44 protein-coding genes, 1 tRNA gene and 1 pseudogene (1 of these 46 cut by a window edge) are annotated in these 41,851 nt (G+C 64.4%); 20 read left to right on the top strand and 26 right to left on the bottom strand.

What is annotated here, in order from left to right; genetic code table 11:
- From DK26_RS28850 to DK26_RS01640, 4 genes are all read right to left on the bottom strand, one after another.
- The coding region (locus DK26_RS28850; protein ID WP_157089463.1) for a hypothetical protein at positions 1-380 on the bottom strand (380 nt) is incomplete at its 3' end.
- Positions 377-2,347 carry an AAA family ATPase gene (locus DK26_RS01650; protein WP_066467678.1) on the bottom strand — a complete coding sequence of 657 codons (1,971 nt, stop codon included), beginning with the start codon at positions 2,345-2,347 and terminating at the stop codon, positions 377-379. The genes DK26_RS28850 and DK26_RS01650, both read right to left, overlap by 4 nt.
- A gap of 285 nt (positions 2,348-2,632) precedes the next feature.
- Positions 2,633-3,352 (bottom strand): hypothetical protein, encoded by a 720-nt coding sequence (locus DK26_RS01645; RefSeq protein ID WP_066467676.1) that lies wholly within the window; start codon positions 3,350-3,352, stop codon positions 2,633-2,635.
- A gap of 216 nt (positions 3,353-3,568) precedes the next feature.
- Positions 3,569-3,658: transfer RNA gene (locus tag DK26_RS01640), tRNA-Ser, on the bottom strand.
- A 205-nt stretch (positions 3,659-3,863) separates the two neighbouring features.
- Here DK26_RS01640 and DK26_RS01635 point away from each other — a divergent pair.
- The 7 genes and pseudogenes from DK26_RS01635 to DK26_RS01605 all read left to right on the top strand — a co-directional run bounded on the left by DK26_RS01635 (position 3,864) and on the right by DK26_RS01605 (position 11,528).
- A complete protein-coding gene (locus DK26_RS01635) occupies positions 3,864-4,184 on the top strand; it encodes a hypothetical protein (protein ID WP_066467674.1) in 321 nt (106 codons plus the stop codon).
- Between the two features lie 223 nt (positions 4,185-4,407).
- Positions 4,408-5,385, top strand: a complete 978-nt coding sequence (locus DK26_RS01630) for a TAXI family TRAP transporter solute-binding subunit (RefSeq protein WP_066467701.1) — start codon at positions 4,408-4,410, stop codon at positions 5,383-5,385.
- A 128-nt stretch (positions 5,386-5,513) separates the two neighbouring features.
- Complete coding sequence (locus tag DK26_RS01625) at positions 5,514-7,679, top strand: TRAP transporter permease (protein ID WP_066467672.1); 2,166 nt, start codon at positions 5,514-5,516, stop codon at positions 7,677-7,679.
- A gap of 70 nt (positions 7,680-7,749) precedes the next feature.
- Positions 7,750-8,403 (top strand): annotated as a pseudogene (locus tag DK26_RS01620) (magnesium chelatase domain-containing protein); the annotation flags it as partial.
- A gap of 397 nt (positions 8,404-8,800) precedes the next feature.
- On the top strand, positions 8,801-9,688 hold the full coding sequence (locus DK26_RS01615; protein ID WP_066467670.1) for a nucleotidyltransferase: 888 nt from the start codon (positions 8,801-8,803) through the stop codon (positions 9,686-9,688).
- Between the two features lie 17 nt (positions 9,689-9,705).
- Positions 9,706-10,236 (top strand): hypothetical protein, encoded by a 531-nt coding sequence (locus DK26_RS01610; protein ID WP_066467668.1) that lies wholly within the window; start codon positions 9,706-9,708, stop codon positions 10,234-10,236.
- Positions 10,233-11,528 (top strand): hypothetical protein, encoded by a 1,296-nt coding sequence (locus tag DK26_RS01605; protein WP_066467662.1) that lies wholly within the window; start codon positions 10,233-10,235, stop codon positions 11,526-11,528. Before DK26_RS01610 ends, DK26_RS01605 begins: the two co-directional genes overlap by 4 nt.
- Before the next feature lie 368 nt (positions 11,529-11,896).
- Here DK26_RS01605 and DK26_RS01600 read toward each other — a convergent pair whose 3' ends face one another.
- The 9 genes from DK26_RS01600 to DK26_RS01560 form a co-directional block, all read right to left on the bottom strand.
- Positions 11,897-13,051 (bottom strand): alpha-hydroxy acid oxidase, encoded by a 1,155-nt coding sequence (locus DK26_RS01600; RefSeq protein WP_083532903.1) that lies wholly within the window; start codon positions 13,049-13,051, stop codon positions 11,897-11,899.
- Between the two features lie 86 nt (positions 13,052-13,137).
- A complete protein-coding gene (locus tag DK26_RS01595; protein ID WP_066467660.1) occupies positions 13,138-13,812 on the bottom strand; it encodes an RraA family protein in 675 nt (224 codons plus the stop codon).
- A 54-nt stretch (positions 13,813-13,866) separates the two neighbouring features.
- Positions 13,867-14,517 (bottom strand): hypothetical protein, encoded by a 651-nt coding sequence (locus DK26_RS01590; RefSeq protein ID WP_066467658.1) that lies wholly within the window; start codon positions 14,515-14,517, stop codon positions 13,867-13,869.
- A gap of 56 nt (positions 14,518-14,573) precedes the next feature.
- Complete coding sequence (locus tag DK26_RS01585; RefSeq protein ID WP_066467657.1) at positions 14,574-15,647, bottom strand: extracellular solute-binding protein; 1,074 nt, start codon at positions 15,645-15,647, stop codon at positions 14,574-14,576.
- 67 nt (positions 15,648-15,714) lie between these two features.
- A complete protein-coding gene (locus DK26_RS01580) occupies positions 15,715-17,514 on the bottom strand; it encodes an ABC transporter permease subunit (protein WP_083532901.1) in 1,800 nt (599 codons plus the stop codon).
- Positions 17,511-18,629 carry an ABC transporter ATP-binding protein gene (locus tag DK26_RS01575; RefSeq protein WP_066467656.1) on the bottom strand — a complete coding sequence of 373 codons (1,119 nt, stop codon included), beginning with the start codon at positions 18,627-18,629 and terminating at the stop codon, positions 17,511-17,513. The genes DK26_RS01580 and DK26_RS01575 overlap by 4 nt, the downstream gene beginning before the upstream one ends.
- 9 nt (positions 18,630-18,638) lie before the next feature.
- Entirely contained in the window at positions 18,639-19,433 is a 795-nt protein-coding gene (locus DK26_RS01570) for an aldolase/citrate lyase family protein (protein WP_184231764.1), read from the bottom strand.
- Positions 19,434-19,473: 40 nt separating this feature from the next.
- Positions 19,474-20,490, bottom strand: coding sequence for a hydroxyacid dehydrogenase (locus tag DK26_RS01565; protein ID WP_066467651.1), 1,017 nt, complete (start codon positions 20,488-20,490; stop codon positions 19,474-19,476).
- A gap of 59 nt (positions 20,491-20,549) precedes the next feature.
- Entirely contained in the window at positions 20,550-21,998 is a 1,449-nt protein-coding gene (locus DK26_RS01560) for an FAD-binding oxidoreductase (RefSeq protein ID WP_083532907.1), read from the bottom strand.
- A gap of 204 nt (positions 21,999-22,202) precedes the next feature.
- Between DK26_RS01560 and DK26_RS01555 the strand changes: the two genes are divergently transcribed.
- Entirely contained in the window at positions 22,203-22,982 is a 780-nt protein-coding gene (locus DK26_RS01555) for an IclR family transcriptional regulator (RefSeq protein WP_184231763.1), read from the top strand.
- Positions 22,983-23,307: 325 nt separating this feature from the next.
- Here the strand turns inward: DK26_RS01555 and DK26_RS01550 are convergent, their stop codons facing one another.
- Positions 23,308-23,574, bottom strand: coding sequence for a hypothetical protein (locus DK26_RS01550; protein ID WP_066467648.1), 267 nt, complete (start codon positions 23,572-23,574; stop codon positions 23,308-23,310).
- An 825-nt stretch (positions 23,575-24,399) separates the two neighbouring features.
- On the bottom strand, positions 24,400-24,609 hold the full coding sequence (locus DK26_RS01545) for a hypothetical protein (protein WP_157089462.1): 210 nt from the start codon (positions 24,607-24,609) through the stop codon (positions 24,400-24,402).
- A gap of 103 nt (positions 24,610-24,712) precedes the next feature.
- On the opposite strand from DK26_RS01545, the gene DK26_RS01540 reads away from it, so the two are divergent.
- Positions 24,713-24,961 carry a hypothetical protein gene (locus DK26_RS01540; RefSeq protein ID WP_066467646.1) on the top strand — a complete coding sequence of 83 codons (249 nt, stop codon included), beginning with the start codon at positions 24,713-24,715 and terminating at the stop codon, positions 24,959-24,961.
- A gap of 256 nt (positions 24,962-25,217) precedes the next feature.
- Here DK26_RS01540 and DK26_RS01535 read toward each other — a convergent pair whose 3' ends face one another.
- Genes DK26_RS01535 through DK26_RS28390 form a run of 3 tightly spaced genes read right to left on the bottom strand, consistent with a single transcriptional unit; the run spans position 25,218 to position 26,802 of the window.
- Positions 25,218-25,664 (bottom strand): HD domain-containing protein, encoded by a 447-nt coding sequence (locus DK26_RS01535; protein WP_248309841.1) that lies wholly within the window; start codon positions 25,662-25,664, stop codon positions 25,218-25,220.
- Between the two features lie 26 nt (positions 25,665-25,690).
- Positions 25,691-25,942, bottom strand: coding sequence for a DUF768 domain-containing protein (locus DK26_RS01530; RefSeq protein WP_066467644.1), 252 nt, complete (start codon positions 25,940-25,942; stop codon positions 25,691-25,693).
- 50 nt (positions 25,943-25,992) lie between these two features.
- The gene (locus DK26_RS28390; RefSeq protein WP_083532899.1) at positions 25,993-26,802 is read right to left on the bottom strand and encodes an exodeoxyribonuclease III; all 810 of its coding nucleotides are present in this window, start codon (positions 26,800-26,802) and stop codon (positions 25,993-25,995) included.
- A 367-nt stretch (positions 26,803-27,169) separates the two neighbouring features.
- Here DK26_RS28390 and DK26_RS01520 point away from each other — a divergent pair, with 367 nt between their 5' ends.
- From DK26_RS01520 to DK26_RS01510, 4 genes are all read left to right on the top strand, one after another.
- Positions 27,170-27,433, top strand: a complete 264-nt coding sequence (locus tag DK26_RS01520; protein WP_066467636.1) for a hypothetical protein — start codon at positions 27,170-27,172, stop codon at positions 27,431-27,433.
- Positions 27,434-27,938: 505 nt separating this feature from the next.
- Positions 27,939-28,196 carry a hypothetical protein gene (locus tag DK26_RS01515; RefSeq protein ID WP_066467635.1) on the top strand — a complete coding sequence of 86 codons (258 nt, stop codon included), beginning with the start codon at positions 27,939-27,941 and terminating at the stop codon, positions 28,194-28,196.
- A gap of 417 nt (positions 28,197-28,613) precedes the next feature.
- Positions 28,614-28,802, top strand: coding sequence for a hypothetical protein (locus DK26_RS28845; RefSeq protein ID WP_157089460.1), 189 nt, complete (start codon positions 28,614-28,616; stop codon positions 28,800-28,802).
- Between the two features lie 142 nt (positions 28,803-28,944).
- The gene (locus DK26_RS01510; protein ID WP_066467633.1) at positions 28,945-29,214 is read left to right on the top strand and encodes a Blp family class II bacteriocin; all 270 of its coding nucleotides are present in this window, start codon (positions 28,945-28,947) and stop codon (positions 29,212-29,214) included.
- Positions 29,215-30,037: 823 nt separating this feature from the next.
- Here DK26_RS01510 and DK26_RS01505 read toward each other — a convergent pair.
- Genes DK26_RS01505 through DK26_RS01495 form a run of 3 tightly spaced genes read right to left on the bottom strand, consistent with a single transcriptional unit; the run spans position 30,038 to position 31,383 of the window.
- Positions 30,038-30,304 (bottom strand): hypothetical protein, encoded by a 267-nt coding sequence (locus DK26_RS01505; RefSeq protein WP_157089459.1) that lies wholly within the window; start codon positions 30,302-30,304, stop codon positions 30,038-30,040.
- Positions 30,304-30,555: a hypothetical protein gene (locus DK26_RS01500; RefSeq protein WP_066467629.1), complete on the bottom strand. Its 252-nt coding sequence runs from the start codon at positions 30,553-30,555 to the stop codon at positions 30,304-30,306. The genes DK26_RS01505 and DK26_RS01500 overlap by 1 nt, the downstream gene beginning before the upstream one ends.
- 27 nt (positions 30,556-30,582) lie before the next feature.
- Entirely contained in the window at positions 30,583-31,383 is an 801-nt protein-coding gene (locus tag DK26_RS01495; protein WP_066467627.1) for a Ku protein, read from the bottom strand.
- A 126-nt stretch (positions 31,384-31,509) separates the two neighbouring features.
- Here DK26_RS01495 and DK26_RS01490 point away from each other — a divergent pair, with 126 nt between their 5' ends.
- Complete coding sequence (locus tag DK26_RS01490; RefSeq protein WP_066467625.1) at positions 31,510-32,349, top strand: Ku protein; 840 nt, start codon at positions 31,510-31,512, stop codon at positions 32,347-32,349.
- Between the two features lie 144 nt (positions 32,350-32,493).
- Positions 32,494-33,810: a sorbosone dehydrogenase family protein gene (locus tag DK26_RS01485; protein WP_066467624.1), complete on the top strand. Its 1,317-nt coding sequence runs from the start codon at positions 32,494-32,496 to the stop codon at positions 33,808-33,810.
- 30 nt (positions 33,811-33,840) lie between these two features.
- Here DK26_RS01485 and DK26_RS01480 read toward each other — a convergent pair whose 3' ends face one another.
- A complete protein-coding gene (locus DK26_RS01480; RefSeq protein WP_066467623.1) occupies positions 33,841-34,284 on the bottom strand; it encodes a PPC domain-containing DNA-binding protein in 444 nt (147 codons plus the stop codon).
- 800 nt (positions 34,285-35,084) lie between these two features.
- On the opposite strand from DK26_RS01480, the gene DK26_RS01470 reads away from it, so the two are divergent.
- Complete coding sequence (locus DK26_RS01470) at positions 35,085-35,822, top strand: Crp/Fnr family transcriptional regulator (RefSeq protein WP_066467621.1); 738 nt, start codon at positions 35,085-35,087, stop codon at positions 35,820-35,822.
- A gap of 42 nt (positions 35,823-35,864) precedes the next feature.
- Positions 35,865-36,092: a hypothetical protein gene (locus DK26_RS01465; protein ID WP_066467619.1), complete on the top strand. Its 228-nt coding sequence runs from the start codon at positions 35,865-35,867 to the stop codon at positions 36,090-36,092.
- Between the two features lie 29 nt (positions 36,093-36,121).
- Here DK26_RS01465 and DK26_RS01460 read toward each other — a convergent pair whose 3' ends face one another.
- Complete coding sequence (locus DK26_RS01460) at positions 36,122-37,165, bottom strand: YihY/virulence factor BrkB family protein (RefSeq protein ID WP_066467617.1); 1,044 nt, start codon at positions 37,163-37,165, stop codon at positions 36,122-36,124.
- Between the two features lie 389 nt (positions 37,166-37,554).
- Between DK26_RS01460 and DK26_RS01455 the strand changes: the two genes are divergently transcribed.
- Positions 37,555-39,477, top strand: a complete 1,923-nt coding sequence (locus DK26_RS01455; RefSeq protein ID WP_066467615.1) for a PAS domain-containing sensor histidine kinase — start codon at positions 37,555-37,557, stop codon at positions 39,475-39,477.
- A 123-nt stretch (positions 39,478-39,600) separates the two neighbouring features.
- Positions 39,601-40,092: a pyridoxamine 5'-phosphate oxidase family protein gene (locus DK26_RS01450; protein WP_066467608.1), complete on the top strand. Its 492-nt coding sequence runs from the start codon at positions 39,601-39,603 to the stop codon at positions 40,090-40,092.
- Between the two features lie 111 nt (positions 40,093-40,203).
- On the opposite strand, the gene DK26_RS01445 is transcribed toward DK26_RS01450, so the two are convergent.
- Entirely contained in the window at positions 40,204-40,461 is a 258-nt protein-coding gene (locus tag DK26_RS01445; RefSeq protein WP_157089458.1) for a hypothetical protein, read from the bottom strand.
- Positions 40,462-40,639: 178 nt separating this feature from the next.
- On the opposite strand from DK26_RS01445, the gene DK26_RS28840 reads away from it, so the two are divergent.
- The gene (locus DK26_RS28840; RefSeq protein ID WP_157089457.1) at positions 40,640-40,849 is read left to right on the top strand and encodes a hypothetical protein; all 210 of its coding nucleotides are present in this window, start codon (positions 40,640-40,642) and stop codon (positions 40,847-40,849) included.
- A 114-nt stretch (positions 40,850-40,963) separates the two neighbouring features.
- Here DK26_RS28840 and DK26_RS01440 read toward each other — a convergent pair whose 3' ends face one another.
- Together DK26_RS01440 and ctaD are read right to left on the bottom strand one after the other, a co-directional pair.
- Positions 40,964-41,296 carry a hypothetical protein gene (locus DK26_RS01440; RefSeq protein ID WP_157089456.1) on the bottom strand — a complete coding sequence of 111 codons (333 nt, stop codon included), beginning with the start codon at positions 41,294-41,296 and terminating at the stop codon, positions 40,964-40,966.
- Positions 41,293-41,851: the final stretch of a cytochrome c oxidase subunit I gene (ctaD, locus tag DK26_RS01435; RefSeq protein WP_083532897.1), read on the bottom strand. Its footprint extends 1,994 nt past the window's final position; 559 of the gene's 2,553 nt are visible here — the last part of the coding sequence; its start codon lies beyond the right edge, outside the window; its stop codon occupies positions 41,293-41,295. The genes DK26_RS01440 and ctaD overlap by 4 nt, the downstream gene beginning before the upstream one ends.

The raw sequence follows: 41,851 nt of genomic DNA, 5'->3' as shown, positions 1-41,851 counted from the left end.
ACTTTTTCAACGGTATCGGCCACCAACTGACGTTGTCCGTCCCTTCCATGCATGTCCGCTGCCGAGCGCTGGCTCAATGCCCGGTTGTCGTTGGCTCGTCTGGAGTCAAGACGGCGATTGGAAGCCTTCGGTGACCACCGCTTCGGCAAACGACTCATGGCGAATACCTCGAGCATTTCGGCCACCCCCTCAATGGAGATCGCGATCATATGTTGCCCGGCATACCCCGGGACCCTCGACTCGATCTCCCGGCGCGCCCGCTCGGGCCAGTTTCCGCATTCGACAAGGGCAAGAAGAGCTTGGCGAGCGCTTCGAGCAACGCAGCCTTTGGCCGTTCGACCGCCCGGCGGCAGCGCGAGTTTGTTGAACGTGCTGTTCATGCTTGATGTCCCGACGTTGCCTGCACCATTTCCCCGCAAGCTGACGCGCCATCCGCAGCGGGCTCGACGGTCTCCGAGCTGGAGAGCAAGGCGGCAATGCGGGCAGAGCCGACGCGCTTCCTTTCGAGAAGTTCCTTCGCCACCCGATCCGCCCCGATCCGGTGGTGCTGAATGAGCAAGCGCGCCCTGACCATCTGTTCGGCAAGGATCTCTTCCACCCGCTCGCGAACGGCTTGCGACGCATGGAGCAATCGAAGCAGCTCCGTTTCTCCTTCCGCCGCCAGGAAAGCCAAACCTTCGCCGAGGCCATAGGACGCTTCAATTCGCAACGCCACGAGGGTTGCGAGATGAAGGTCGCTGCCGCGAGACCCTCCGCCCCCCGCAGACCGACTGCCGAGGAGGATCTCTTCCGCCGCCGTGCCGGCCAGCAGAAGGCAAATCTCATCTTGGAGAGCTTGAGCCGTTACCTCTGAGACGGGAGCTCGGCCGATCCGCACACCACCCAACGCATGATACTCGATGTCCAGTTCGGCGGTCTCGCGAATCTCTGCGAACTCAAGGGGTTTCCCCAACGCGACGGCGGCGATGGCATGGCCAGCCTCGTGAACGGCTGCGCGTCGCAGCATCTGGTCGGGAAACGCGATCGTCGGCGGCAGGTGTGCCTCGAGGTCTGCCGCGGAGATGGTTCTCCGCGCCCGTCGCGCGGAGCGGCGCGCGTCGCGGACGAGTTGCTCCAGCGCGGCACCACTCCAGCCTTCGGTCCGGTTTATGACCGCGGACAGGTCGCCGCCCTGGATGCCGCCGGCGAGATGCCAGCGCAGGATGCCATCCCGCGCGGCCCCGTCAGGAAGCGGAATGCGGATATGGCGATCGAGGCGTCCGGGGCGAACGAGAGCCGCGTCGAGCCGCTGCGGAAAGTTGCACGCGCCCACGACGATCACGCCCTCCCGCCGCTCGGCGCCATCGATGCACTCAAGCAGACCCGCGACCACCTCGGTCTGGTATTGGGCATTAGGGCCGCCGAACCGCTCGCGGTCTCCCACCGCGTCGATCTCGTCGATGAAGATGATCGACGGGGCGTTGCGTTGCGCCTCGTCGAAGGCGCTGCGCATCGCCTTGAGCAGATCGCCGAGATGCCCACGCGCCTGCCAGCGTGCCAGCGATCCCAGAACGAGATGGACTTCGCAGGTCCGGGCCAACGCCTTCACGAACGTCGTCTTCCCCGTTCCGGTCGGCCCGCTGACGAGGATGCCCCTGTCAACATCGGCCCAGCCGATGCTGCCTTGACGCCAGTCCCTGAGGTCAATGGCGAGGTCCCGCGCCCAATCGCCCGCCTCGCCAAGGCCATGGAGGTCGTCGATACGCATCTCACGTGTTGCGACCGGGGCCGCCTGGTTCGCCAGCGCCTTCCGCATGCTCTCGAGGGATCGCGCAACCGACCGGCTGGGCCGGAGCATCGAACCGAGAAGACCCAATGGCATCGACGCGAGTTCCTCCGCCTGCTGCGCAGTCACCCGCTGCTTCAGGCACACCTTGCCCACGGCAACGAGGTGGCGAGGCTCGGGCTTCTCGAGCGCGACGACCTCATCGGCAGCGGCGAGCACGAGATCCGGTACGCCGGACGCCGCCTCGGCCAGCACGATGAAGCGATCCTCCTTCAGAATGCCGTCGCGGCCCGATGCCTTCCTGTCCTTGGACCAAAGTTCCCGGGCGCACTCGATCCTCGTTGCCGCGTCTTCCCAGGCAAAGCGCCGCTGGTCGGATCTCGAGGCGACGAACTTCGCTGCCTGTCGGTAGTCGTCGACATCGGCTCCTTCCGGCAAGAGCAGGACCAATGCCAGGGGGCCGCCGCTTCGCACCTGCGGGAGTCGCCGACACCCCCGAATGATCGCGATGCACGCGAGGAAGCGACCGACATTCCTGATGATCCGGTCGCGATCCCGGATCGCCTTGACGTCCCGATTCATTGGGAGAGCCTCGCGATCCCCGGGATTCGAATTGCGGCGCGACCGAGCACGCCCCGCCCGTTCACGACCAATGGGTGGAACCCGCCCCCCGACGCGAGCCAGGCGCTCGGCGCACCCGCATGAGCCGGATCCAGGGCCAGCATTCGACGGCGGTGCGCCATCGAGAACGACCTTCCTCGAATCCCGGAGGGGGGAGTGCCGGAGAGCTTCGCCATTGCCGAGCGTCGGCCGACAATCAGCGGGTTCGACCGCTCCCTTTGACGCGGCTTCATCTCCGCGATCCTGCTAGGAGGCATGGTCTGGGTCTTCCAGCAGCGAGCTCCCCGTCGCCTTCAGCATCGCGTAGGCGATGCTTTCCGTCGCCGTCGCGTCTTGCGGCGCCAGCGAAATTCGACCGTCCACGATCGGGGGCGCTGAGCTGAAATCGAACCTGGGGATTCGGCCGGCCAGGATCACGCGATCGCTCGGCGGCGCGGGAAACTCGGAACCCGTCACGGCGCGATCGAGGATGGGTCGGTAGTCCGACCCGAGCATTGCCGATGGCCAGCCCACCGGAATGATCCAGGGCATGACGCCACCGGATGGCACGAACGCAGAGGCGATGGCGTGGAAATCGCAGGCGGTTCGCTCAACGTCGGTGGGACGCGTGGACATGGGCAAGAGGACTCGAAACCCGGGATCGGCGATCCATGCGCGCTCGAATGCGGACACCGGGAGATCGACGACCACCGCCTCGGCTTGTCCGAATTGGCCGATGCAATCCCGGATCGCCGCCACGCTCGGGGCGCGTTCGCTGGCCGCAAGCCAGGCCGTGGCGAAGGGGGCGGCCGGCTCGCCGTGAAGGATTGGCTGCTTGCCTCTCGCGGTCACCTGGATGTGAAGCGTCTCCAGGCGGAGGAGCCGCAAGCCGAAGGCCATCAGCAGGCTCGTGGTTGTCCTGCACCACTGCGTATTCGAGCCGCTGACGAGGAAAACCTCGACGTCCCGCCGTGTCGTTTCGTTCATGCCCGGTCTCCCAAGGTTCGAAGGATCGAGCGCTTGATGCAGCAAGGACGAAGCGATTCCCGGAAGACGAATTGTCCCGGGGGGAGGGAGGAGAAGGGATCCGGCGGGGCCCGCGGCTGGCGAGTCCCATGGGCGGGGCGTCTTGGGGGAGCGGGGCGGGGGAGGAAATGGGGGAGCGCCCCGCGGAGGTCGCTGAGGACGCTCGTCTTTTCTGAGTGGCGGACAGGGCGGGATTCGAACCCGCGATACGGTTTCCCGTATACACACTTTCCAGGCGTGCGCCTTCAACCACTCGGCCACCTGTCCGGCGCGCTGCTTATGACCTCCGGGCCCGCTTCTTTCAAGTGCCCTGGCTGATGATTATGCGGGTTGCGACAAAATCTCGTTTATCGTTGCAATGGCGGCAGCGTGGGCGCACATCGGGCAGGTCTGCGGAACGCTGCCGGGGCGAGGTTGCAGCGGTGCCGCAGCAGGCGCGCTTCGCCACGTCGCGCAGGATTTGGGGGACGGCTTGCGTTTTCTGATCAGGATTCTCGGCTATCTTCTGGTCGCGGGTGGCTTCGTCGTACTTCTGACCGACGGGGCGCGCTCGATCGCCAATTCCGCCTTGCGCTTCACATCGCTCGGCGAGACCTCGCTGGCCCTGTTCGGCGAGCGCTACCGGCAATTGCAGCCGGCGGTCGAGCGGAACCTGCACCCTCTGCTCTGGGATCCCATCCTGCTCCATCTCATGCTGGCGCCAACCGCGCTCGCAGGGCTGCTGCTCGGCTTCCTCTTGCTTTGGCTCGGCGCCGAACCGAAGCCGCTGATTGGTATCGTCACGCGGCGGTGAGGCGCCGGGGCGAAGCTTCGCTGCGTCGGCCAGCACTTCCTGCCGCCGTACCCGCCTGAAACCGAAGGCCAAGCAGCGGGCCAGCGGCCCTTCCGGAAGCGATGCCGCATTTTAGACACAATCTTGCGTGGACAAGCCGGCAAACGCAAAGGCCTTGCCTGTCCGGCCCTTGATCCTGCTCGCAAAGCTTCCGACACTCTCCGGCTTCAACCGGAGGTTTTCCATGAATTCGAAGCTCAAGAAGCGCCTTGGCGGGATCGGCCTTGGCCTCGGCGTTCTCGCGCTCGCCGGCGCTGCGCTCGCCCAGGCGCCCGCCTTCTTCCGCATCGGCACGGGCGGCACCGCCGGCACCTATTATCCGATCGGCGGCCTGATCGCGAACGCCATCTCGGCGCCGCCGCAGTTGGTCTCGACCGCGGTTGCCAGCAATGGCTCTGTCGCCAACGTCAACGCCATCGTGGGCGGCGCGGCCGAATCCGGCTTCGTCCAGGCCGACGTGGCCTTCTGGGCCTTTTCCGGCACCGGCGTCTACGAGGGCAAGCCGAAGGTTGCCGAGCTGCGCTCGATCGCCAATCTCTACCCTGAGAGCGTCCACCTCGTCGTCCGTAAGGCCTCGAACGTGAAGAGCGTCGCCGACCTCAAGGGCAAGAAGGTCTCGCTCGACGAGCCGGGCTCCGGCACGCTGCTCAACGCCAAGGCGATCCTCGCCGCCTTCGGCGTCACCGAAAAGGACATCTCGGCCGAATATCTCAAGCCGAACCAGGCGGCCGAGAAGATGAAGGACGGCTCGGTCGATGCCTTCTTCTTCACCGGCGGTTATCCGGCGGCGGCGATCTCGGAGCTGGCTTCGACCGGCTCGGGCATCGACATCCTGCCGATCACCGGCGCCCCGGCCGAGAAACTCGCCAAGGAATCGCCCTTCTTCGCCGCCGACGAGATTCCCGCCGGCACCTACAAGGATGTCGGCGCGGTCAAGACGGTCGCGGTCGGCGCCCATTGGATGACCTCGTCGAAGGTCTCCGCCGACACGGTCTATGCCGTGACCAAGGGGCTGTGGAGCGACAAGGCGCGCGCCGCGCTCGACGCCGGCCACGCCAAGGGCAAGGCGATCCAGAAGGCGACCGCGCTCTCCGGCCTGCAGGGCGTGCCGCTGCATCCGGGCGCCGAGAAGTTCTACAAGGAAGCCGGCCTGCTGAAGTGACGCCCTAGGTGTCGTGCTCGGGCTCGTCCCGAGCATCTCCTGCCTTAGATTCTCGGGACGGCGCTGTGCGCCGCCCGAGAATGACGGTCTCGACCGCGCCTGATGCCGCGATCCGACGAAAGCCCGACATGACCAACCAGCCCTCCGTTGCCGAACTTGCCAAGCTCGAGGAAGAGCTCGATCCCGAGATGCAGTTCCGCAAGATGCCGCAGAGCACCGCGCTGCTGGTCGGCGCCCTGCTGCTCGCGCTTTCGGCCTTCCACTATTATACGGCCGGATTCGGCCTGATGCGCGAGACCACGCATCGCGGTATCCATCTGGCTTTCGTGCTCGGGCTGATCTTTCTCGTCTTCTCCGGCCGCAAGAGCGACGCCGGAACCGTCTATGCCTCGACCGCGCTCCGCCCCGGCGGCGTGCCGCTCCATGACTGGGTCTTCGCCATCGCCGTGGCGGTCTCCAGCCTCTATGTGCCCTATATCTTCGAAGACCTTGTCTTCCGCGTCGGCAATCCCTCGACGCTCGACGTGGTCATGGGCTCGATCACCATCATTCTGATGATCGAGGCGACGCGCCGCGCCATCGGCTGGGGCCTGCCGCTGATCGCGCTCTTCGCGATGTTCTATGCGATCTACGGCAACTGGTTTCCGGGCATCTTCCTGCATCCCGGCTCGACCTGGTCGAACCTCGTCAACCATCTCTATCTGACCAGCCAGGGCGTCTACGGCGTCGCGCTCGGTGTCGTCGCGACCTATGTCTTCCACTTCGTCCTATTCGGGGTGCTGGCGACGCGGGTCGGGCTCGGCCGGCTCTTCCTCGGCGTCGCCGCCGCGGTGGCCGGGCGCTTCGCCGGCGGTCCGGCCAAGATTTCGATCTTCGGCTCGGCCCTTTTCGGCATGATCTCGGGCTCGTCCGTCGCCAACACTGTCACCGTCGGCTCGCTGACCATCCCGATGATGATCCGGCTGGGCTATCAGCGGCATTTCGCGGCAGCCGTCGAATCGACCGCTGCGACCGGCGGCCAGATCACCCCGCCGATCATGGGCGCCGCCGCCTTCCTGATGGTCGAATTCCTCAACCTGCCCTACGCGACGATCGTCGTCGCCGCGATCATCCCGGCCTTCATGCATTTCTTCGGCGTGCTGATGCAGGTGCATTTCGAGGCCAAGCGCGCCGGGATGCGCGGCTTGACCGATGTCGAGATCCCGAAGCTTTCCGAGGTTTTCGCGCGTGATTGGCCGACGATCGCGCCGCTCTTCGTCCTCATCGTCATCCTGTTCACCGGCTACACGCCCTACCTCGCCGCCTTCTGGGGCATCACCGGCTGCATGCTGGTCGGCCTGGCGCATTACCGCGCCGCTTCCGCGCTGGTCCTGGCGGTCGCGCTCGGCATTGCCGCTCCGACCGAGCTCCTGCGCGTCCCCGGGGTCAACGCCGCACTGACCCTCACAGCCTTTGCCGCGATGGCCCACGGCGCCTTCCTGCGCTGGGATGAAGGCCGCAAGCGCGTCAACGACCTGGTCGACGCCTTCATCCTCGGGGCGAAATACGCCATCGGCGTCGGCGCTGCGGCGGCGACGGTCGGCATCATCGTCGGCGTGGTGACGCTCACTGGCGTCGGCTTCAAGATCTCCTGGATCGTCACCTCGCTCGCCGATCAATGGGCCAATGGCGTGCTCGCACTTGCGCCCTTCCTGCCCTTCGATCTCAAGAGCGCGACGCTGTTCTTCACGCTGCTGCTAACGGGCATCGTCTGCATCCTGCTCGGCTGCGGCGTGCCGACCACCGCGAACTACATCATCATGGTGACGGTGGCGGCGCCGGCGCTCGGCATGCTCGGGGTCAACCCGCTCGTCGCCCATTTCTTCGTGTTCTATTACGGGGTTCTGGCCGACGTGACGCCGCCGGTCGCGATCGCCGCCTATGCCGGGGCGAGCATGGCCGGCGCCGATCCGTTCAAGACCGGCAACACCGCCTTCCGGCTGGCGCTCGGCAAGGTGCTGGTGCCCTTCGTCTTCGTCTTCTCGCCTTCGATGCTGATCATGGCTCCGGGCTTCACCTGGACGGAGCTGATCGGCTCGACCGCCTCCTGCATCGCCAGCATCATCTTCCTCTCGGCGGCCTTCGCCGGCTGGTTCCTGGCGCCACTGGCGATGTGGGAGCGTTTCGTGATCGCGCTCGCGGCCCTGCCGATGATCCTGGCGACGCCGTTCAGCGTCGCGGCCGGGCTGGTGATCGCGGCGCCCGTGCTGGCGAGGCAGGTGATGGCGCGCCGAGCTGCTGTCGCTCCTGCCTAGTTCCCTATATGTTCTTGCAACCTTAGCGGGCTTCCGATAGCGTCACTGCGCGGAAACGGGGTGGCGCGGAATGGTGACGCGGGTCGCGACTGTGGCGTTCGAGGGCATCGAGGCGCGCGCCGTCGACGTCCAGGTCCAGGTCACGCCGGGCGGTGTCGCCTTCATCCTGGTCGGCCTGCCGGACAAGGCGGTAGGCGAGAGCAAGGAGCGGGTCCGCGCCGCCCTGATCGCCTCCGGGCTGGCGCTGCCGGCGAAGCGGATCACCGTCAATCTCGCCCCGGCCGACCTGCCCAAGGAAGGCAGCCATTACGACCTGCCGATCGCGCTCGGCGTGATGGCGGCGATCGGCGCGATCCCGGCCGATGCGCTCGCCGGCTACACCGTGCTCGGCGAACTCGCGCTCGACGGCTCGATCAGCCCGGTCGCCGGCGTGCTGCCGGCCGCCATCGCCGCCTATGCGCGCGGACAGGGCTTGATCTGCCCGGCCGCCTCGGGCCCGGAAGCGGCGTGGGCGGCGCAGGATCTCGACATCTTGGCGCCGCGCTCGCTGATCCAGCTCGCCAATCATTTCAAGGGGACGCAGGTGATGGCGCGGCCGCAGCCTTCGGTCGCCCGACAGGCCGGCGCACTGCCCGACCTTTCCGACATCAAGGGCCAGGAGAGCGCCAAGCGCGTGCTCGAGATAGCGGCCGCTGGCGGGCACAATCTCCTAATGAACGGACCTATTAATCCTTAGCGCGAGCAAAGGAGCAAGCCCTTGTTTTCGCTGGGGCGGTAGCGCGAACAAGGAATGAGGGGTCACTCGATCCTGGAGCCGGAGCTTGCGTGTCGAAATCATACTCGCGAAGGAGCTGGAAGCCCGGAAACCGGGAAGCGCCAAGCGGAGCTATGGCCCCTTGCTGACGTCTGGAACGTCTGCTTTCCGGCCCTCTAGCCTCTGCCGTCAAGCCCAGGCCTACGCTGGCCGCCTTAGACGGGCGCCACGGCGGCATGCTCGTGGAATTTCTTCCCAGCGCGCTCGGGGCAGCGGCTTCGGAACATCTCGGCCTGGTTGTGGATGGCGCGCCGCTGCAAGTTCCTATTCCCCTTCCGTGACGCCATCATGCCGATGGAGGAAGTGCATGTGGCTCGCGGTTCGCCAGAGATTCCGTCAATTCCACTCTGACCTGAATCCGACGCCGGGCGAGGTCGGGGACGCGCTCGGCAAGGCGTTCCGCGTCGGTCAGGCGCTTGAGCGTGCCTACGGCGGGCAGGCGACCGACAACCCGCCGATCTTCCAAGTTGGATCCTGGGGCAAGGGAACCCAGGTCCGTCCCTCCGCGGACATCGACATCATGGCGAGGTTCGACCGGAGCGTCTTTGAGCGCTTCCACGCCTACGCCAACAACGGCCAGTCGTCGCTGCTGCAAGAGATCAAGGGGAAGCTGGAGCCGACCTATTCGCAGACGCGCATGCGAGGCGACGGCCAAGTGGTCCAGATCGACTTCAACTCGATCATGGTCGAGCTCGTGCCGGTGCTCCCGGTGGCGAACGGGCAGTTCATCATGCCCGATACAAACGACGGCGGGTCGTGGAAGACTGTCGATCCGGCCGCGCAGATCCGGCACATCGATGAAGCGGACCGCGCCTACAACGGCAACGTTAGGCCGATCTCCAAGATGATCAAGCGATGGAAGCACGAGTGCAACGTCGAGCTGAAATCGTTCGCCATAGAGATCCTGGTCGTCGAGTTCTTCCGCGGCTGTCCCTGGCCCCACCACGATCACTACTACCACGACTGGTACGTGCGCGATTGCCTCAAACACATGCGGTCCCGGCTGAATGGTTGGATCTCGGTGCCCGGAACAGGCGAGTTCGTCTCCCTTGGGAACGACTGGGCCACCAAGGTCGAGACGGCCATCGGCATCGCAGAAAAGGCGTGCGACTACGAGTATCGAGACTTGGACGTGTTGGCGGGGGTGGAATGGCAGAAGATCTTCGGACCGAGAATCCCGCTGCGAATCCTGTAGAGGCGCGCCGGGTCGAGATGGTGAAGGAGGCGCTGAGGCAGACGGAGTCGTGCCTTTGGACCTCCACGTCGCTGTTCATCTGGCTTCGGACAGTTCGATGGCAGCACACGGCCGTCACCCTGGCGCCGATCGTGCTCACGGGCATCGCCGGCTTCAGCTACGTCAACGAAGCTCTGCCGGCCTGGGCGGTTGCGCTTGTCGCATTCCTGGCGACGCTCATTCCCCCCGTCGCCAAGGCTCTGGATTTCGAGACGCGCGTCGAGGAGCTCAAGCGGGCAAGCGCAGAGTTCAAGGCCCTGCAGGATCGCTTCCGGAAGCTGGCGCGGATCACCGCGCTCGGTGACGTAGACAAGGCCGAGACCGAGCTCGGCGACCTGATGGATCGGCTGGACGCCGTCAGGGCGCTGTCGATCACGCCGCCGCAGAAATATTTCGCCTTGGCCAAGAAGGACATCGAGGCCGGGCACTACGACTTCGCCGTCGACCTGCCGACGGGCGAGACGCCGTCAGGAACGAAGGGCGCCCCCCCGACAAAGGGACGGCCATGATCTACGACAACTATGAGAGCAAGCTCGAAGCCGAGCGCCTGAGGCTATCAAGCCCGGAGACGGTCTACGTTTGGCTGTCCGCGCTGCCGGCCTCCGAGAACACGTTCTCGGGCAACTGCGCGGACGTGATCGTGAAGACGCTGCTGGAGCGTTGTGACCCTCTCATCGACCTCGCGCTCGCGCGGTTCACGGCAAATTACGCCCTGCTGAAGCCCCTCTGGGAAAAGGGGGGCCTCGTGCGGACCGCGCTCCTGGCCAACCGGGCTTACGGCCCACTCTTCCCGACGTCGACCTTCTTCAGCGCTGGCGATCCAGATCCGCTGGGGCCGATCATCGGGGAGTTCGATCTCGACAACCTCGACGCGCTCTACTCGAACCCCCGCATCCCGGCGGCCTTGCTCGACCAGACATTCCGGAACACCGTCGGACTGTCGGAGGAGCGGCACCTGCTCGCGTGCCGGTTCGCGATCCGGAACCCGCGCCTGCGCCACCTGCTCAACCACGACACCTTCGACGAGTTCACGGAGAGCATGGAGCACGCGAAGCCGATCAACGCCGTGTGGGACTTGGTCCGAACGGCGCCGCCGACCGAGGCTTGGGCGAACGTCTTCGTGGATGCGGGCCGTGTCGTCTTCGAGCTCGGCCTCCCAAGGGAGTTCATGCCGGAGAGGTCGACCGAAGAGGGCCGGACGGACTGGAACGCGACCTGGCAGAGGCGCAACGAGGCATATCGGACGATCGTCCTGAAGGCCGCCCGGGAACGCTGGCTCGGCCCCGAGGACAAGCGGAACGACCCTCACGGCGCATGGACCTGGGCAAGAGCGGCGATATCGGAGGCCGTCGTCCGGGCGCGTCCGCACAATCCCGAATTCACCTGCGAGGATCCCGACCTGGGGTTCCGGATCGGGTTTTATCGGGCTGCAGCCGTAACGCCCGAATGGGACATCGAGGGCCTGGCCGTGAAGGACGGCAAGAGCTTCATGGACGCCCTAGTCTGGAACGACAGTCTGTACGAGCGGATCAACCACGACACGCAATGGCGCTTTCGGCGCATGGGCCGGTCTGAGCGCATCGGCGATGACGTCTACGTCAAGTGGATGGAAGGCAAGCTGGAAGAGCTGCAGGCGAAGGATTCCGCCCGGTACGGCAGCGAACCGACCGACGAGATGCTGGCTCACTACCGTGAGAAGGAGAAGCGGGAAGCACGAGCCGAGAAGGCCCGGCAGCGTCAGGAGCCGAGCCAGCCCCCGCGGCCCCAGCCTACTAAGAAGGGCTGGGGCATCTTCCGGTGATCAGGCGACGGCTGCGCGTTGCTGGTATTCAGGGTGCGTGTAAACACGTAGCAACCATGCGGCTCAGACAAGATTGCTTGTCGCCACCGGTTTGGCGCGGCCCGTTCACGTCCCCTAGAAGTCTACCGTCACTTCGATAAGGGCGCAGCGGCAAGGCGGTCTGTTGCATGACATGCACCGATATTGGGAGCTGATCGCCTGTCAGGACGTGCTTCTGGATTAAGGCGTAATCGAGCTCAGCCAGCCCGCTAACGTCTGCTTCCGAGCGGTGGCTCAATGTCGGTTTATGGCGCATTTCACCCTGACAAGGGATGGGGATGGTTGGCCCATAGCTTACCTTTGCAAAGTCTGCTTTCGGGAGAGAGACGCTACGACTTCCTTGCAAGCGCATCATCGCCCAGCGCGGTGAGCGAGGAACAGCCCATGAAAGCCATCGTGCGGTCGACCTCGTCGCGCAGGATCTCGATCACGCGGCTCGCGCCGTCGCAACCGCCCATGGCGACGCCGTAGAGCAGCGAGCGCCCGACGAGCACCGCCCGGGCGCCGAGGGCGAGCAGCTTGACGATGTCGCTGCCGCGCCGGACGCCGCCATCCGCGAGGATGACAAGTCGATCACCGAGGCGTTCTGCGATCTCTGGTAGGGCGCGGGCCGGCGCTATGGCGGAGTCCAGATTGCGGCCGCCATGATTGGAGATGACGATGCCGTCCGCTCCGCAATCCAGCGCCCGCTGCGCATCATCGCTGCGCAGGATACCCTTTATGACGAACCGCCCTGGCCAGCGCCGTCGCAAGGCGGCGATCTCGGCCCAGGTGACATCGTCGGCGAGACGCAGGGCGTCGCCGAGCGGCGCCCGAGTGATCTTGCGGCGAAAGGCTTCCGGGTAATGCGCGTAGCTCGGCATGCCGGGGCCGGCGAGATAGCGCCCCATCACGTTCAGGCACCAGCGCGGATGCCGGGCGAAATCGAGCGCGGCGCGCCAGTTCGGCGCCAACGGAATGCCGAAGCCGTTATGGATGTTGTACTCGCGCTTGGGCGAAACGCTCGTGTCCACGGTCAGGATCAGCGTGTCGGAACCGGCCTCCCGCGCGGCATCGACGAAGGTCTCGGTGATCGCCCTGTCGTTGAGAATGTAGAGCTGGAACCAGAGGTTCCCGCCGGCGCCGGCGGCGATGTCGCCGATCGAGGTAATCGACTGCGTGGAGACGCAGAACGGGATGCCGGCCCGTGCCGCCGCCCGTGCCAGTTCGATCTCGCCGCGATACCACATCAATCCGGCGAGGCCGGTCGGGGCCGCAATGATCGGCAGCGGTAGCCTTGAGCCGAACAGTTCCACGCTCTGGTCGCGCCGGCTGACGTCGACCAGCACGTTCGGGCGGAACTTCACCGCGTCGAGCGCCGCCCGCGCAGCTGGCAGCGCAAGCTCGCCCTCCGTGCCCCGGTCGATGAACTCGAACATGCCGCGTGGCAGGACGCCCCGCGCCGCCAGGCGCATCTCGTCGGTGTTCAGGATACGGGAAGGCATGGGGGCTCAGATCCTTGCTTCGGCCGGGGCTCGGCAGGCCCCGAAGCGGCGGCACCCGCCGGCGCCGCCACTGTGCTGCGACCCGATCAGTGCGCCGGTTCGGCCTGGCCGAGCAGGATCGTCCGGAGATCTTCCCCGGCGGCGAGACGGGCATTGATGACCGCCTCCTTGGCGACGATCTCGCGGGCCTTCTCCTGGATCTTCGCGGCTTCGTTCTTGGGGGTGACGAAGACGCCGTCGACATCGGCGCAGACCAGGTCGCCCGAGCGGATCACCGCGCCACCGACGGTGACGTCGACCCCGACCTCGACGGTGATCTCGCGCGAGATCGGACCGGCCATGGTGATCTCGCGATACCAGGTCGGCGGGGCGATCTGCTTCAGCCCGACGAGATCGCGGATGGCGCCGTTGATGATCACGCCGGCGACCTTGCACTGGCTCAGGCGATGGGCGACCAGATCGCCCATCGCGCAACCGCCGATATCGGTCTGCACCTCGACCACGACCACGGCACCCTCCGGCGCCTCGTCATAGGCCCGCAGGAAATCCTCGCGGTTGCTGGTCGAGCTGTCGCTCGCCCGGCGCAGCCGGATCGTATAGGCCGGGCCGATCGCATGATCGTCCGGACGCAGCGCGCGCACGCTTTCGACGGTGCGGTGAGCCAGCGTCCACGGCCCGTGAATCTTCTCGGCCGCATCCCAGAAGACGGCGGTACCTATCTCTGCGGACGCCGCCGCAGCTGCATTATTCTCGCTCGACATCGTTCTTGTCTCTGCTCGTGGGTGAAAGTGAAGCGGCTCGGAGCAGCCGCCTGTTCAGTTCGCGGGAGCTCGCAGGGTCTCGAGGAGCGATCGGCCGGCGGCGAGGCTGCGATGCCATTGCTCTTCACGTGCGATGACGCCGGCGGCGATCGGCGCGAGCGCCCCCATAGTTGCCTTCGGTACGACGAAGGCTCCGTCGATATCGGCGAAGACGAGATCGCCCGGCGCGACGCGCGTGCCGCCGACCGAAAGCTCGACCTGCGCCTCGGTCGCGGTCTCGGCCATTTCAAGCCCGAGCATTGTCGCCTGCGCGTACCAGATCGGCGGGCCGAACTCCTCGAGGCCGATAAGGTCACGCACTGGGCCGGCCACGACGACCCCGGCAACACCGATGGCCTTGAGCCGGTGGGCGATGATGTCGCCGAGGACCGCGCCGCCGACATCGTCGACGACTTCGACGACTACGACGGAGCCGGCTGGCGCATCATCATAGGCCCCCAGCAGCGCCTCGACGTTTGCTGCGGCCGGCTTCGCGGCGCGCCGCAACCGGATGGTGTAGGCCGGGCCCCTTACTGCATCGCCGCGCCGCAAAGGCGCCATGCCGCGCAGGGCATGAGCCCCTGGCGACCAGGGGCCTTCGAGGCGCTCCACCGCGTTTGAAAGCACCGGCGTCGCAATCGTCGCCATCAGCTTGTCTTCAGCCATATCCATCGTCCCGGTAGGAAGGAGCCCGCGGCGCGAGAGGCCGCGGACGGAGTGAATTAGCTCAGCAGCCACTTGTTGAAGCGGTCGGCGATCGCGTCGCGATTGGCCGCCCAGAACTCGTCGTTGATCTCGATTCCGGTCGCCTGATAGGCGGGGTTGGTTGCGAGAACGGTGGCGCGCTCTGGGGTGATGAACTTGAAAGCGTTCGGATTTGTCGGCGCGATCGCCACCTGGCGGCCGACGCCGGCCTGACGTTCGCCCTGCAGGCAGAACAGGATGAATTGCCGGCACGTCTCGAAATTCTCGGTCCCCTTGAGGATCGTGAACATGTCCGTGCCCCAGATATTGTTCTCCCAGGCGAGCGAGAGCGGCGCCCCCTGCTCGGCGGCAGCCGTGGGGAAATTCGACCAGACCGGCACCATGTCGACCTCCCCATTGGTGATCAGCTGAATGGCCTGGACCGGGCTGGTCCACCAATGGGCGACATGCGGCTTGATGCGGTCGAGCGACTTGAAGGCGCGGTCGAGGTCGAGCGGATAGATATCCTTCGGCGCGACGCCGTCGGCGAAGAGAGCGATCTCGAGCGTCTCGACCGGGTTCTTGCGCATGGCGCGGCGGCCCGGGAACGCCTTCACGTCGAAGAAGTCCTTCCAGTTCTTCGGCGGCTCCTTGAACTTGTCCTTCCGGTAGGTCAGCGGCGTCGCGTAGACGCCGTGGCCGATCGCGTATTCGTTGCGGAAGCCAACCGGGATCTCCTTCACCACCGCCTCGTTGTCGAGCCCGTGCTTCATCAGGAAGTCGCCATCCTTGAGCAGCTGGCGAATGGAGGCGCGCGAAAGCGAGGCCGCCATGTCCCAGGTCTTGGACTTCGACTCGACGATGGCCTTGATCTGGCTGACCGGCTCGTTGTTCGAGGTCGCAGGCACAATCTCGATGCCGGTCGCGGCCTGGAAGGGCTCGTAATAGGCCTTCTTCATCGCCTCCGCGGTGGGGCCACCCGGCGTGCGGACAATGAGCCGCTTGGTCTGAGCGCGGGCGCTGGTCCAGATGCTCGGAGCCGCGACGGCGCCGGCGCTGGCGCCGATCAGCAGCGTTCTGCGGGAGATGGCCGACTTCCTGGTATCGCTCATGATGATATCCCCAATGTCCTGTTCTTCTGGCGAGTGGTCGATGTTCAGGGATCGAGTGTTGCTCGATTCATTTTTGCTCTTTGGTCTGCAGGCGGTGGATCAGCAGGGTGATCACCGCGACGAAGACGAGAAGCAGCGTCGACGCCGCCGCGAGGATCGGTGTCGCGACGTTGATCGCGTCGTCCCACATCTGCTTGGGCAGGGTTGTGGTCAGCCCGCCGGTCACGAACAGCGCGATGGTGAGCTCGTCGAAGGAAGTGATCAGCGCGAACAGGAAGGCCGAGATCAGCCCGCCCTTGATCAGCGGCAGCGTGATGAAGCGCAGCGTCTGGGTCGGCCGCGCCCCGAGATTCCAGGCCGCCTGATCGTAGCGGGTGTCGTAGGACTTCAGCACCGCCATGACGGTGATCACGACATAGGGGATCGCCAGCACGGCGTGGCCGACGATCAGGCCCGCATAGCTGCCGACCAGGCCGATCTGCGCGTAGAAGTAGAACAGCGCGACCGCGATCACCATGCGCGGGATGATCAGCGGCGAGAGCACCAGCGCCAGGATCAGGGTACGCCCGGGCAGCTTCTGGCGCGCGATCGCGAAGGCTGCCGGCGTGCCGATCAGCATCGCCAGCGTGGCGGCGCCCAGCGCGACGATCACCGAACGGGTCGCGGCCTGCAGCCAGACCGGCGAATCCAGCAACCCCTGGTACCAGCGCAGGCTGAACCCCTCGGGCGGCCAGTTGATACGCGAGCCAGCGGTGAAGGAGACCGGCACCATGATCAGGGCCGGCAGGATCAGGAAGGCCAGGATCGCGAGCACGACGGCCCATTCCAACCCCGCTCCGCTGCGACGCGGCTTCCCGGCCCCGCGATTGCCGAAGATGCGGTCAATGGCGCTGAACAGCATATCCGAGACATGGCCGAGCCCGGCACAGATCTTGAGGCCGATCAGGCCAGCCCAGCCCGGGCCTGCCCCTGCCTTCACGCCGCGATCGCTGCTGCCGGTCAGCGTCGAGATGCCGAGCAGCCGGTCATAGATCGTGAAGATGACCAGTGCGGCGACGAGCAGCAGCAGAGAAAGCGCGCCGGCGAAACCCCAGTTCAGATATTCTTGCACCTGCTCGATGATCAGCTGCGTGATCATCGTCTCGTGGCGCGAGCCGAGGAAGGCCGGCACGATGAAGAAGCCGAGCGAGGTGATGAAGACGAGCAGGGCTCCTGCCGTCACGCCCGGCAGCGAAAGCGGGAAATAGACTCGCCAGAACACGCTGCCCGGGCGGCCGCCGAGCGTCATCCCGGCCTTGGAGAGGTTCTCGTCGATTCCCTCCATCACCGGCACCATGGTCAGGATGCAGAGCGGAACCATGGCATGGGTCATGCCGACGATGACGCTGGGCGCCGAATAGAGAAGGTCGATCGGCCCGTCGACGATCTGCAGGTACTGCAGGGTCTGGCTGATGAAGCCGTTGCGGTTCAGCAGCACCATCCAGCCGAAGGTACGGATCAGGAAACTGCACCAGAACGAGAGCTGGACCCAGAACATCAGGCGGTTGCGGGTCGCTCCGGGCAGACGCGCGATGGCGCGTGCCACCGGATAGCTGATCACTACCGTCGCCAGCGTCGTCCAGAACGAGATTTTGAGCGTCACGACCATGACCTGGACGTAGACGGACGAGGCGAACAGGCGCTCATAGGCCTGCAGGCTGAAGACACCGCCGGGCCCCTGGAAGCTCAGCGAGAGCAGCTTGCCGACGGGATAGAGGATCAGCAGCAGCAGGAAGAACAGCACCGGAGCCAGCTTGCCCCAGCGCCCAGTGAACTGCCGCAGCCGGCTCGGCCGGCCGGCGCCCCGCGAGGAAGCGGCGAGGCTCATGGCATCTTGCCCTTCTCTGCAGCCAGCACGACCGTCGCCGAAACCGGCCAGGTCGCGAAGACCTCGCGGCCGGGATCGGCCGGCTGCGTCCTGCGGTCTGTCAGCTCAAGCGCGACGACGGTGCCGCCATCGGCGAGCTCGATGTAGTGGCGGGTGACGCCGCCCACGAAGATCGTTTCCCGCACCGTGCCGGGCACGGCGTTCCAGCCTTCGACCGGTTTCAGCGCCGCGCGGACGCTTTCGGGCCGCACCATGACCTTGACCGCCGAGCCCGCCGCGAAGTTCCCGGCACCGCTGATCGCGCCGCCGACGGCATCGATCACGAGGCCGTCCGGCGAATTCGAGCGAACCTTGCCTTCGAGGAAGTTCGATTCCCCCAGGAAGTCCGCGGCGAAGACCGTGGCCGGCTCAAAATACAGCTCAGCCGGCGTGCCCAGCTGCTCGATGCGTCCGCCGTTCATCAGGCAGATGCGGTCCGACATCGTCAGCGCTTCCTCCTGGTCGTGCGTGACGTAGAGGATCGTGATGCCGAGCGATTTGTGCAGATGCTTAATCTCGAGCTGCAGCTGGTCGCGCAGCTTCTTGTCGAGCGCGCCAAGCGGCTCGTCCATCAGGATGAAGCTCGGCTTGAAGACGAAGCAGCGGGCGAGCGCGATGCGCTGCTGTTGGCCGCCCGAGAGCGCCCGCGGCTGGCGCTGCGCCGTATGCGGCAGTTGCACGATCTCGAGGACGCGAGCGACTTCGCGCCGGATCTCGGCCTCCGGCATGCGCCGCATCCGCAGCGGAAAGGCGATGTTCTCGAACACGGTGAGGTGCGGGAACAGGGCATAGTTCTGGAAGACCATGCCGATGCCGCGCTCCCAGGGCGGCGCGTAGGTCGCCTTGTGGCCATCGATCGAGAGCTCGCCGCCATCGGCCTGCAACAGGCCGGCGACCATCATCAGCAGCGTCGTCTTGCCCGAGCCGGAGGGGCCGAGCAGCGTCATGAACTCGCCCGAGCGGAGCGTGAGATCGGTCGGATGCAGTGCCACCGTGGCGCCATAGGTCTTGTGCAGCCCCGAGACGACGAGCTTGGGGGGCGTGCCAGCGTTCTGTTGCAGTGTGAGGTCTGTCATGCCGCCACCTCAGGCAATCTGCCGGCCAAGCGCCGGCATCAGGTTGCGGATCGATGAGAGCTCGCTGCCGATCCGGTTGGCCAGCATCGCGGCATCGGAGCCGATCGCGAGAAAGCGGAAGCCCTGCTCGCAGCGCGAGCGGATGTCGTTCGGTCCGACACCATAGGTCCCGAGCGTGATGTTGGCCGCGCCGGCGCTGGCGACGATCTGCGCGATCGTCTCCGCGACGCCTGGACCTTCCCAGGACCCGATATGCCCGAGGCTGGCGGACAGGTCGCCCGGGCCGACAAAGGCGAAGTCGAGGCCCGGGACAGCGAAGATCTCGTCGATCGCCGCGGCCGCATCGGCGGTCTCGATCATCGGAATGACCATAATCTCGTCATTGGCGGTCGCGATGTACTCTTCGACGCGCAGACCCCAGCGTTGAGCCCGCTCGCCGCCAAGCCCGCGCTTGCCGGCCAGCGGGTAGCGGGCGAAGTCCAGCGCCGCCTCGACATCGCGCGCCGAGCGCACGAGCGGCACCACGATCCCGTCCGCTCCGAGGTCGAGGCAGCGCTTGATCGAGTCGATGGCGATCGACGGCACGCGCACGAGCACAGCGAGGTCGCTGCCACGCGCCGCCCGAGCGTGCTCGACGATGTCGCGATAGTCGGTCGCACCATGCTCCATGTCGATGCAGACCCAGTCGAGCCCCGCCTCGATCGCCAGCTCCGTCATCGTCGCCGTCGCCAGCGTCACCCAGAGCCCGAAGGCGGTCTTGCCTTGGGCGAGCTTCTGGCGGAGCGGATTTCTGTAGTTCTTCATCATCTGTGTCCGTGGCGGGCCGGGCTGCAGCGCGGCGAAATCACTTGCCGGCTTGCGAAAGAGCCTTGCCGAGGCGGTAATTCGGCCGGGTCAGCACGTCCGGATTGACGACACCGGCAAGCTCGCCGCCCGCCAGCGCCTCGAGCACGCTGCCGGCGATCGTCTCGGAGCAGCGTGCCCGGGCAGCGACGGTGTCGCCGGCATAATGTGGAGAAAGGACCAGGTTCGGCGCCGCATTGATCGGGTCGTCCGCCGGCACCGGCTCGGGATCGAGCACATCGAGGCCCGCTCCGAGCAGATGGCCCAAGCGCAGCGCTTCGATCAGGGCGCTCTGCACGACGACGGGCCCGCGCGAGGCATTGATGAAGACGCTGCCCGGCTTCATCCGCGCGAAGGCGGCCGCGTTCATCATGCCGCGCGTATCGGCCTTGAGCGGCACATGCACCGTGACGAAATCGGCTTCGGCCAGGCCCTGCTCGAAGGAGACGCGCTCGATGCCGCGCGCCGCCATGGCGGCTTCGTCATAGGCCGGGTCATAGCTCATGACGCGCATGCCAAAGGCCGCCAGGCACTTGCGCGCCATCTCGGAGCCAATCCGCCCGAGGCCGATCACGAACAGCGAGCGCCCCTCCAGCTCCATCGGCAGCTGGCTGTTGCGGAACTCCGTGAAGCGCCCGTCGCGCACGGCGCGGTCGCCGGACATGATGTTCTTGGTCACCGCCATCAGCAGCGCCAGCGCGTGCTCCGAGGTCGACTTGAAATTGACGAAGGGCGTGTTGAGCACGACGATCCCGTGCTCCGTCGCCGCCTCCAGGTCGATCGCGTCCGTGCCGACGCCGTGCATCCCGACCACCTTGAGCGCGGGCGCTTCGGCAAACATGCGGCGCGTCGCGGCTTCCACCCGCACGATGATCGCATCGGCGGCGGAGGCGTTGAGCTGCTCGACCAGCGTGTCCTCGCCGCCATCGGGCGCGAGTGTGATCTCGGCCCGTGCTTTCAAGATATCGACGCCTACGGGACGGATGGTCGGGTGGATCAGGAGGATGTTGGGCCGCATGTTCGGCGTCCTTGTTGCGAATTCGGGCAGGTAATCGTTGGGCAGGCGATCGGTTGGCGCTAGAGCAGGATGCCCGGGTTCATCAGGCCGGCGGGGTCGAAGACGCGTTTGATCTGGCGCATGAATTCGAGCTCGATCGGATCCTTGTGCCGCTGCAGCCGGGCCCGGTTGCTGCGGCCGATGCCGTGCTCGGCGCTGACGCTGCCGCCGAGCGAGACGGTGACCTCGTCGACAAGCGCGTTGACCTCGCCCGCCACCTCGGCAAAGCGCTGCGGATTTGAGAATTTCTCGCGCGGGAAGATCGCGATCGCGTGGATGTTGCCGTCGCCGATATGGCCGACGAAGTAGCTCTTCGCGTCGGGGAACCGCGTCCTGATGCCGTCCTCGACACCCGCCACGAACTCCGGGACACGGGAAACCGGTACCGAGGTGTCATGCGACACCGCCGCGCCGGCCTTCAGATTGGCCTCGGTGACCGAATGGCGGATGTGCCAGATGTTTTCCGCCTGCGCGCCGCTCTCGGCCAGCGTCGCATCGTTGACGCCGCCTGCCTCCATGACCTCGCCAAGCGTTTCGGCCAGCGCCGTCTGCAGGTCGAGCGCCTCGATCGCATCAGTGAGCTCGATGAACGCGTACCATGGCGTCTGCCCGGCCAGCGGGCTGCGCAGCTCGGTGCGCAGGGCCAGGACGAGCTGGTACTCGCTGTCCGACATGACCTCGAAGGTGGTGACGCGTTCGCCGAATTCGCAGCGAATGCGCTCCAGCAGGGCGAGCGCCGCGCGGACATCCGGGAGCGCGACCAGAGCGACCGCGCTCGCTGCCGGTTGCGAGAACAGCTTGAGCACCGCGCCGGTGACGATGCCGAGCGTTCCCTCTGATCCGATGAAGAGGTGCTTCAGATCGTAGCCGGTATTGTCCTTGCGCAAGCCGCGCAGGCCGTTCCAGATCCGGCCGTCCGGCAGCACCGCCTCGATGCCCATGACCAGGTCGCGCATCGGCCCGTAGCGCAGCACGGCCGTGCCGCCGGCATTGGTCGCGATGTTGCCGCCGATCTGGCAGGTGCCCTCGCTGCCGAGCGAGAGCGGGAAGAGCTTGCCGATCTCGCTTGCCGCCTCCTGCACCGCCGCGAGCGGGCAGCCGGCATCGACCGTTATCGTGCTGTTGGCCGGGTCGACTTCGCGGATGCTGCGCATCCGCTCGAGGCTGATCACGACCGAGCGCCCCTGCGCGCCCGGCGTCGCGCCACCGCACATCCCGGTGTTTCCGCCCTGCGGCACGATTGCGATCCCGGCGCGCGCGCAGATCGCGACGGTGGCGGCGACCTCGGCCGTATTGGCCGGGCGGACCACACACAGCGCAGCTCCCCGATAGCGGCCGCGGGCATCGACGAGGTAGCGCGCCATGTCCTCCGCTGTGGCCAGCAGGTTGGCGGCACCGACGACCCCTTCGAATGCGGTGAGGACATGGTCGCCTTCCGGGGCGTGACGATGGCTGACGTTCTGGCTCATGTTGCGATAATTGATACTGAAGTGTGAAAGATGATAGACTGTTGCGCTGACGACGGAGGTTGTCAATCCGCTTCGAACCTGTGACGAGATTCACCGGGGCGTGCTGCGGGCTGTTCGTCGGAAGAAGGTGACTGCGGCCAGCGGGAGAAGCGCGATGCCGCGCTCCCGGCAGCAGCGATGTGCGAAACCGGAAGGCAGGAGCAGATGACTGAGACGCGCCCGAAACTCTTCAGCACCTCGCTGGAAAGGGGCCTGCTGATTCTGGCGGCGTTCGATCAGGGCGAGCAGACGCTCGGCCTGACGCAGCTCGTCGAGCGCACCGGAATCGAGAAGACCGCGGCCCAGCGCTTCCTCTCGACCCTCGTCGCCATGGGCTATCTGCTGAAGGATCCGATCACCAGACGCTACAGCCTGACTGCCCGGATGCTGCATCTGGGCTCGAGCTTCCTGCGCGGCAACCCGCTGATCGAGCGCGCGACGCCCTACATGCTGAACTGCAACAAGGAGCTCGGCGAGACGGTGAATCTCGGCGTGCTGGACGACGAAGAGATTATCCTCGTCGCCCGCATTCCAAGCCGCGAAGTGGTCAGCCCCAATGTCGGCCTCGGCTCAAGCTTCCCCTGGCACGTATCCGGGCTGGGGCAGTCCATCGTCGCCTACCTGCCCGATGAGCGGAGGCGAGCGCTCGTCAGCCAGGTCAACTTCGTCCGCCGGGCCAGTAACACGATCATGGATGCCCAAGCGCTGCATGCCCGCCTCGACCAGATCCGCAGTTCAGGTTCCGTGTTAGTCATCAACGAAAACTTCGATGGCGACATCACGGTCGCGGCGCCGGTCTTCGATGCGACCGGTGAGGTCACAGCGGCCGTCAATATCGTCGTGACACCCCAGCGCTGGTCGACCGACAAGGCGGAATCCCTCCGGCCGACCGTCGTGGTCCTGGCTAGCGCCCTCTCGTCCCACTACCCTAGTCGCGCGAGGTAGGCGGCCGACTCAATCATCCTTCAATGTGATGTTTGACCGAGCTGCAATCGCGGCGGCGCAAGCGCGCGGCTTGGGGCTGTCCATGTTCGCTGCTGGAAGATGGCCCTGCTTCCGAACATGGCGCATAACCAAGGGCCAAACTGAATCGCGCAGACTTGTGGAGATGTATGCGCCGAGGGCGGCGTCCGAGTTCAAATACGAGGGGCGCTGGAGCAAGTGAGGCAGCACGCTTTAGCGGACCTGTATACTAAAGGCCCCACTGGCTCGCGCCAGGGGCCATTTGTCGTTTCAGGTGTGCGTTCAGAGTGACCTCTCGAGAGCGGCCTCAGATGATCTTGTTGACGATCTTGTCGACGAAGGCGGGAACGCTGTCCTGGAAGTTGTGCATGGAGCGGCCACCGACCTGATCGGCGTCCATGAACATCCCGACCCCTTTCGCAGCGTAGTGAATGCCCGTCTTCACCCCTGAGGCGACGAGATCCACAGCGCCGGTGATCAGCCCGCCGCCGCTGACAGCATCGAGGACGTCGTCGCTCAGCGGCGCGCTGCGCTCGGAGATCTGGGAGGCAGCGATGTTGAAACTGTTCGTCATGACAATCTCCTTCGTTAGGTGCCGGGAAGCCGTCCGCTTCCTGATGTAACGAGGATAGGTCGCGCCAGCTGACATGAACCTTACAGGGAGAATTCGCCCCGATCGTTCTTGGCCCGGAGGTGCAGCCATCGACTCAGCGTCCAAAGTCCGCGCGTGACAGGATCAGGTGGGATGCTGACGGCCCGAGCTCGATCTGAGCTTTCGGCAGAGACTGCTTTTGGTTGGGAACCGATCTCGCCTGAAACCCGCCAGCATCCGCTTTCGGGCGAAGTGCCAAGGTCAGCTTGTGGCGCAATGCAGGCGGATGGTTAACGTGACTAACGGTCGTCCTGTGTAGGCGCCCTCTGGCAAGAGCCGCGGGTGAATCGCTCGATCGCGGCGAGGGCATCGTTCAACGACCGAAACGGGCCGAGCCGCATGCCGTCCATCGTTTCAACGGCGTTGCCAAGCGGGACGACTTGAAATGTTCCTACTGGCTGTTCGGAAATCCGTCCCATGGCCCGGCCCAGGAGGTCGGTGAGAAGCCATTCCCCATCTTCAGGAGTCCGTGTGACTTTGATGTCCAAGATCGGCCTGCTGGTCTGCGCATCTGTCGACGAGTGCGAAGGCAGCGCTTCGGTGCCGCGCCCTTGAACTTGAGCCGAAGACGGGCCGTACCATCTCCGGCCCCTCGATCGCCAAGATGCGGGTCACAACGACAGAGGCCTAATCTGTATCACGGCGAGGAGGAAGAGGCGCAATTTATCGCCAGGCCCCGCCATCAGCCCCATGCCCACGCTGCCACAAACGCGCTCAAAGCCAGCATGGTGAAGGCGTTGGGGCGGATCACTGACGGGGCTGATGTTTGCTCTGTTCTTGCGCAGCACGGGCGAGCAGAGCTTCGAGCTGAGCAAGCGCCGACGGCGACAGAAGGAGTTCAACGTCGGCGTCGGCTTCGGTCTCCAGTTTGACCAAGGCTCCCTCGGCGGGATCGCCGCTGACGGTGACCTGGGAGGCGCTAACAACCGAAATCTGGATAGTGGGTTTGTCTGCCATGAGCGCCATTCCAGCATCAGGCCACCTTTCAAGGCAAGCGCTGTCGACAGCAAGGAACCTCCGCTGTTCTCCGATGTTGCGAGAAGTAAGGGGAGCTTCTGACATGCGAATCGAGAGCAAAGAAGAGTTCGATGCCGCTGCCGCCCGCGCGACCGCGCTGAGTGATGCAGCCGAGGGCACACCGGCGGCCGACGAACTCGCGGAACTGATCGCAGCGATCCGCGGCTGGGAAGCGCGTCGCGAGCCCGAAGGTCACGGGCCAGAGGAAAATCCTGAACCCGGCACGAACCGCAGCCCCGATGATCTGCCGTTTTCAGGGCTGCCAGCCAATGTAGGCAAGCTTCGAGAATAACGGCCCGATCTTCGGCAGGCGAACGAGGGAGGCACCGGTGGGAAGAGCATCAAACGAAAATGATAAGACAGGCGGGCAGCCTCGCAGGAGCGCGGACAGCCGCCCCCGGCCAGGAACTGACATTCCTGAAGCCGAACCGAAAGGTGAGGGCGCTCCAAGCCGGAGCGAGGGCGCTTCGTCTAAGGGCAAACGGAAGCCATCTGAATCGTGGAGTCCAATCGATCCAGGCAGGCCGACGAAGTGAGATTGACTGGCTTCAGGCCTCAAGCTGCTGGAGAGCGCCTTCGTATTTGGCGAGGAGCTTTTCGCGCTTATCCGCGGGCAGCATGGCGAGCCGCGTCCGATTCATATTGTCCTTGATATCCGCGACCTTCACCGGCCGCGCGAGTTCATTGCCAGCGGCCCGCAGGATGAAGTCTTGGTAGGGCTCATCCTCCGGCCGGGTCAGAGCTTCGACCGCCTCCACGATGGTCTGTGAGAAGCCCTCGCGCTGCAGGTCCGCCGCCGTCACATCGCTGTCTTCGATCACGTCGTGAAGCACAGCGATGATGGCACGCTCTTCGTCGCCGGCTCGGATAAAGCCGAGCGCAACGCGGAGTGGGTGCGAGATGTACGGAGCGCCGGCCTTGTCGGTCTGGCCGGCGTGCGCCGCGGCCGCGATCTCGATGGCTCGTTCCAAGTTTCCCATCAGCTTCTCCTTCACCGATCGCCTGTGAAGCGCTTTCTCGCTTAGTCCTTCCTGTCGCGGAGCGTTTCGTCATCGTTCAAGGCGGATTTCATCGCCGTGGCAATCTGACCAGCAAGATCTGGAAAATCCTCCGCAATTTCCTCCTCAGGTATTCCGGCTGAGGAAGCGTCAAGGAGCAGCTGCTCTGCGAGATTGCTATTCCGCTCCTCGGGGCTCTCTTCGTCGTGGTAGATGCCTGGCTGAATCCGCTCCGCAAGCCACTCCTCGACGAAGCTTATTGCGCGTGCTGACATTGCTCTGCTCCGTTAGCTCACTCCGCCTACTCTTGTTTAAAGCGGCCCGTTTAGCGGTCTAAGAGCGCCCAGGTAGGCGCATGATCGCTTGTGCCCTCCTGGCCTCGTTCGTCCCGATCGACGCCGGCGTCTAGAAGGCTTCTCGCAAGGGCGGGACTAAGCAGAATGTGGTCGAGCCGCAATCCGGCATTTCGCTGCCAACGTTGCCGCTTGTAATCCCAGAAGGTGTATATGCGCTCTGATGGATACGCTGAACGAACTGCATCAGCCCATCCTTGCTCAAGGAGTCGATGAAACGCCAACCGGCTTTCCGGTTGGATCAACGCATCCTCGTCCCAAGACCTTGTCGGATAAATGTCGAGATCGGTCGGAGCGACATTGTAGTCGCCGGCCAGGATGACGGGGATGCCGGCGGCAATCAGGCGAGCTGCATGCGCATGAAGTCGCTCGAACCAGGCGAGCTTATAGTCGAACTTTGGCCCTGGCTGGGGATTTCCATTCGGCAGATAGATGCAGCCGACAAGAATGCCCCGGACCGCAGCTTCAATGTAGCGGCTTTGGCGGTCGGTCTCGTCGCCCGGCAGCTCGGTTTGCGTGAGTATGGGATCTGTTCCGCGCGCGAGGATGGCAACGCCGTTCCAAGTCTTCTCGCCCCTCCAGACAACGCCATAGCCACTCGCGCGAAGCTCGGCTTCGGGGAACGCACGATCCGCGCACTTGAGCTCCTGAAGGCAGACAATGTCAGGCTGGGCTCGCGCGAGCCAATCCAGCAGATTTGAGAGCCGGCGTCTGATGTTGTTGACGTTAAAGGTCGCGACCGCGAGGCGACTGCTTCGATCGAATTTTTGCGTGCGAGCCATAAGGGCGAAACGGTGCCGACCGACGAGGGTTCCAGCGGACCGCGGAATGAAAAGCCGACTTCTAGCCTCGCTATTTCCTCGGAGCGCGAAGCAAACCTTCTGCCGCGAAGATTTACCAGCGCTCCAATTTCTGTCCGGAGGCGTCATCAGTGGAGCCAGCACAACTCGATCGACTGCGTGCCTGTGCCCGGGCTAGTCGACGTTCGGCGGCCGCGCGTCTGCGTTGCTCGGCGCTAGTCGCGGCATCCTCTTCGGGCCAGATCGTCGGCCCGGCCTCGCGTGAGCGAGGCCGGGCGTTCTTGCGTTTGGCTGCATTCGAGGAACCGGGGTCGGCCATTTGCATTTCTCCCAAAATTGGGAGGCAGCCATGCCGCTTTACCGCTTTGCCGTGACCGATGGGCAGCATCTCGATCGGACAGATGCCATCGAACTGTCCAGCGAAACGGTCGCCGTTAAGGAGGCCCACCGTGCGCTTGCCGAGTTGATTGCGGATCTGCCGAACGGCGCTCGCGCCGAACTGCGTATCTCGGTCGAAAACGAAACCGGCGAGGCCATTTATCAAGCGCAGTTGACGTTTCGAGGGGAGGCGATATTCGCGGGACGAGAGAAGGACGGGGAGACTAAGCTTTAGCCGCCCCCTGCAATGATCGGCCCGCTTCCCGACCGTTCGATGGGTACAACGCCTCCGGAGACGGAAATCGCTATTGTCGACCACGGCCTCGCATGTTGTTTGCCGTCCGCACTGTCTACCGCAGCAGCGTAGGGAGTGATGCCGCAGTCGTTTCGGCCCGCCGAGTGGTCGCTCGCTTGTCATTTGACGTATCGGGCGGCGCGGACGCGGGATATGCCGAAGGAATGCGAGACCTCGCTTCCGATCTGGCACCGCTCCTTTCGAACTCTACGCCGCTTTGGCACATGCGGCTGATGAGGCTCAGGCTGCGCTTGGCCAAGACGGGGATGCCGCGCAGAGCACAGACTGGCCCGCCTACGACACCGACCGGACAAGGGCTTCGGAACTAACGGGGGAAAACCGCGCCGTGCAGGATCGAGAGGCTGGCGACGTTTAGGCTCTTTTGTTGCTCGATTGAACGACTATTTTCTTCTAGATTGGGGAGGATAAAATGCCATTTCGATCATTGACCGACCCGGTCGATCTGGCCCGCGCGATCGCAGCCGTCGAGGAAGCCTGGGTCGAAATTCGATCGACTTCACATGAGCTGCTCGGCACCGAGGAGCAGGAGCGCGAACGGCTCAAGTACTTGGTCGCCAGCCTCGTTCCGCTTGCGCTGGACGAGAAGGAACTGGTGGCACGAGCTGTGGAGCGGTTCACTGGCAAAGCCCGAAGGAGCGGCGTTTCCGCAGGGCGCGAAGATGAGGAACCGCTCGCGCCATAGAGCGTTTTGAGGACGGCGCTCTTGAGCCCTTCCGAGCGCCAGGCCTGCCGCCTCTCTCCAATTGCGGTGGCGAGGCCGGCAGGCGCTCTGTGGTCGCGTTGGGTGGCGTGTCATGGAAACAGATCGCGTGGAAATCATCGCCAGGGCGCTTTGCCGGTCGGCGGGGTTCGATCCGGACGCCCTTCTTCCCCCTGAAATCGACTATGCGCTGATGTCGCCGGCCCGCGAGCCGCTGCCGGCCTGGCGGCGTTTCAGACGCGCAGCGGAGGTGTACTGCGATGCAAGGGTTCATGAACTAGCGTCCGAGTCGCCAAGAAGGGCTGTAGGAATGTCTTCGATTTAGGGCGTTCCTTTATCCACGGACGAAGCAGCGGGAACATTCCTTTCTCATCCGGGTTAAAGGCGCGGTGCCAAAAGGTGCCGTACCTGCCGCCGATCTTGAGCGCGCCGTGGATGTACCGGCAGTTCGATCACGCGGGAGGCGGTATTCAGGCGAAAGCCAATCGAGAAGTCCTGGCCAATGTCCGCAGGCCAGCGGCCCGGTTTCGCTACGGCGAGCCGGGCTTTTTATTGCCGGTGCGATTGCGCATCGGTCGCTCGAAATGAGCGGAAAGCCGCAGCGATTTCCTAACCGTGGCTGCGGTTTGAAGGTCTCATGCTGTCGTAAAGCTCCCGCCTGTAAGCTTCCCGTAAGTCAGCCAGCCTACATCTCCACCCATCGAAACGACGCAAGTGATGGAGCAGAGTGATGGACACCAAGCGCGACAACGTTGCTTTGAACGATGAGGCCCTCGACAGCGTGAGCGGCGGTTTCAACCTCTACGACTCAATCTGCAACATCGGTGATGCTGTCGAGAAGTCCATTCAGTCCGGCGTGGAGATCGGAATCTATGCCGGTCCGCCCGGCGTTCTCGCCGGCGCCTTCGGGGGCGCATTCTACGGCGCCCTGGACGGCGTCAAGGCCGAAGCTGCCAGCGCGGCGGGCGAGGCGATCGACGCCATGCGGATGCGCCGCTGAGATCCCTTCGCAGAAGAAGGCCCGGTCTCGCGTGCGCGGGGCCGGGCCTTCTCTTTTGTTCAGGTCGCGTCGGAGGCTTGGCCGCTGCTAGACCGTTGCGATGGATTATCGTCGCGACCTTGACGCGCTTCATAGGCTTCGATGGCTGCTGAAAAAGCCTGAAAGGTCAGCGCGTCGACCGAGCCGGGCTCCGCGTTCGCCAACCTTTTCACCTCCCGCCGGGCAGCGTCGTACTCGTTAGACGTCTTGATGATAACGGTCGGCTGTTCCGGGCTGTGTCGCGTCGGCAAGTTCTTTCACCCCCTTCTGTAAGGGAGAACGTATAGCTGGACTGCGACTGTCACCAGCCCGGCGCCTGCGCTTCCGGCTAATGGATGCGAATGCCGCAGGCGAGGAAGCAGATGACGAGGCTAACGAAGACCAAAGTAAGCAGCCATAGCGCCGTCGGGGATGACATCAGCGGCGCCTCCGAAACCAGTTAGCCATTCCCCCGAACTGTCCTCTTGTCCGCTGGTTACGCGCTTGCGTTGGGCAAGCACTCTTAGTGCAGGAACCTTGTTGAGGCGAGACGGTTTTCCGCGAGATCGGCCCTTGGCGGGTGCCGATCACGTCGGTCACCTTCTGCCCTGGAGGTGACCGACGGGCGGACAACTTGCTCGCTACCCGAGAGGGTAGCGAGCTTTTCGCATCAGCGCTTTGAAACAAGGGCGACGACCTCACCCTCCAGGGTTTCGATCAGTAAGCGATGTTCCCTGAGCTTCTGGCCCTAGCTCCGAATGCCACGGGTGGATGCGCGGCAGCCCGCAAGCAAACAGCGCAGTGCCTATTGAGCCGTAAGCTGCCTGAACCGCGCGATCTCAGCCCGTAGCGCGGCCACCGCTGCCTCGCCGCGCACGCCCTTGATGCCGCGCTCCTCGCGATCCGTCGAGCCGGCGACCCCGTCGAGCATGACACTCAGTTTCGGCGCCGTGAGCCCAGCTAGATAGGCGACCTCGCATTCGTGTCGCCATTCCTCGGACCAGGTCGAGACCTCGTGGCCGGCCAGATGGGAGTAGGCGTTGGGGCGGTCGGTGTGGTCGTGCGCCATCATTATTCGCATCGGGTCAATGTTCTCCCCGTGGGCACGATCTCGAAGAGGCAATCGTCGACGAAGCGCAGCGGGGTTCCATCCTCGAGCGCATAGCGTGTGGTGCTGAGATTCGGGAAGAGCGCCGAGACGATGACCGTGTAACGGTTACCGTCCTCGTCCTGGCAGGCTTCTCGATAGAGCTCTAGGGGGATTGAGACGGGAACGCTCGCGAGCTTGGAGTTATGGCCGGCTCGCTTGGGCTGTGCACGCATGGCAACACCTCACATTGGGCCGCTCAGTCAGCCTCGCAGTGACTTGTCCGCCTGCAGGCTCTTCTTCAGCGCGTCGAACAGGTTGACGACATTGGCCGGCCGCCCCTTCTCGCCGGAGACGGCGGATTTGCGCGAGCCCTTGCGCTTCTTCGAGGCGATCAGCTTGTGGAGATGCTCCTGGACCGGGTCCTTCACCATGTCGGTCGACCAGTCTTGCGTCTTGGTGGCGATGAATCTCTGCGCGAGCGATAGGAGCTCCGGCGGAGGCTTTTCCTTGTCGATCCCGCTGAAGTAATTCTTCTCGTCGCGGACTTCGTCGCCGTAGCGCAGCGTCCAGAGGACGATGCCGTTGTCCCGCGGCTCAAGCATCACAGCCCGCTCGCGTCGGTAGAGGACGACGCGCGAGATCCCGATCATTTTCGTCGCCTCCATGGCGTCGCGGATGACGGAGAAGGCCTCTTCGCCGACCTCGTCGTCGGGAACTAGGTAGTGGGGGCTGTCGAGATAGATCCAGGGGATAGAGTCGCGCGGGACGAAGGCGTCGATATCTATCGTGCGCACGGTATCGAGCCTGACCGCCTCGAGTTCCTCGTCCTCGACTATCACAATTCGCCCGGCTTCGGCCTCGTAGCCCTTGGCCTGGTCGCCTGCCTCGACTGGCTTGCCACTCTCAGCGTCGACGTAACGGCTCACCACGCGATTGCCGGTGTGCCTGTTCAGGGTGTGAAAGCGCACCTTCTCGCTCTCGGATGTGGCCGGGCTCATGGCGACGGGGCAGGTGACCAGCGAGAGCTTGAGATAGCCCTTCCAATAGGTGCGGGCGGGCATGGCGACGCAACTCCGCTACGAAACTCCGGAGTCAATGCGGCTAGATCAATAGAGTTCCCACCGCGCGGGAACCATCCGGCCCGCGTTGAATTGAATCGCCTGGGTTGCGTTGTGGAGTTGCTGTTGATGGTTGCCGCGCGAGCGAACTGGAAGGGCTATCTGAAGTTCGGGGAAATCAGTTGCCCCGTCGCCCTCTACACCGGCGCCAGCACCTCAGAGCGCATCTCGTTCCATACCGTCAACCGCGATACCGGCCATCGGGTGCGCCGGGAGTTTGTCGACCCTGTCACTGGAGAGCCGGTCGACCGCGAGGACCAGATCAAGGGCTTCGAGATCGACACGGACCGCTATGTCGAGGTCGAGCCCGATGAGATCGCGAGCGCGGTTCCGGAGAGCAAGAAGGTCCTGGCGGTTGCCGCCTTCATCCCCTGCAGCGAGATCGACACGGTTTTCTTCGACAAGCCCTATTATCTTGCGCCCTCGGGCCAGATCGGCGAGGACGCCTTCGCCGTGATCCGTGAAGCGCTGCGGGCCAGCAAGGTCGGCGCCTTGGCGCACGCTGTCCTGTTCCGGCGCTATCGCGCTGTGATGATCCGGGCCCAGGGCCTTGGTCTCGTCGCTCACACCCTCAACTTCGACTACGAGGTCCGATCCACGGCCGAAGCGTTCGACGAGATTCCGAAGCTCAAGATCCAGAAGGAGATGCTCGATCTCGCCAAGCATATCATCGAGACCAAAAAGGGAGAGTTCGACCCGTCGACGTTCGACGATCGGTACGAAGCGGCCGTCGCGGAACTGGTGAGAGCCAAGCTTGCCGGCAAGCGTGTGAAGGTCGCCCCGAAGGCCAGGGCGCCGAAGGTCGTCGATCTCATGGAAGCGCTTCGAGCGAGCGTCGGTGCTTCCACCGGGACGCCAAAGAGAAGGCGCCCTGTGAGGAGTGCAACCAGTCTGAAGAAGGCGAGCTAGTGCCTCGCGCTGCGCTCCGATGACAGCGCCCGGCGACGGGCAGTCGTTGCAATGAGACGGGTTAGCGCAGCCAATCGAACAAATCCCCGAAACTGGCGTTCACGCTTCAGGGCGGGTTCCCCTGCGTCGTCGAGGAGTGTTCCCATGGTGCGGCAGTCCCTTTTTGCCGGCGTAGCTGTCTCGGCTCTCTTGCTCGCAGGTTGCGGCATTCCGGAACTCCCTGAGGAAGCAGGGTACGGGCCTAATCCCACGCTGCCGGAGCCTCAGTCGAGTTGGTTCCCCACGATCAAGATTGCCGAAGCGGTGGGCTGGAAGGAAGGCGAAAAGCCTCAAGCGACATATGGCGGTCAGGTAACGGCCTTCGCAACCGGCCTGCAGCACCCACGCTGGCTCTATGAGCTGCCGAACGGCGATATCCTCGTCGCCGAGAGCGATGCGCCGCCGAAGCCCGAGGACAAGCAAGGCGGCCTGCGGGCCTGGGTGCAGGGGCTCTTCATGAAGCGGGCCGGATCGAGAACGCCGAGCGCGAACCGGATCACCCTCCTGCGGGACCTCGACGGCGACGGCGTTGCGGAACTGAAGGAAGTGTTCCTGGAGAACCTGACCTCGCCATTCGGGATGGCGCTGGTCGGCGACCAACTTTACGTCGCCAATGCCGACGCCGTCATCCGGGTTCCCTATGCAGAGGGGGAGACCAAAAGCGCAGCGACACCCGTCAAGGTGGCTGATCTTCCTGCGGGTCGGAACCATCACTGGACCAAAAGCCTGATCGCAAGTCCGGATGGCACAAAGCTTTATGTCGGGGTGGGTTCGAATTCCAATGTCGGGGAAAACGGCATGGCGGAGGAGGAACGCCGGGCGGCCGTCCTGGAGATCGATACGACGACGGGCGCGACGCAAGTCTTCGCTAGCGGCTTGCGTAACCCGGTCGGCATCGACTGGAATCCCGTCACCAAGGAGCTCTGGGTCGCCGTCAACGAGCGCGATGAGATCGGCGACGACCTCGTTCCCGACTACATGACGTCGGTCAAACCCGGCGGCTTCTATGGCTGGCCCTATAGCTATTTTGGCCAGATCGTCGACAAGCGCGTCGAGCCGCAAAAGCCGGATCTCATCGCCAAGGCGATCAGGCCGGATTACGCCCTCGGGTCGCATACGGCATCGCTCGGAATGACATTCGTCAAGAGCGAGGGGCTCGGGCCGAGGTATCTGGGCGGTGCCTTTATTGGCCAGCACGGTTCCTGGAACCGCAAGAATCCAGTCGGCTATCGCGTGATCTTCGTCCCGTTCGCCAATGGCAAGCCTTCGGGCCTGCCAATCCCTGTCCTGACCGGCTTTCTGAACGACAAGGGGCAGGCTCGGGGGCGTCCGGTCGGCGTGATCGTGGATCGCCGCAACGGCCTGCTCGTCGCCGATGATGTGGGCAATGTCATTTGGCGTGTGACCGTGCCCCCGACCTGACTTTCATCCCGTCCAGCGCGGCCGCGATCACTACGGAGCCGGGCGAAGGAGTGCTATTCCGAGTTCCCGAACCTGCTGGCGGCGCAAATGGCCGGGTGTCTCGGTGAGAACGACCTCAAGCGTTGGCCGCACGACCCCCTTCAGCAGATGGCCTCCCTTGGTGCTACCGTCGCGTAGGCCCAGCACCGCGTGGGCATGCAGGCTGGCGCGGCCGTCATCGCCCTCCGCAATGTCTCCAATCAGGCTCAGCACCTCGGTTTGGACGTCCACTGCGATTTCGAGATAGGACTTCGCCGCGGAATCGAAAAAGCCGATCACTGCGGTTTCGAATGCTCCAATTGCGGTGAGCGATGCCGCCGTAAGTCCCTGCTCATTGGCGAAACGGGAGATACAGCCAAAGGCTTCATCTCCAGCTTCAAGAACAAGAGCGAAGACGCGTTTGCCATCGTTCTCGGCCAAAAGCGTATGGTGCATGCGGTATCCTCCAACCGTCGGCGTTCGTCTGTTCAGGAATCGAACGGTTCGTGGATGCCTTAGGTTCCCGGAGCATCATCTTTCTGCGTCGGTTCGTTGCTGGCGGGTGAGTTCGCGGATTTGCAGGTTTCGCCGTTCGCTGCCGCGGCGTTTTGGACGATCGCACGCTACACGCGCGAGATCAGTGCCGCCCGAAACGAGGTCGCTGCCCTCGATGTCGGCCTCGAACAGCACGCCCAGCAGCGGACTGAGGCTCTAACCAGGGCCAATGAAGAGATCCGGCGCTTCGCCTACCCTGAGCGTTGGCGACGATGGCATCGGCTGGACCGGCAACGGCAGGGCTAAGGGGAGTGGTCTCGGCGGCAAGACTATCGCCGCGATGTCGAGGAGCCTGGGCGCGCGGCTCGAATATCATGATCGTCCGAACGGTACGCTGGCTTCGATCACGTTCGAGGGGGCAAGCTAGCGGCGGTGCCGACCTCCGCTGACGGAGTTCGCATGCCCATTCAGAGGTTTATCGCGAGCGAGAGCGCGAGATTGAGCACCAGTGCAAGAAAGAGCCAGAATTCAATTGAAACGCCGTACCGCATCGAACAGTCCCTCGCTGGTCGCCGAGCAATTCGCTGCGAGGGCGATCGTTCCGATGCATGCCGCATTTAGTTCAAATGCTGCCGATGATGGTTAACTGTCGGTTGCGCCCAGCTCCATCGCGCCTGCAACAAACGCTTGGGATACGCGTCTGATAGGGCGTGCAGGCGCCGGATCGTAAGCGTTCTGACGCCGCACTCGGAAGAGGGCCGATGGACAAAGAACAGTATCTTCAAGGACTGGTTCGCAAGCTCGAGACCAGCTCCCCCCTTCCGTCCGAAGAGCGTGAACAGCTGCTTCGTCTGCCTTTGACCCTGAAGCGCTTCGAGGGCGGCCAGGACATCGTCAGCGAAGGTGAGCGCACCAAGCAGTGCTGCCTCGTCTCGGAAGGGCTGGTCTGCCGTTACAAGATTGTCGGCGACGGGCAGCGCCAGATCCTGTCTCTGCACCTTCCAGGCGACATTCCGGATATTCACTCTCTGCTCGTCGAGCAGATGGATCACAATCTGGGAACGCTGACCCCTGCGACCGTTGGCTTCATACCCCATGAGGCGGTCAAGTCCTTGACGCGATCCTATTACCGGATCGCCGAAGCGTTCTGGCGCGAGACCCTTGTTGAGGCCTCCATATATCGCGAATGGATGGTCGGAATCGGCCGGCGTTCTGCCCCGAGCCGCATCGCGCATCTGTTCTGCGAGTTCATCACCAAGATGACCGCGATCGGGCTATCCGACGGCGTCACATGCGAGCTGCCTCTCACACAGTCCGAAATTGCCGATGCGCTCGGGCTGTCCACCGTCCACATGAACAAGAAGCTGCGCGAAATCCGGCAGGCTGGGCTGGTTCGGGTCCGTTCAAGCCGGCTGACCATTCTTGACTGGAACGGCCTGTGCGAGCTGGCCGAATTCGATCCCAACTATCTGCACCTGAGACGAGGCTCCAAAATTTGAGATTGCGTCGGAACACCGGACTGTGAAACGCATTTCACAGACATGCCCAAGTACTTCTTCCACACCCGAGACGGCGGACATGTCGAGCTGGACGATGAGGGCACTGACCTGCCCGACGATCAGGCCGCGAAGAACGCCGCCAAGGAACTCCTATCCGGGTTGAACCAGGAAAAGCTCCCGAACGGTGATCATATGGAACTCGCGGTCACCGTGAAGAACTCCGCAGGCGCGGAAGTTTATTCGGTGACCCTGAACCTCGATGGGCATTAGGGGCGTCGACCACGCAACAACCTTGTCGGTCAGTCCTTTCGGTCTGCGGCATCGGCCCCACGCATGCCGATAGGCAGTGGCGGGCCCTTCGTCGTGTCTCGATCTGTCTGTCGCTCGGCCTCGGAGTTCAGTTCCGCTCCGATGAGCAGGATCGTCGCGGAGAGCCAGATCCACGTCAGCAAGCCGATCACAGCGCCGATCGTGCCGTAAGTCTTATTATAGTCGGCGAAATTCGCGACGTACCAAGAAAAGGCGATCGAGCCCGCAACCCAGGAAATTGCGGCGAAGAGGGCGCCTGGGCTGACCCAGCGCCATTGGGCATCGTCACGGCTCGGGCCAAGCCGATAAAGAATGGCGAGAGCGGCCATAAGGACGATGAACAGCACGGGCCAGCGCCCGACCGAGATGAGCCACTCGCTGAAGGCGCCGAGATAGAGATAGTCGAGAGCCACGGGGAGCACCGCGATCGCTCCCAGGGCTGTCAGGAGAAACAGCAGTATCCCGATGGTGAAGGCGAGCGAGATTGCGTTGAGCTTGAAGAAGCCCCGCTTCTCATCCTCGCCATAAGCGACGTTTAGCGCGTCGAACAAGGCCTTCACGCCGGCATTGGCGCTCCAGATCGCAACAGCGAGACTGATGAAGAATGCCATGCCGAGCGTTGCGCCGCCGCTGCCGCGGATTCGAGCAACCTCATCGCGGAGGAAATCGAGAGCGCCCGCCGGCAGGAAGCCATCCAACATTGCGAGGTGGCCGGCGATGGTTCCGGGATCAGCCGCGAGGCCATAAAGCGACACGAAAGCCGTCAGTGCTGGGAAAAGTGCCAACAGGCCATAGAAGGTCACACCGGCAGCGACAGCTAGGACGCGGTCGCGCCCGACTTCGAGGTACGTGCGCCGAAAGATCTCCTTCCACCCCGGGAATGGTATTTCGGTGGGGGCGGAGGCTTGGTTTCCCTGGCCGCTGCGCGAGGCGGCTTTGCTGTCATAATGCCGGTCGCGGGCGCTTCGGGCTCCAACACCCCTCGCCAGGAGAAATGCCAACATCAGGCCCAACGCGCCTGCCACGGCAGTCATCACGCCGGTTGAACCTCCATCGGGATTTGCGGGCAACGGTCGCGTCGAGCGTCCCCGTGTGTTCGACGCCGCCGAGTGGGGGCCACGCCGATGCCTCTTGAAAACAGCATGCCGGAGTGATGTCAGATCCATTTGAGCGGCCATGTTTCCTCTCGCGAGCTGGGTTCCCAACAGGAGAAGAGCAGATCGGTTCCAACGCGCGGATTGCCTGTGACAACGCTCGTTCAAAGTCGGGGTTTCAGCGCCCGGCATAATCTTCGTCGGCTGGTCGGCTCCGTTGCTTTCGAAAGCTCGACCAACTTGTGGGAACTATCCGGCTGCGTCGGCGTTTGCTGGCCTGATGAGCCATTGAGGGCCGCTAAGTGCCGGAAGTCGAAGCCCTGTCCACGATGAGCGACCGCTATCGTCTGCTCGTCGAATCCGTCACCGATTATGCGATCTACCTGCTCACCGCGGACGGGCGCGTGGCGAGCTGGAACCCCGGCGCGCGGCGCTTCAAGGGCTACGACGACACCGAGATCATCGGCCAGTCCTTCGAGAACTTCTATACGCCGGAGGACCGTGCTGCGGGGCTGCCGCAGCGCGCACTGCGCACCGCGGAGCGAGAGGGGCGCTTCGAGGCCGAGGGCTGGCGAATGCGCAAGGACGGCACGCGGTTCTGGGCCCATGTCGTCATCGACCCGATCTTCAATCCCGACACGGGAAGAGTTCTGGGATACGCCAAGATCACGCGGGATCTGACCGAAAGACGTGAAGCCGAGCTGGCCTTGAAGCGCTCCGAGGAGCAGTTTCGCCTGCTCGTCCAGGGCGTGACCGACTATGCGATCTACATGCTCGACAAGGAGGGGCGCGTCACCAACTGGAACCTCGGCGCCGAACGGATCAAGGGCTATCGCCGCGAGGAGATCGTCGGCCGGCACTTCTCGATCTTCTACACGCCGGAGGATCGCGCGAACGGAGAGCCCGCCAAGGCGCTGGCGACAGCTTTCCACAGCGGGAGCTTCGAGAAGGAGGGCTGGCGGCTGCGCAAGGACGGGCGGCCCTTCTGGGCCCATGTCGTGATCGATCCGATCCGCGACGACAGTGGCGAGATCATCGGGTTCGCCAAGATCACCCGCGATCTGACCGACCGCCGCAAGGTCCAGGAAGAGCTGGAGAAATCGCAGCAGGCGCTCCTGCAGGCCCAGAAGATCGAGGCGATCGGACAGCTCACAGGCGGCATCGCGCACGATTTCAACAACCTGCTCACTGCAGTGGTCGGCAGCCTGGAACTGGTCAGCCGGCAGATCTCCGATCCGAGGCAGGCGAGCCTGATCGAAAACGCGATGAGCGGCGCCAAGCGAGGCGTGCTGCTGACACAGCGCATGCTGGCCTTTGCGCGCAAGCAGGAACTGGCGCTGCAGGCGGTGCCTCTCAATGCCATGATAGCCAGCCTGAAAGATCTGCTCCAGCGCTCGATCGGCCCACTGGTGCGGATCGAGACCGATTTCCCGGCCTCTCTGCCGCCGGCCCAGGCCGATCAGAACCAGCTCGAGACGGCACTCCTCAACCTCGTCCTGAATGCACGCGATGCGATGCCTGAGGGCGGCGCGGTGCGCATGGCGGGGCGCTGCGAGACCGTGACGGCCTCGAACTCTCATGGCCTGGCCACCGGTGATTATCTTAGGATTTCGATCAGCGACACCGGCGCCGGCATGGACGCCGAGACCTTGGCCAAGGCGGTGGAACCCTTCTTCACGACAAAGGGAGTCGGCAAGGGCACTGGGCTCGGCCTGTCGATGGTCCACGGCATGGCCGAGCAGTCCGGCGGGCGCCTCGCTATCAGCAGCGAGGCGGGGCAGGGGACCACGGTGGAAATCTGGCTCCCGGCGGCACGGCACTCCGATGCTGCCGAGCCGCAGCAGATGGCCGCACCGGTCGAGCCGGTCGAGAAGCCGGCCCCGCGTCTCAAGGTGCTGGCTGTCGACGATGATGCCCTCGTGCTGATGAACACCGTCGTACTGCTCGAGGATCTGGGCCACGAGGTCGTCGAGGCCTCGTCGGCGAAGGAAGCCCTCGCTCGGCTCTCGAATGGCGAGCAGTTTGATCTGCTGATCACCGACCATGCGATGCCCGAGATCAGCGGGGCCCAGTTGATCGCCGCCGTGTCGACGAACTGGCCAGCGCTGCCGATCATCCTCGCAACCGGATATGCCGAGCTTCCTCGCGACATTCCGAGCAGCATTACCCGTCTCAGCAAACCGTTCTGGCAGTCTGATCTGGAGAAGGCGCTCGCTACCGTCACAGCAAACCGGATACTGGACGCAGCCTGACGCTGTCGTCACTCAGGCAACGCGTGCAGGCGAGTACGTCGTGAATGTCCCTCCAACTCCCCGGAACCTGCGGATCGGTAGAACGGTTGTGCTTCGAACAACACTCGATCGGAGCGCGACGCCATGCCCACGCCGCAGGAACTCGAAGCAAAGCTCTGGGCCGCTCTCCGCTCAGACATGACGGTGATGCTCGGGCTCGCCAACCGGCCCGACCATTTGCTCCGGCCAATGACCGTGCAGATCGACGGCGAAGCCGATCAAGGACCTCTCTGGATTTTCTCCGCCAAGGACACCGCGCTTGTCGAGGCCCTGTCGGGCAGCGAAGACGCGTTCATTTCCTTTGCCTCGAAGGGGCATGCGCTCTTCGCGACCATCGGTGGCCGATTGACGCTCGATAACGACAGGGTGGTGATCGACCGGTTGTGGAACAGGTTCGTCGCCGCCTGGTACGAGCAAGGCAAGGGCGACCCCAAGCTTGCTCTGCTGCGTTTCGATGTAGAGGAAGCGGAGGTCTGGGAGGACGAACGGAGCTTGCTGGCCGGGATCAAGTTGCTAGTCGGGGTCGATCCCAAGAAAGACTATGCGAACAAGACGGCCAAGATGAAGCTGGACTGAAGAGGTGCGATGGTCGCTGCCGCTTCCCTACGATGGGCGCGGTCGGATCGAAATGCCGGCTTCCAGCGGTGCTCTACAGGCGAGGAAAGAGGGCGCGGGAGCGATGAGGCGTTACGCTTCGGGCTGACCGAGCGCCTCGATCTTTGCGATGACGAAGTCAAAAGTCTTCGTTACTTCCATCAGGGCCATGTTGAGGTCGCCGCTTTTGAGAGCCGACAACAGCTCGGCCTTGAAATCGACGGCCGCCTGGGCCCCATTATGTTTCGCGATGTGTGTCATTGCGAACGCGATGCATAGATAGAGCGTGTTCAGGACGATCTTGATCTGTTCCATCTCGGGTCCGTCTACACTGTCGGCTCCGTCCGCCATGTGATCGGCTCCTGTTCCTCAGCTGCCCTCCTAACCCGCAATCGTCCTGACGGTTCCGAAGGCCGGCAATGGACGACGCAGCAAAGGCTCGAGCGGGGGGCCGAAGTGCGCTCCGTTCAAGAGGCGGTGACATCCCGCGCGCATGCCGGCAAGATCACGCGGAATCGGGGGGCGAGGCATGAAGAAGCTGGCCACGGTGATGTACTGCCTGCTGCTGGCGGGATGTGCGGGCGTGAGCAGTTGGTCAGGGGCTTCAGGCGTCGACCCGATGCAAAGCGATGGGCACACCTACGTGCCGGTCGGAGCAGGAACCTATGACCCGCCGCCCGACGAACATCGTCCTGTCAGTACCTGCACGATGAGAGGGCAGAACGTAGTCTGCCGCTGAGCACGAGTCTCCGACTGGATCGACGCTTCCCACGGTCACGGCCTGAGCTTCCTGGCTCGGAACTCGGGAACAGCGGTCGCGACGGGGGGCTCAGCGCGCAGCCCGGGCCGGCGATCAGCGGCAGGCGTCGAGCAGCAGCGCTGCGAGGCCGGCCCAGCAGACGCCGATAAGGCTCAGGCCGTCGAGTGCAAGCGCCGTCAATCGGATGAACCGTTCGGCCTCGCAGCTTCCGCTCGCACCGGTATTTCGGACGGTTCTGTGGGCGTGCAACAGGATCGCTGCAATCGCGAAGAAGGTCGCGCCGGCAACGATTGCATCATGGGCCGCCGGTTCGCTCCAGCGGCAGGCGAGCGATTCCGACGCATAGACCGCCAGGAAATGGGCAGCCCAGATGAGAGGCCCGGTCAAGGCGAAGCCTGCACGGCGCAAGGGGGCGGTGCTGCTCATGTCTGCGCGACCAGCCGCGGGAAGCCATGCGTCAGCAGGAGTCCGAAGGCCGCCTGTCCGAGCGTGTAGGACCAGAGCAGCATCAGCACATCGAAGACCGCCCGGCGGCTGCGGTCGAGCCGGCGGGCGAGAAGGCGCGCGACCGCGAACAGGGCCGTGACGAGGACGGCTGCTGCCATCTGCGCCTGCAGGGCGGCATTCGCATAGACCATCGCGATATAGCCGCTGGCTTGCGGGCGCAGGCCGCTGCGCCAATGGCCGGCGACATCGATGAAGAGCGCGCCGGCAAGTGCCGCTCCCCCGGCGACGAGAAGGCAGGCGACGAGGCCATGGCGAGGTGCATCACGGCCAAGGACGAACCGGGCGCCGGCAAGAAGCGCTCCGCTGGCGCCCAGGGTCGCCAGGGACACCCATGCGCCGGCCGCCGATGACAGGTCGGCTTGCCCGGGCCAGCCATCGGGAGCGACGGTCCAGAGGTAGAGATAGCCGAACAGAAAGGAGAGATAGAGCGCGGTCGCGACCATCAGCAGGATGACCGTCGCCCACCAGCTATGC

It is taken from the genome of Allobosea sp. WAO, from assembly GCF_001509835.1.
Lineage (GTDB): Bacteria > Pseudomonadota > Alphaproteobacteria > Rhizobiales > Beijerinckiaceae > Allobosea.
This window is presented reverse-complemented; position numbering and strand designations above follow the sequence as displayed.

Excerpts from the sequence above, each read along its gene's own strand:
- DK26_RS01615 (WP_066467670.1), top strand. The coding sequence starts at position 8,801 with ATGTGGCTCGCGGTTCGCCAGAGATTCCGTCAATTCCACTCTGACCTG.
- DK26_RS01575 (WP_066467656.1), bottom strand. The coding sequence starts at position 18,629 with ATGACAGACCTCACACTGCAACAGAACGCTGGCACGCCCCCCAAGCTC.
- DK26_RS28840 (WP_157089457.1), top strand. The coding sequence starts at position 40,640 with ATGAAGAAGCTGGCCACGGTGATGTACTGCCTGCTGCTGGCGGGATGT.
- DK26_RS01560 (WP_083532907.1), bottom strand. The coding sequence starts at position 21,998 with ATGAGCCAGAACGTCAGCCATCGTCACGCCCCGGAAGGCGACCATGTC.
- DK26_RS01545 (WP_157089462.1), bottom strand. The coding sequence starts at position 24,609 with ATGGCAGACAAACCCACTATCCAGATTTCGGTTGTTAGCGCCTCCCAG.
- DK26_RS01505 (WP_157089459.1), bottom strand. The coding sequence starts at position 30,304 with ATGATGGCGCACGACCACACCGACCGCCCCAACGCCTACTCCCATCTG.
- DK26_RS01500 (WP_066467629.1), bottom strand. The coding sequence starts at position 30,555 with ATGCGTGCACAGCCCAAGCGAGCCGGCCATAACTCCAAGCTCGCGAGC.
- DK26_RS01455 (WP_066467615.1), top strand. The coding sequence starts at position 37,555 with ATGAGCGACCGCTATCGTCTGCTCGTCGAATCCGTCACCGATTATGCG.
- DK26_RS01470 (WP_066467621.1), top strand. The coding sequence starts at position 35,085 with ATGGACAAAGAACAGTATCTTCAAGGACTGGTTCGCAAGCTCGAGACC.
- DK26_RS01490 (WP_066467625.1), top strand. The coding sequence starts at position 31,510 with ATGGTTGCCGCGCGAGCGAACTGGAAGGGCTATCTGAAGTTCGGGGAA.
- DK26_RS01510 (WP_066467633.1), top strand. The coding sequence starts at position 28,945 with ATGGACACCAAGCGCGACAACGTTGCTTTGAACGATGAGGCCCTCGAC.
- DK26_RS01440 (WP_157089456.1), bottom strand. The coding sequence starts at position 41,296 with ATGAGCAGCACCGCCCCCTTGCGCCGTGCAGGCTTCGCCTTGACCGGG.
- DK26_RS01630 (WP_066467701.1), top strand. The coding sequence starts at position 4,408 with ATGAATTCGAAGCTCAAGAAGCGCCTTGGCGGGATCGGCCTTGGCCTC.
- DK26_RS01565 (WP_066467651.1), bottom strand. The coding sequence starts at position 20,490 with ATGCGGCCCAACATCCTCCTGATCCACCCGACCATCCGTCCCGTAGGC.
- DK26_RS01570 (WP_184231764.1), bottom strand. The coding sequence starts at position 19,433 with ATGAAGAACTACAGAAATCCGCTCCGCCAGAAGCTCGCCCAAGGCAAG.
- DK26_RS01460 (WP_066467617.1), bottom strand. The coding sequence starts at position 37,165 with ATGACTGCCGTGGCAGGCGCGTTGGGCCTGATGTTGGCATTTCTCCTG.
- DK26_RS01590 (WP_066467658.1), bottom strand. The coding sequence starts at position 14,517 with ATGGCTGAAGACAAGCTGATGGCGACGATTGCGACGCCGGTGCTTTCA.
- DK26_RS01645 (WP_066467676.1), bottom strand. The coding sequence starts at position 3,352 with ATGAACGAAACGACACGGCGGGACGTCGAGGTTTTCCTCGTCAGCGGC.
- DK26_RS01465 (WP_066467619.1), top strand. The coding sequence starts at position 35,865 with ATGCCCAAGTACTTCTTCCACACCCGAGACGGCGGACATGTCGAGCTG.
- DK26_RS01480 (WP_066467623.1), bottom strand. The coding sequence starts at position 34,284 with ATGCACCATACGCTTTTGGCCGAGAACGATGGCAAACGCGTCTTCGCT.
- DK26_RS01610 (WP_066467668.1), top strand. The coding sequence starts at position 9,706 with ATGGTGAAGGAGGCGCTGAGGCAGACGGAGTCGTGCCTTTGGACCTCC.
- DK26_RS01445 (WP_157089458.1), bottom strand. The coding sequence starts at position 40,461 with ATGGCGGACGGAGCCGACAGTGTAGACGGACCCGAGATGGAACAGATC.
- DK26_RS28390 (WP_083532899.1), bottom strand. The coding sequence starts at position 26,802 with ATGGCTCGCACGCAAAAATTCGATCGAAGCAGTCGCCTCGCGGTCGCG.
- DK26_RS01550 (WP_066467648.1), bottom strand. The coding sequence starts at position 23,574 with ATGACGAACAGTTTCAACATCGCTGCCTCCCAGATCTCCGAGCGCAGC.
- DK26_RS01585 (WP_066467657.1), bottom strand. The coding sequence starts at position 15,647 with ATGAGCGATACCAGGAAGTCGGCCATCTCCCGCAGAACGCTGCTGATC.
- DK26_RS01580 (WP_083532901.1), bottom strand. The coding sequence starts at position 17,514 with ATGAGCCTCGCCGCTTCCTCGCGGGGCGCCGGCCGGCCGAGCCGGCTG.
- DK26_RS01520 (WP_066467636.1), top strand. The coding sequence starts at position 27,170 with ATGCCGCTTTACCGCTTTGCCGTGACCGATGGGCAGCATCTCGATCGG.
- DK26_RS01600 (WP_083532903.1), bottom strand. The coding sequence starts at position 13,051 with ATGCCTTCCCGTATCCTGAACACCGACGAGATGCGCCTGGCGGCGCGG.
- DK26_RS01625 (WP_066467672.1), top strand. The coding sequence starts at position 5,514 with ATGACCAACCAGCCCTCCGTTGCCGAACTTGCCAAGCTCGAGGAAGAG.
- DK26_RS01650 (WP_066467678.1), bottom strand. The coding sequence starts at position 2,347 with ATGAATCGGGACGTCAAGGCGATCCGGGATCGCGACCGGATCATCAGG.
- DK26_RS01495 (WP_066467627.1), bottom strand. The coding sequence starts at position 31,383 with ATGCCCGCCCGCACCTATTGGAAGGGCTATCTCAAGCTCTCGCTGGTC.
- DK26_RS01540 (WP_066467646.1), top strand. The coding sequence starts at position 24,713 with ATGCGAATCGAGAGCAAAGAAGAGTTCGATGCCGCTGCCGCCCGCGCG.
- DK26_RS01485 (WP_066467624.1), top strand. The coding sequence starts at position 32,494 with ATGGTGCGGCAGTCCCTTTTTGCCGGCGTAGCTGTCTCGGCTCTCTTG.
- DK26_RS01450 (WP_066467608.1), top strand. The coding sequence starts at position 39,601 with ATGCCCACGCCGCAGGAACTCGAAGCAAAGCTCTGGGCCGCTCTCCGC.
- DK26_RS01555 (WP_184231763.1), top strand. The coding sequence starts at position 22,203 with ATGACTGAGACGCGCCCGAAACTCTTCAGCACCTCGCTGGAAAGGGGC.
- DK26_RS01605 (WP_066467662.1), top strand. The coding sequence starts at position 10,233 with ATGATCTACGACAACTATGAGAGCAAGCTCGAAGCCGAGCGCCTGAGG.
- DK26_RS01595 (WP_066467660.1), bottom strand. The coding sequence starts at position 13,812 with ATGTCGAGCGAGAATAATGCAGCTGCGGCGGCGTCCGCAGAGATAGGT.
- DK26_RS01530 (WP_066467644.1), bottom strand. The coding sequence starts at position 25,942 with ATGTCAGCACGCGCAATAAGCTTCGTCGAGGAGTGGCTTGCGGAGCGG.